Annotated in this window: 41 protein-coding genes, 2 tRNA genes and 3 pseudogenes; 22 read left to right on the top strand and 24 right to left on the bottom strand. The window is 75.1% G+C overall.

The features are described from left to right. Together E9565_RS10870 and E9565_RS10865 are read right to left on the bottom strand one after the other, a co-directional pair. Positions 1 to 401 (bottom strand): annotated as a pseudogene (locus tag E9565_RS10870) (hypothetical protein); the annotation flags it as partial. Between the two features lie 103 nt (positions 402 to 504). Beyond that, entirely contained in the window at positions 505 to 1851 is a 1347-nt protein-coding gene (locus E9565_RS10865) for a threonine/serine exporter ThrE family protein (protein ID WP_236824787.1), read from the bottom strand. Between the two features lie 60 nt (positions 1852 to 1911). On the opposite strand from E9565_RS10865, the pseudogene E9565_RS23540 reads away from it, so the two are divergent. Next, a pseudogene (locus tag E9565_RS23540) lies at positions 1912 to 3342 on the top strand (BCCT family transporter); the annotation flags it as partial. 95 nt (positions 3343 to 3437) lie between these two features. Continuing rightward, positions 3438 to 3514 (top strand) — tRNA-Met (locus E9565_RS10845). Between the two features lie 106 nt (positions 3515 to 3620). Here the strand turns inward: E9565_RS10845 and E9565_RS10840 are convergent. From E9565_RS10840 to coxB, 9 genes are all read right to left on the bottom strand, one after another. Then, entirely contained in the window at positions 3621 to 3914 is a 294-nt protein-coding gene (locus E9565_RS10840; RefSeq protein ID WP_236824783.1) for a hypothetical protein, read from the bottom strand. A gap of 110 nt (positions 3915 to 4024) precedes the next feature. Further along, positions 4025 to 5308, bottom strand: a complete 1284-nt coding sequence (locus E9565_RS10835) for a cytochrome b N-terminal domain-containing protein (protein WP_236835046.1) — start codon at positions 5306 to 5308, stop codon at positions 4025 to 4027. Beyond that, a complete protein-coding gene (locus tag E9565_RS23215) occupies positions 5305 to 6129 on the bottom strand; it encodes a ubiquinol-cytochrome c reductase iron-sulfur subunit (RefSeq protein ID WP_236835044.1) in 825 nt (274 codons plus the stop codon). Before E9565_RS23215 ends, E9565_RS10835 begins: the two co-directional genes overlap by 4 nt. Continuing rightward, positions 6126 to 6944: a c-type cytochrome gene (locus E9565_RS10825; protein WP_236835042.1), complete on the bottom strand. Its 819-nt coding sequence runs from the start codon at positions 6942 to 6944 to the stop codon at positions 6126 to 6128. The genes E9565_RS23215 and E9565_RS10825 overlap by 4 nt, the downstream gene beginning before the upstream one ends. Continuing rightward, a complete protein-coding gene (locus tag E9565_RS10820) occupies positions 6941 to 7336 on the bottom strand; it encodes a cytochrome c family protein (RefSeq protein WP_236824775.1) in 396 nt (131 codons plus the stop codon). The genes E9565_RS10825 and E9565_RS10820 overlap by 4 nt, the downstream gene beginning before the upstream one ends. Further along, positions 7333 to 7803: a hypothetical protein gene (locus E9565_RS10815; protein ID WP_236835040.1), complete on the bottom strand. Its 471-nt coding sequence runs from the start codon at positions 7801 to 7803 to the stop codon at positions 7333 to 7335. Before E9565_RS10815 ends, E9565_RS10820 begins: the two co-directional genes overlap by 4 nt. Then, positions 7800 to 8408 carry a cytochrome c oxidase subunit 3 gene (locus E9565_RS10810; RefSeq protein WP_236824773.1) on the bottom strand — a complete coding sequence of 203 codons (609 nt, stop codon included), beginning with the start codon at positions 8406 to 8408 and terminating at the stop codon, positions 7800 to 7802. Before E9565_RS10810 ends, E9565_RS10815 begins: the two co-directional genes overlap by 4 nt. After that, the gene (gene ctaD / locus E9565_RS10805; protein ID WP_236835038.1) at positions 8405 to 10309 is read right to left on the bottom strand and encodes a cytochrome c oxidase subunit I; all 1905 of its coding nucleotides are present in this window, start codon (positions 10307 to 10309) and stop codon (positions 8405 to 8407) included. Before ctaD ends, E9565_RS10810 begins: the two co-directional genes overlap by 4 nt. Next, positions 10306 to 11262, bottom strand: a complete 957-nt coding sequence (gene coxB, locus E9565_RS10800; RefSeq protein ID WP_236824771.1) for a cytochrome c oxidase subunit II — start codon at positions 11260 to 11262, stop codon at positions 10306 to 10308. Before coxB ends, ctaD begins: the two co-directional genes overlap by 4 nt. Before the next feature lie 137 nt (positions 11263 to 11399). Here coxB and E9565_RS10795 point away from each other — a divergent pair, with 137 nt between their 5' ends. The 9 genes from E9565_RS10795 (at position 11400) to E9565_RS10755 (ending at position 19040) form a co-directional block, all read left to right on the top strand. After that, complete coding sequence (locus E9565_RS10795) at positions 11400 to 12041, top strand: ABC transporter ATP-binding protein (RefSeq protein ID WP_236835036.1); 642 nt, start codon at positions 11400 to 11402, stop codon at positions 12039 to 12041. Further along, positions 12038 to 12718 carry a heme exporter protein CcmB gene (locus E9565_RS10790; RefSeq protein WP_236835034.1) on the top strand — a complete coding sequence of 227 codons (681 nt, stop codon included), beginning with the start codon at positions 12038 to 12040 and terminating at the stop codon, positions 12716 to 12718. Before E9565_RS10795 ends, E9565_RS10790 begins: the two co-directional genes overlap by 4 nt. 77 nt (positions 12719 to 12795) lie before the next feature. Continuing rightward, complete coding sequence (gene ccsA, locus E9565_RS10785) at positions 12796 to 13527, top strand: cytochrome c biogenesis protein CcsA (RefSeq protein WP_236835032.1); 732 nt, start codon at positions 12796 to 12798, stop codon at positions 13525 to 13527. A 91-nt stretch (positions 13528 to 13618) separates the two neighbouring features. Further along, the gene (locus tag E9565_RS10780) at positions 13619 to 14032 is read left to right on the top strand and encodes a cytochrome c maturation protein CcmE (protein ID WP_236835030.1); all 414 of its coding nucleotides are present in this window, start codon (positions 13619 to 13621) and stop codon (positions 14030 to 14032) included. Further along, a complete protein-coding gene (locus E9565_RS10775; protein ID WP_236835028.1) occupies positions 14029 to 16026 on the top strand; it encodes a heme lyase CcmF/NrfE family subunit in 1998 nt (665 codons plus the stop codon). Before E9565_RS10780 ends, E9565_RS10775 begins: the two co-directional genes overlap by 4 nt. Further along, complete coding sequence (locus E9565_RS10770; protein ID WP_236835027.1) at positions 16023 to 16565, top strand: redoxin domain-containing protein; 543 nt, start codon at positions 16023 to 16025, stop codon at positions 16563 to 16565. Before E9565_RS10775 ends, E9565_RS10770 begins: the two co-directional genes overlap by 4 nt. Further along, on the top strand, positions 16562 to 17749 hold the full coding sequence (locus tag E9565_RS10765) for a cytochrome c-type biogenesis protein CcmH (protein ID WP_236835026.1): 1188 nt from the start codon (positions 16562 to 16564) through the stop codon (positions 17747 to 17749). The genes E9565_RS10770 and E9565_RS10765 overlap by 4 nt, the downstream gene beginning before the upstream one ends. Further along, the gene (locus E9565_RS10760; RefSeq protein WP_236835025.1) at positions 17746 to 18144 is read left to right on the top strand and encodes a hypothetical protein; all 399 of its coding nucleotides are present in this window, start codon (positions 17746 to 17748) and stop codon (positions 18142 to 18144) included. Before E9565_RS10765 ends, E9565_RS10760 begins: the two co-directional genes overlap by 4 nt. Further along, a complete protein-coding gene (locus E9565_RS10755) occupies positions 18141 to 19040 on the top strand; it encodes a cytochrome c oxidase assembly protein (protein ID WP_236835023.1) in 900 nt (299 codons plus the stop codon). Before E9565_RS10760 ends, E9565_RS10755 begins: the two co-directional genes overlap by 4 nt. 6 nt (positions 19041 to 19046) lie before the next feature. On the opposite strand, the gene E9565_RS10750 is transcribed toward E9565_RS10755, so the two are convergent. Together E9565_RS10750 and E9565_RS10745 are read right to left on the bottom strand one after the other, a co-directional pair. Then, on the bottom strand, positions 19047 to 19457 hold the full coding sequence (locus tag E9565_RS10750) for a phage holin family protein (RefSeq protein ID WP_236835022.1): 411 nt from the start codon (positions 19455 to 19457) through the stop codon (positions 19047 to 19049). Positions 19458 to 19552: 95 nt separating this feature from the next. Continuing rightward, a complete protein-coding gene (locus E9565_RS10745; RefSeq protein WP_236835052.1) occupies positions 19553 to 21031 on the bottom strand; it encodes an NAD(P)/FAD-dependent oxidoreductase in 1479 nt (492 codons plus the stop codon). A gap of 187 nt (positions 21032 to 21218) precedes the next feature. Here E9565_RS10745 and fdh point away from each other — a divergent pair. The 3 genes and pseudogenes from fdh to nrfD all read left to right on the top strand — a co-directional run bounded on the left by fdh (position 21219) and on the right by nrfD (position 26577). After that, a pseudogene (fdh, locus tag E9565_RS10735) lies at positions 21219 to 24512 on the top strand (formate dehydrogenase). Then, positions 24509 to 25546 (top strand): 4Fe-4S dicluster domain-containing protein, encoded by a 1038-nt coding sequence (locus E9565_RS10730; RefSeq protein WP_236824758.1) that lies wholly within the window; start codon positions 24509 to 24511, stop codon positions 25544 to 25546. Before fdh ends, E9565_RS10730 begins: the two are co-directional and overlap by 4 nt. Beyond that, the gene (gene nrfD / locus E9565_RS10725; protein ID WP_236835018.1) at positions 25543 to 26577 is read left to right on the top strand and encodes an NrfD/PsrC family molybdoenzyme membrane anchor subunit; all 1035 of its coding nucleotides are present in this window, start codon (positions 25543 to 25545) and stop codon (positions 26575 to 26577) included. The genes E9565_RS10730 and nrfD overlap by 4 nt, the downstream gene beginning before the upstream one ends. 6 nt (positions 26578 to 26583) lie before the next feature. Here nrfD and E9565_RS10720 read toward each other — a convergent pair whose 3' ends face one another. Both E9565_RS10720 and E9565_RS10715 read right to left on the bottom strand, forming a co-directional pair. Further along, positions 26584 to 27609 (bottom strand): SDR family oxidoreductase, encoded by a 1026-nt coding sequence (locus tag E9565_RS10720; protein ID WP_236835016.1) that lies wholly within the window; start codon positions 27607 to 27609, stop codon positions 26584 to 26586. A gap of 151 nt (positions 27610 to 27760) precedes the next feature. After that, positions 27761 to 28300 (bottom strand): hypothetical protein, encoded by a 540-nt coding sequence (locus E9565_RS10715; protein WP_236835014.1) that lies wholly within the window; start codon positions 28298 to 28300, stop codon positions 27761 to 27763. Positions 28301 to 28414: 114 nt separating this feature from the next. On the opposite strand from E9565_RS10715, the gene E9565_RS10710 reads away from it, so the two are divergent. After that, positions 28415 to 28491 (top strand) — tRNA-Met (locus E9565_RS10710). Positions 28492 to 28946: 455 nt separating this feature from the next. Here the strand turns inward: E9565_RS10710 and E9565_RS10705 are convergent. The 3 genes from E9565_RS10705 to E9565_RS10695 all read right to left on the bottom strand — a co-directional run bounded on the left by E9565_RS10705 (position 28947) and on the right by E9565_RS10695 (position 30957). After that, the gene (locus tag E9565_RS10705; protein WP_236835012.1) at positions 28947 to 29282 is read right to left on the bottom strand and encodes a hypothetical protein; all 336 of its coding nucleotides are present in this window, start codon (positions 29280 to 29282) and stop codon (positions 28947 to 28949) included. A gap of 74 nt (positions 29283 to 29356) precedes the next feature. Then, positions 29357 to 30625 carry a GAF domain-containing sensor histidine kinase gene (locus E9565_RS10700; RefSeq protein ID WP_236835010.1) on the bottom strand — a complete coding sequence of 423 codons (1269 nt, stop codon included), beginning with the start codon at positions 30623 to 30625 and terminating at the stop codon, positions 29357 to 29359. A 116-nt stretch (positions 30626 to 30741) separates the two neighbouring features. Beyond that, positions 30742 to 30957: a hypothetical protein gene (locus tag E9565_RS10695; protein ID WP_236824752.1), complete on the bottom strand. Its 216-nt coding sequence runs from the start codon at positions 30955 to 30957 to the stop codon at positions 30742 to 30744. 818 nt (positions 30958 to 31775) lie between these two features. On the opposite strand from E9565_RS10695, the gene E9565_RS23210 reads away from it, so the two are divergent. From E9565_RS23210 to E9565_RS10675, 4 genes are all read left to right on the top strand, one after another. After that, entirely contained in the window at positions 31776 to 32294 is a 519-nt protein-coding gene (locus E9565_RS23210) for a helix-turn-helix transcriptional regulator (protein WP_236835008.1), read from the top strand. A 425-nt stretch (positions 32295 to 32719) separates the two neighbouring features. Then, positions 32720 to 34036, top strand: a complete 1317-nt coding sequence (locus tag E9565_RS10685; RefSeq protein ID WP_236835006.1) for a cytochrome P450 — start codon at positions 32720 to 32722, stop codon at positions 34034 to 34036. After that, on the top strand, positions 34033 to 34251 hold the full coding sequence (locus E9565_RS10680) for a ferredoxin (protein WP_236824749.1): 219 nt from the start codon (positions 34033 to 34035) through the stop codon (positions 34249 to 34251). Before E9565_RS10685 ends, E9565_RS10680 begins: the two co-directional genes overlap by 4 nt. Before the next feature lie 7 nt (positions 34252 to 34258). Continuing rightward, the gene (locus tag E9565_RS10675) at positions 34259 to 34549 is read left to right on the top strand and encodes a GNAT family N-acetyltransferase (protein ID WP_236824748.1); all 291 of its coding nucleotides are present in this window, start codon (positions 34259 to 34261) and stop codon (positions 34547 to 34549) included. Between the two features lie 59 nt (positions 34550 to 34608). Here E9565_RS10675 and E9565_RS10670 read toward each other — a convergent pair whose 3' ends face one another. Next, positions 34609 to 35118: a VOC family protein gene (locus E9565_RS10670; RefSeq protein WP_236824747.1), complete on the bottom strand. Its 510-nt coding sequence runs from the start codon at positions 35116 to 35118 to the stop codon at positions 34609 to 34611. A 101-nt stretch (positions 35119 to 35219) separates the two neighbouring features. Between E9565_RS10670 and E9565_RS23205 the strand changes: the two genes are divergently transcribed. Further along, a complete protein-coding gene (locus E9565_RS23205) occupies positions 35220 to 36089 on the top strand; it encodes a polysaccharide pyruvyl transferase family protein (protein WP_236835004.1) in 870 nt (289 codons plus the stop codon). Here the strand turns inward: E9565_RS23205 and E9565_RS10660 are convergent. Continuing rightward, positions 36067 to 36948, bottom strand: coding sequence for a glycosyltransferase family 2 protein (locus E9565_RS10660; protein ID WP_236835002.1), 882 nt, complete (start codon positions 36946 to 36948; stop codon positions 36067 to 36069). The genes E9565_RS23205 and E9565_RS10660 overlap by 23 nt on opposite strands. Before the next feature lie 143 nt (positions 36949 to 37091). Between E9565_RS10660 and map the strand changes: the two genes are divergently transcribed. Together map and E9565_RS10650 are read left to right on the top strand one after the other, a co-directional pair. Then, positions 37092 to 37862 (top strand): type I methionyl aminopeptidase, encoded by a 771-nt coding sequence (gene map, locus E9565_RS10655; RefSeq protein WP_236824744.1) that lies wholly within the window; start codon positions 37092 to 37094, stop codon positions 37860 to 37862. A 52-nt stretch (positions 37863 to 37914) separates the two neighbouring features. Beyond that, a complete protein-coding gene (locus tag E9565_RS10650) occupies positions 37915 to 38232 on the top strand; it encodes an antibiotic biosynthesis monooxygenase (RefSeq protein ID WP_236824743.1) in 318 nt (105 codons plus the stop codon). 3 nt (positions 38233 to 38235) lie between these two features. On the opposite strand, the gene E9565_RS10645 is transcribed toward E9565_RS10650, so the two are convergent. From E9565_RS10645 to E9565_RS10630, 4 genes are all read right to left on the bottom strand, one after another. Beyond that, positions 38236 to 39372 carry a cystathionine gamma-synthase gene (locus tag E9565_RS10645; protein WP_236835000.1) on the bottom strand — a complete coding sequence of 379 codons (1137 nt, stop codon included), beginning with the start codon at positions 39370 to 39372 and terminating at the stop codon, positions 38236 to 38238. Further along, positions 39369 to 40751: a cystathionine beta-synthase gene (locus E9565_RS10640; protein WP_236834998.1), complete on the bottom strand. Its 1383-nt coding sequence runs from the start codon at positions 40749 to 40751 to the stop codon at positions 39369 to 39371. Before E9565_RS10640 ends, E9565_RS10645 begins: the two co-directional genes overlap by 4 nt. Positions 40752 to 40823: 72 nt before the next feature. Beyond that, positions 40824 to 41996: a zinc-dependent alcohol dehydrogenase gene (locus E9565_RS10635; protein ID WP_236824740.1), complete on the bottom strand. Its 1173-nt coding sequence runs from the start codon at positions 41994 to 41996 to the stop codon at positions 40824 to 40826. 26 nt (positions 41997 to 42022) lie between these two features. Further along, on the bottom strand, positions 42023 to 42970 hold the full coding sequence (locus tag E9565_RS10630) for an SRPBCC family protein (RefSeq protein WP_236824739.1): 948 nt from the start codon (positions 42968 to 42970) through the stop codon (positions 42023 to 42025). Between the last annotated feature and the right edge of the window lie 249 nt (positions 42971 to 43219).

Here is a 43219-nt window from a genome sequence, read left to right as displayed (position 1 = left end):
CGCCCGGGTGCCGCGGGGGAGCGGGTGCGGCCGTGCGCGGTGCCCGGATCAGCGGGCGGAGGGGTGAGCGCGTGCTCCGGCGGGTGCGGCCTGGTGGTCAGCGCCGCGAGGAGGGTGTGCGGCCGGGTGCGGTCCTGCTCCGGCACCGGCGGCCGGGCCGGCGCGGCCGGGAACGGTTCGCGCCGCGGCGGGTGCGCCGGGTCGGGCAGGCGCAGCTCGGCGAGGTCCTTCCACGTCGAGTGCCGCAGCCCGTCGACGGTGCACCGCACGCGGGCGGAGACCCGGCCGTCGGGGGTGTGCCGCCAGCCGAGCAGCTCGCCGGAGTACCAGATGCCGCGGTGGTGGATCTCCACCGGCTGCGGGTTCCCGACGAACCTGCCCGCCGCCCGATCCGCCGCCACGAGCCGGACTGTAGGCGGGGCGGCCGCGGGGGAGCCGGAGGCGCGCACGCTCCTCCACTCCGGCCGTGGCGGCCCGTCCCACCGTTCACACGGGTCCGTGCAGTCAGCTGCGCGAGGACTGCCGCCGGCGGTCCGACCGGCTCCTGGGGCGCACCGCGCGTGCCTGGACGAGGCCGGTCAGGCGGCGCTCGCCGGGCAGGCGGGTGCGGCGGAGGGCCTGGGCCACGTACTCGCCGAGGAGCGCCCCCGCGGCGAGGGCCAGCCCGACGGTGATCGCCGTCCCGAGCATCGTGATGCCGCCGATCGTGTCGCCCTCGGTGAGCCGGCGCAGGCCGCGGTAGATCGTGAGCCCGGGCAGCAGCGGGATGATGCCGGCGGCGACGTAGACCAGTGCGGGGACCCGCTGCCGGGCGGCGAGCACGAAGCTGCCCAGGCCGATCGCGACGGCCGCCGCCGCCGTCGCCAGCGTGACCGAGAGCCGCGCCTGGTCCAGCCCGACGAACACGGCCCAGCCCAGCGCCCCGGCGGCGGCCGCGGGGGCCAGGGTGCGCCGGGGGGCGTGGTTGGAGACGGCGAAGGAGGCCGAGATCGCGGCGGCGGCGGCGAGCTGGAGCGGGACGTCCGCGAGGCTGCTGGACGGCGGGTCCCACATGGCGACCGGCACGCCCAGCCGCACCCCGATCGACAGGCCGACGGCGACGCCGCTGATGATCCCGGCGGTGAGCAGGAAGGTCTCGAAGGCCCGGGCGCTCGCGGTCACGTAGAAGCCGGTGATCGCGTCGTGCACCGCGCCGACGAGCGTGACACCGGGCAGCAGCAGCACGATCCCGCCGGCCACGACGAGCGAGGGGCGGACGCCGATGTCCACCGCCACCAGGGCCAGCGCCACTGACGTGGCGATCAGCCCGCCGACGGCGTTGAGGAAGAACGTCGGCAGGCCGCGGCGGCCCAGCCGGTCGATGGCGAGGTCGACGAGCACGGTCGCCCCGAACGCGGCTGCGGTCACCGAGGCGCCGGCGCCGAGCAGCACGGCCACCGCGGCGGCGAGCAGCGCCCGGGCGCCCGTCACGACCCACCGCCGGTAGGGCTGGCGGCTCCTCGCGACCGACTCCAGCCGGCGGTCGGCCTCCGCCGGGGTGACCCGGCCCGCGGCCAGGTCACCCACGACGTTGTGGACGGCGGTCGCGCGCGAGTAGTCCAGCTCGCGCCGCTGCACCAGGCGCAACCCGCTGACGGGCCCGGCGTCCTGGGCAGCGTGGCCGGAGACGGTGATCGAGGTGAAGGTGATGTCGCACTCCACCCGCACCAGGCCGCAGGAGCGGGCCACCACCGTGCAGGTGGCGGTCACCTCGGCGGCGCTGGCCCCGGCGGACAGCAGCAGCTCACCCGCCCGGAGGGCCAGGTCGACGGCGCGGTGGGCGTCCTGCATCGGGAGGGGATCCGGTGGCACCCGCCCACGATCCCCGACGCACCGGGGCCCGCGGGGGTGGGCCTCGTCACCCGCGGGAAGATGCAATTTCCGGTGCTTGCTGCAACTCTGGATGATCGTGCCGGCCGACGGGTACCACCCGGCCGGCGGTGCACGCCGGTCGTCGGCCGGCAGTCCCGTCCCCAACTGAAGGAACCGCCCCTCGTGCGAAGAACCTCCGCCGTCTTCTGGGCCTCGCTGGCCGTCGTGCTCCCCTTCATCCTCTGGGGAGCCCTCTCACCCTCGTCGCTGGACTCGGCCGCCGGCGCGGCCCGCTCCTTCGTCGTCGACCGGTTCGGCTGGTTCTACCTGCTGACCGCGACGATCGTGCTGGTCGCCGTCATCGTGCTCGCGGCCACGCGGTGGGGGCGGATCCGGCTGGGTGCCGACACCGACCGGCCGGAGTACAGCACCCGCGCCTGGTTCGCGATGCTGTTCAGCGCCGGGATGGGCATCGGCCTGGTGTTCTGGGGTGTGGCGGAGCCGGTGTCGCACTTCCTCACGCCGCCGACGGCCACCCCGGAGAGCACGGAGGCCGCCCGCGACGCGCTGCGCTACTCCTTCTTCCACTGGGGTCTGCACCCGTGGGGCATCTACGCCGTCCTGGCGCTGGCCCTGGCCTACGCCCGGTTCCGCCGCGGTTGGAAGGCGACCATCAGCGGCGCGCTGCGGCCGGTCCTCGGTGACCGCGTCGACGGCCCGCTCGGCACGGCCGTGGACACCGTCGCCGTCGTCGCCACCGTGTTCGGTGTCGCGACCTCGCTCGGCCTGGGCGCCGCGCAGATCAACGGCGGGCTGAACTCGCTGAGCGACGGCATCGCCATCGGCTCCGGCGTGCAGCTGGCGATCATCGCGGTGGTCACCGTCCTGTTCCTGATCTCCGCGCTGTCCGGCATCAACCGCGGGATCAAGTGGCTCTCGACCGCCAACGTCGTGCTCGCCGTCGCGCTCTTCGCGTTCGTGCTCTTCACCGCGTCCTCCGGCCGGCTGGTGGGCGCGTTCACCACGACCCTCGGCAGCTACTTCGCCGAGCTGCCCACGATGAGCCTGCAGACCGGCCCCTTCGACGCCGAGCGTTCGGAGTGGATCAACGGCTGGACCATCTTCTACTGGGCGTGGTGGATCTCCTGGTCGCCGTTCGTGGCGACGTTCATCGCGCGCATCTCGCGCGGCCGCACCATCCGTGAGTTCGTCGTCGGCGTGCTCGCGGTGCCCACGCTGGTCAGCGGGCTGTGGTTCTCGGTGTTCGGCGGCGCCGGCATCCTCGCCGAGCAGGAGGGCGCCGGGCTCGCGGGCCAGGCGACCGAGCAGCAGCTGTTCGCCCTGCTGGACACCCTGCCCGGCGGCGTGATCGCCGGGATCGGCGCGATGATCCTCATCGTCACCTTCTTCGTGACCAGCGCCGACTCGGCCACCTTCGTGCTCGGCTCGCTGAGCAGCCGTGGCGGTCAGGACCCGGCGCGGGTGGTCAGCGTGATCTGGGGCCTGGTCATCTCCGCCTCCGCCGCCGTCCTGCTCGTCAGCGGGGGCCCGGCCGCCTGGACCGGTGCGGTACCGTGGTGGCACAGCGCGGGGTGGAGCAGCTCGGTAGCTCGCTGGGCTCATAACCCAGAGGTCGCAGGTTCGAATCCTGTCCCCGCTACCAAGCGCAGAGGCCCTGCCTGGATCCTTCCGGATCCGGGCAGGGCCTCTGTCGTAGGCGGCGGACGCCGACCCGCGGAACGCCGGCCGAGGACGTCAGGTGGGTCGGGTCACCCTCGTGGCGTGACCGCCGCGCGGACAGGCTCCACCGGGGTGCCGGCCGTTCCACCGGCGGCCGGTCCCGCCTCGGTGTGGTGGAGCACTGCGCTCCCGGCTCCCGCCGGGCCCTGCGCGTCGGCGGCGGACCGGCCGAGCAGCCAGACGACCAGCAGCACGGTGAAGATGACCACGATGACCCCCACGGCCAGGGTGATCATCCGCCGCCGGGCCGGCTTCCAGCCCCCCATGCGGGACTCCGGGTCGTTCGGTCCACCGTTGCCGCGGTGGTCCCCTCCTGCGCTCATCGGTCCTCCCGGGATGGCCCGGTGCCACGCCAGCGGCTACCGGAGGTCGGGGTGCGGTCTCAGCCCCGGCGAGCGGCCGAAGCACCGGCCCAGCCGACCGCCGCGTACTCCTAGTGTGACGGCAACGGCTGCTGGCGGGACCGCCGCCGCGCGTACCAGTACGCGAGCAGGGCGAGCACCGGCGGGGCGACGACGAGGGACGCCCGGAGCACCCTGATGACGGTGGCGACCGGCGCGCCGATGACCTGCGCGATGACGTCGCTGGCGGCGCCGAGCGACAGCAGCACCGTCACCGTGACGAGCAGCGCCACGAAGGCGACCCGGACGGGCGCGTGGAAGGGGTGCTCGCTGAGGTCCTGCTCGGCGGGGGAGCGCCGCCGGAACAGCGCTTCCAGCAGCGGCCAGAGCAGCGCCGCGCCGCCGAGGGCCGCCGGCAGCAGCACCCCGCCGAGCAGCGGGTTGGTGATCGTCGCGCCGAGCACGGTCACGTCGACGGCCGGGAGCAGCAGGATGGCCCCCTCCATCGGGAACAGGTACCAGTCGGGGTACATGTCGTTGCCGGCCACCCCGGGCAGGAACGGGCCGATGTGCGTCACGTCCCCGAAGGGCACCAGCGTCGCGGCGAGCACCAGCAGCGCGCAGACCAGCGCCACCAGCTGCGCGGCGCGCGACCGGAGGCCGACCCCGGTGGGCACGGCGACCAGCCACCGGCCGTCGGTGTCCCGCCGGCGGGGGAGGACCGTGTGCCGGTGGCGGACCACGAGCCAGAGGTGCGCGGCCAGGCCGAGCAGGAAGGCCACCGGCAGGAGCAGGACGTGCAGCCAGAACAACCGGGCGACGACGTCGTCGACGTCGGGTCCGGCGAACACGAGGTCGGCGAGCTCGGTGCCGACGTAGGGGATGCTCGCCGCGATCGTGTAGCCGATCCGGACGCTGCTGCCGGTGACCACGTCGTAGACCAGGTTCTGCCCCGTCCAGCCGAGGGCGAGGGCGAGGGCGAGCAGGACCAGCCCGACGAGGTAGTTGACGAAGCGGCGCCCCCGGAACGCGCCGGCCAGGAGGACGCGCAGCGCGTGCAGCAGCAGCGCGGCCACGAACAGGTAGCTGGCCGCGCGGTGCACCCGGCGCAGCAGGAGACCCCCCGGCACGTCCTCCTCGATCGTGACCACCGACGAGAACGCGGCGGGCAGCTCCCGTCCGGCGTACAGGGCGGCCGAGCCGTCGTACTCCACGAGCTCGGTGGAGGGTTGGTAGAAGAAGGTCAGCACCACGCCGGTCAGCAGCAGCACCACGAACGCGATCACCGCGACCGGTCCGAGCAGGAACGACCAGTGCGTCGGCACGAACAGCTCGCGCAGCCACCGGGGCCGGGTGGGGACCTCCTGGACGCTCATCCGCGCACCGGCCCGATCGGGGTCGGGAACCCGTCCGTCGCCACGAGGAAGCCGTCGCCGTCGACCCCGAGGGGCAGCTGGGGCAGCGGCCGGGACGCCGGGCCGAACGTCGGCACCGCGCCCCGTGCCGCGTCGAACGTCGCCTGGTGGCACGGGCAGAAGAGGGAGTCGGTGTCCTCCTGGTAGAGGCCCACCGGGCAGCCGGCGTGCGTGCAGATCTTGGAGTACGCGACGATGCGGTCGCCGACCACCCAGTCGAGCACCGTGGGTGGCTGGGCCTCCTGCGTCGCCAGCCGCACGAGCACCACGGCCGAGAGGTCGGCGCGGACCGACCCCTCGGGCCAGACGGTGCCGAACCCACCCACCGGCACGTCGGCGGCACGGATGCGCTGCCCCTCCGCGGTGACCAGGTGCACGCCGCGCCGCCAGGCCGTGACCGGCCCGCCGTCCCGGCCGGACCACGCCAGCAGCCCGACACCGGCCAGCGCGCCGACGCCGAGGCCGCCCAGCCCGCCGAGGACCCACCTCCGGCGCACGGGGGTGGCGACGGCGGCTGCCGCTGCGGTCGCCACGGGGGCGTCGCCCGGGCAGCGCTCGTCCGGCCAGACCAGCTCCCGCGCGACCGGGCCGCGGACCTGCCCCACGACGACGGCCACGGCCAGCAGGGCACCGGTCAGCGCGAGCCCCAGCGCCGACGTCGGCCAGTCCAGGAACACGCCCGCGACGAAGGCCACGAGCAGGGCGGCGGCGACGGCGCCGACGCCGACCGGCACCGGACGGCGCAGGCGGTCCCCGGCGGCGCCGGGACGGACCCCGGTCACGGCCGCGTGCCCCCCGTCTCCTCCGTCTCGTCCACCGGTGGACCGTCCGGCCGCAGGTCCGGCCGCCGGCCGCGCCGGGCGACGACGAAGAGCGTCCCGACGACGGTCAGGGCCAGCAGCGCGGTGAAGACGCCGCCGTACACCCGGCCGATGTCGGACAGGCCCAGCGGCGTGGTCTCGGCGTCGGAGAGGTCCTGCACGTAGGCGGCGATGTCGGCGGCGTCCTGCTCGCTGATCACCTCGTCGCCGAAGCGGGGCATCTCGAAGGGGCCCACGCGGAGGGCCTCCACGATCCCGGTGGGGTCGATCCCGGTGACCTCCGGGGCGATCGTCCCGTCGGCCGAGATGCCGCCGTTCCCGGCGGCGCTGTGGCAGGGCGCGCAGTTGGTCAGCCACAGCGGCTGCCCGCGGCCGGGGTCGCCCGGACCGACCTGGGGTATCCCACCGGTCAGCTCGAACTCCCCGGCCATCCAGGCGACCACCGCTTCCCGCTGCTCGTCGGTGAGCTGCTCCTCGACCGCGCCGACCTCCCGGTGCAGGAGCGGCATCCGCCCCGTCCGGATGACCAGGTCGACGTAGGCGACCGGCAGACCGCGCAGGTCCGGCCCCGCCTCCACCCCGGTGCCGGGGATGCCGCTGCCGTCGTTGTTGTGGCAGATGCCGCAGTACCGCTGGTAGACCGTCCCGCCCTCGGTGAGCTCCGCGGTCCGCGGTGCGGGGGCGGCCTCGACCGGCGCCGTCGCCAGCGTGAGCCCCGCGCACGCCAGGACCAGCGCCAGGACGAGCAGCCAGCGCGCCGGGCGGCGGGCGCTCACGGTGTCCCCAGCGAGTACAGGTAGGCGACGATGGCGTCGACGTCCTCGTCGGTCACGCCCAGGTCGGGCATGAGGTTGCCGGGGTCGATCCGCTGCGGGTCCTGGATCCACGCCTCGAGGTTCTCCCGGGTATGCGGCAGCGTGCCCGCGACCGTCCGCCGCTCGACGATCGTGCCCAGCGGCGGGCCGACCCGCCCCTGCGGGCCGGCGACGCCGGGTACCTGGTGGCAGGAGGCGCAGCCGTACTCGCGCAGCAGCTCCCGCCCGCGCTCGGGGGAGGCCTGGAACTCCCCGTCCCCGCCCGTCGCGTCGGTGCAGGCCGTCAGCCCGGCCGCGGCGGCGACCAGCGCCGCGGCCAGCCGGGCCCGGGGGCCGCGCGGTCGCCCGGTCACCAGCACGGTCCGTACGCGAGGACGGGCGGCAGCGCCAGCACGATGAGGCCGACCGCGAGCAGGTTCATGGTGAGGCCGGTGAGCGCCAGCATCCGGTTGCGCGCGGGGCTGGGCACCGGGTCCCAGGCGCCGGCGGGGGGTGCCTCCTCCGGGTCGCGACGGCGCCGCCACGGCAGCAGCGGCCGGGGCTCCGGGCCCGGGACCGCGGCGGACTCCGGCTGCGGCGGCAGGTGGCGCATCGCCCACCAGGACGCCCAGCTCGCGGCGACGGCCGCACCGGCGAGCAGCACGGTGAGCCCGACGAGGTAGGCGGGGAGGACCGGGCTCTCGGTGGGGCAGGCCACCTCGACGGCCCAGTAGCCGGCCAGCAGGTGCAGCAGCCAGGCCGCGGTGCCGCCACCGACGCCGAACCAGAAGAGGACGGGGCGGCCGGCGGGTCGCCTGGTCTCCGGGGTCGCGGCGGTCACCAGAACCTCGGTGCCAGGTAGAGGGTGGCGGCGACGACGATCCAGGACCAGACGACGAAGTACCAGTAGTGGGCGGCGGTCACCACCATCTCCTGCTCCCGCGGTCGCATGCCGCCGGACCGCACCCGCAGGAGGACCACGCCGAGCCCGAGCAGCGCCAGCACGGCGTTGACGTGGTGGAAGCCGGCGAGGGCGAGGAAGAGGGAGCCGTAGACGTCGCGCTGCGGGTCGATGTCGTTGGCCGAGTAGTCGGCGAACTGCACTGCCAGGAAGGCCGCCCCCAGGGCGAGGGCAGCGGCCAGCGCGGCGGGGCCCCGGCCGTCGCTGCGGCCGGCCCGGGCCGCGAGGTGGACCGCGGCCACCGGGACGGCGCTGAGCACGAGCAGCCCGGTGGCGACCGCCGTCAGCCCCAGCGCGGGGGCCGGGGCCGGGGCGGGCGGCCAGGTGTCGAACCCGTCCCGGAGGTAGAAGTAGGAGAACAGCAGCGCCGCCAGCATCGACACCAGGACCAGCTGGAGCAGCAGCATCCCCCACCACCCGGTGCCCCGGGCGATGTGCGGGGCCGGGCGCGGAGCGGCCTCCCCGGTGTGCCCGCTGGTCCTCACCGCTGGTCCTGCCTGTCCCAGATCCACGCCACCCCGGTGACGACGGCGGCGAGCACACCGGTGAGGGCCAGCGGGTAGACGTCGATCATCGTGCCGATCAGGGCGACGGTGAGCGCGACGGCCATCACCAGCGGCCACCACGACTTCTGCGGCAGGGTGACCAGCTCCTCGGGGGCGGCGTCGAGGACGCTGGTCAGCACGACCTGGCGCACGGGTGCACGCGGCTCGCGCAGCTCGTCCTGCCAGGTGGCCGGGTCGTACCTCGGCCGGAAGGGGCGGGTGTCCCAGAGGGGTGACCGGCTGGCGACCTCGGGGATGCCGCGGAAGTTGTAGGCGGGCGGCGGCGAGGTCGCGTACCAGTCGAGGGTCTCCCCGCCCCAGGGGTCGTCGCCGGCGCGCTCGCCGTAGCGGGCCGAGTGCACCACGTTCCCCAGCGTCATGAGCAGGCCGAGCGTGAGGACGACGGTGCCCCAGGTCGCGATGGACTGCGTGAGCTCCCACCCGGTGCTCTCGGCGTAGGTGTACAGGCGCCGCGGCATGCCCTGGAGACCGGTGATGTGCAGGGGGAAGAACGTCACGTTGAAGCCGATGAAGGTCAGCCAGAACCCGATCGTGCCGAGGCGTTCGTCGAGCAGCCGGCCGGTGATCTTCGGCATCCAGAAGTGGACGGCGGCCAGGACGGGGAAGAGGATCCCGCCGATGAGCACGTAGTGGAAGTGCGCGACGACGAAGTAGCTGTCGTGCGCCTGGGTGTCGAAGGGGACGGAGGCGACCATCACCCCGGTGACCCCGCCGAGGACGAAGATCACGATGAACCCGACGACGTACATCATCGGGGTCTTCCAGACCGCCCGGCCCTGCCAGATCGTGGCGATCCACGCCGAGATCTGGATGGCGCTCGGGATCGGGATGAACAAGCTGGCCACGGAGAAGAAGGCGAGCCCCAGCTGCGGGATCCCGGTGGTGAACATGTGGTGCACCCACACGCCGAACGACAGGATGCCGATGGCGACGGTGGAGACCGCGATCAGGCTGTAGCCGACGATCCGGCTGCGGGCGAAGACGGGCACGATCGTGGAGACGATGCCCAGGCCGGGCAGCAGGATGATGTAGACCTCGGGGTGGCCGAAGAACCAGAAGAGGTGCTGCCAGAGCAGGGACTCCCCGCCGGCCGCCGGGTCGTAGAAGTGCGTGCCGACCTTGCGGTCCAGCTCGAGCAGCACGCTGGCGACCACCAGCGGCGGGAACGCGAAGATGACGGCGATCCCCGTCACCAGCACGTTCCACGCCAGCAGGGGCATCTGGCTGATCTTCATGCCCGGCGCCCGGTAGCGGAGGATCAGCACCACCAGCTCGATCGCGCCCGCGATCGTCGCGATCTCCACGAAGGTCACGCCGAGCAGCCAGAAGTCGATCGAGGAGCTCGGGGAGTACTCGGGGCCGGTGAGCGGGGTGTAGGCGAACCACCCGCCGTCGGGCACCTGGCCGAACAGGAAGCTGCTGTAGAGGAAGATCCCGCCGAGCACGTAGATGTACCAGCCGAACGCGGTGAGCCGTGGGAACGGCAGGTCGCGGGTGCCGAGCATCAGCGGCAGGAAGTACATCGCGAACGCTTCACCCACCGGCACGGCGAAGAGGAACATCATCGTCGTGCCGTGCATGGTGAACAGCTCGTTGTAGGTCTGCGCGTCGAGGAAGGTGCTCTCGGCGCTGCCCAGCTGCCAGCGCATGAGCACCGACTGGATGCCGCCCAGGCCGAAGAAGACGAACGCGGTGACGAGGAAGCGCTGGGCCACCTGCTTGTGGTTGAGCGCGGTGAACCAGCCGGCCGCCCCGGGTTGGGTGGCCCAGGTGGCGGCGAGCCGGTCCTCCGTGGCGGGCGGGTCCTGGAGGGTGGTCACCGCAGGCCCTCCAGGTAGGCCAGCAGCGCCTGCAGGTCCTCGCCCGAGAGGTTGCTCGGCGGCATGCGGACGCCGGACTTGAGCCCCTGCGGGTCGAGGATCCAGCCGGCCAGGTTGCCCCGCGTGTTCTCCAGCATCCCGGCGGCGATGGTGTCGCGCGTCGCCAGGTGGGTCAGGTCCGGCGCGAAGTCCGCGCCCTCGCTGACGTCCTCGATGCGGTGGCACTGGCCGCAGCCGGCGGCCAGGAACACCTCGCGGCCGGCCTCCGCCAGGTCGCTGCCCGGTTCGGCGGGACCCGCCTGCAGGGCGCGCAGGTGCTCGCTGAACTCCTCCTCCTCCTGGGCGACCAGGACGAACTGCATGCGGGCGTGCTGGATGCCGCAGAACTCCGCGCACTCGCCGAGGTACCGGCCGGCCTCGTCGACCTGCAGGGAGAGGACGTTCGTGTGGCCCGGGAACAGGTCGAGCTTCCCGGCCACCGGGGGGATCCAGAGGCTGTGGATCACGTCCGCGGACGTCAGCTCCAGCCGGACCGGCCGGTCGACGGGGACGTGGATCTCGTTCGCCGTCACGACGCCGGCCTCGGGGTAGCGCACCTCCCACCAGAACTGGTGGCCGACGACCTCGACGGTCAGCTCCCCGGGCGGCGCGGGCCGTGAGGTCTGGACGCCGACCACCAGGCTGTAGACGAAGACGATCGGCAGCACGACGACGGGGACGACCACCCCCCACACAGCGATGAACGCCTTGGCGCCGCGGTCGTTCGCCCGCGGTTCCCGGTGCGCGCGGTGCCGCAGCGCCAGCACCAGGAAGACCACGGTGGCCAGCCACAGCAGGCCGCCCAGGACGATCATGAACCAGGTGAGGCCGGCGATCTGCGCCGCCTCGGGACCCACGGGGTCGAGCACCGAGCCCGGCGCCGGTGCCGCCACCGGAGCGGGTTCGGCAGGCACGGTCGCGGACCTCCGGGGCAGGTGGGCGGGAGCGCCTCCCCGGGCGGGCCCGCTGCGGTCCCAGCCGACCCTAGCGGCTCCGCCGTGCCGCACAACTGCACCGTCGCGCCACGCCCGGTGGCACGATCCTGGGCACGATGACCGAGTCCAGCCCCGGCGGAGCGGGCCCGCCCGCGCTGTCCCTCCACGAGGTGGCCTGCCGGTACGGGGGCCGCACCGTGCTCGCCCCCCTCACGCTGCGGCTCGCGCCGGGGGCGGTGTGCGTCGTCGGCGGGGCGAACGGCGCCGGGAAGACCACCCTGCTCCGGATCGCCGCCGGGCTGGTCGAGCCGACGTCGGGCAGCCGCTCGGCCACCGGGCGGGCGCTCTACCTGCGCCCCGGCGCGGGGACGCGCCGCCGGCAGCGGGCGGTGGAGGCCGTGGCCTTCGCCGGTGCCCTGGCCGGGCGGCCGGAGCCGGCCGCCTCCGCAGCGGCGGCCCTGGCGTCCTGCGGGCTCCCCGAGGAGCTGTGGCACCGGGAGGCCGGCCGGCTGTCCGCGGGGCAGCACGCCCGGGTCACCCTCGCCGTCGCCCGCGTCGTCGCCCCGGCGGTGGTCTGCCTGGACGAACCGACGGAGCACCTCGACGCCGAGGGGCGGGCCGCCGTGCGCCGGACGGTGGCCGCGCTGGCCGGGGAGGGCTCGGCGGTGCTCGTCGCGGGTTCGGAGGTCGCCCGGCACCTCGGTGCGGCCGACGCCCGGCTGGAGCTCGCGGCGGGCACCGTGACGGTGCTCGGGTGAGCGGTCGGGGCGCGCGGCGGCAGGACCTCCCCGCCGGCACCCTGCGCACGGTGGCGGTGCTGGTGCGGAGGGACGCGCGAGTCGCCCTGGGCGGCGTCGACGGCTTCGCGTCGGTGCTGCCCTTCGTCGCGGCCGGCGTCGTCCTGGGCGGCCTGGTGCTCGGCCCCGACCCGGCCGCGCTGCGGACCGCGGCACCCGGTCTGGTGTGGCTGCTCGTGCTCACCGCCGCCGTCCCGCTGGCACGGGTGGTCGCCGCGGCCGAGCGGGACGAGGACTCCTGGGACCTGCTGCGCGGCCTGGTCCCGCCCGGGGTGCTGCTCCTGGCCAAGGCGGCCGTCCTCTGGGCGGCGCTGGCGGTCACCTGGGGCACGGGGACCGTCCTCGCCGTCCTCCTGCTCGACGGGGCGGTACCCGTCGCCGGGCTCGCCGCCGCGGTGCTGGGTCTGGTGGGGGTCGCGGCGAGCACGACGGTGTTCGGAGCCCTCCTGGCGGCGTCCGCCCGTGGGGCGGGCCTCCTGGCCGCGCTCGTCCTGCCCGCCGGGCTGCCCGCGTTGCTCGCCGGGACGCAGGCCGCGACCGCCGCCGACCCTCTGCCGTGGCTCGCCCTGCTGGTCGCCTACGACCTGGTCGCCGGGGCGACCGCCTGGGCCGTCTTCCCCTTCCTCCTCGAGGAGTGAGAGGCTGGCCGCGTCCCGCCGACCCAGCCGTCCCCGAGACCTCACGGTCGGGGGGCCGCTCGACAGGAGGAGCGCGCGTGCCCAGGACCCCGGCGCCCGGTGGAGCGCTCCTCCCCGCCGCCGCGGGCGTCGCCTCCGGGATCGCGCTGGTGCTGGCGCTGCTCGTCGCCCCCGAGGACGCGGTGCAGGGGCCCGCGCAGCGGTTGATGTACGTGCACGTCCCCGCCGCCTGGGTCGCCTACCTCGCCTTCGCGACCGTCCTGGTGTGCAGCGTCGCCTACCTCGTGCGCCGTGACCTGCGCTTCGACCGGTGCGCGCAGGCCGCTGCCGAGCTGGGGGTCGGGCTGACCGCGCTGGCCATCGGGCTCGGCATGCTCTGGGGCCGGCCGGTCTGGGGCGTCTGGTGGACCTGGGACGCCCGGCTGGTCACGACGACGGTGCTGCTGCTGGTCTACGTCGCCTACCTGGGCGTGCGCCGGATGGCCGACGACCCGCACGTCGCCGCCCGCCGGTCCGCCGCGGTCGGCGTCGTCGCCTTCCTGAACGTGCCCGTGGTGCACTTCTCGGTCGTGTGGTGGCGGACGCTGCACCAGCCGCCCACCGTGCTCGGCCCCGACGGCAGTCCGCCGATCGACCCGGTCATGGCGTGGGCGCTGGCGGCGGGCGTGGTCGCCTTCACGCTCCTGGCGGTGCTGGTCGTCCGCCGCCGGGTGGCCGGGCTGCGGGCGGCCGGGTCCGAGCCGGCGGCCGTCCCTCCCGCGGACGGCGCCGCGCCGGTCATCACCGTGGTCCCGGGAGGCGGGCGGTGAACGGCCAGCTGGCGGTGGTCCTCGGCTTCCTGCTCACCGCCCTCGTGTGGCTCGCCTACCTGTGGGCCACCCGCCCGGGGCGGGACGGCCGGTGAGCCGGCCGGCGCAGCGGCGGCGCACCCTCTCGCTGCGGCTCCTCGTGGTGGTCGGGGCCGTGGGCGGGGCGCTGGCCCTGCTGGGGGTCAGCGGGCTGGCCGACACGCTCGTCTACTACCGGACGCCGACCGAGCTCCTCGCGGAGCCGCCACCGGAGGACGAGCGGCTCCGGCTCGGCGGCCTGGTGCAGGTGGGCTCGGTCGAGCGCGTCGGGTCGGAGGCGCGGTTCGCCGTCACCGACGGCGTCGCCACCCTCCCCGTCGTCTACTCCGGCGCGCTGCCGGCGGTGTTCGCCGAGGGGCAGGGCGCCGTCGTCGAGGGGCGGCTCGGGGCCGACGGCGTCTTCGTCGGCGACCTGGTGCTGGTCAAGCACTCCAACGAGTACCGGCCCGTCGGGGAGGCCGGGTGACGGCGCTGCTCGGGACCGCCTCGCTGGCCTCGGGGGTCGTCCTGGCGGTCACGGCCCTCGCGGCCTGGGTCGGGGTGGCGGCCGGTCGCGTGCCGGCGCGTTCCGCGCGGCGGCTCACCTACGCCGTCCTCGGTGCGGCGCTGGCGGCCGCCGCCGTCCTCGAGTGGGCGCTGCTCACGCACGACTTCGGCGTGCGGTACGTGGCGGAGAACGGGGGCCGCGCCGTCCCCCTGTACTTCCGGGTGACCAGCCTCTGGTCGGCGCTGGAGGGCTCGCTCCTGCTCTGGCTGGTCGTGCTCGCCGGCTACACCGCAGCCGTCGCGCGCCGCCCCGACGCCCGGGCGGCCCGGCACCACCCCTGGGTGCTGGTGACCCTGTCGGCCGTCGCCACCTTCTTCTTCGCGCTGGCGCTGTTCGGCGGCAACGCGTTCGAGCGGGTCTCCCCGGTCCCGGCCGACGGACCGGGCCCCAACCCGCTGCTGCAGGACAACCCGCTCATGGGGGCGCACCCCCCGCTGCTCTACCTGGGCTACGTCGGGCTCGCGGTGCCGTTCGCCTACGCGGTGGCGGCCCTCGTCACCGGCGACACCGGGCGGGGCTGGCTGCTCGCCGTCCGCCGCTGGACCCTGGTCGCCTGGACCTTCCTGACCCTGGGCATCGTCCTCGGCGCCTGGTGGGCCTACGCGGTCCTCGGCTGGGGCGGCTACTGGGCGTGGGACCCGGTGGAGAACGCCTCGTTGCTGCCCTGGCTGACCGCCACGGCGCTGCTGCACTCGGCGATGGTGCAGGAGCGCCGGGCGACCCTCCGGGTGTGGAACGTCTGCCTGGCGGTGGCCGGCTTCGTGCTCGTGCTGGTCGGCACCTTCCTCACCCGGAGCGGCATCGTGGACAGCGTCCACGCCTTCAGCCGGTCGACGCTGGGCGCGCTCCTCCTGGGCTTCATCGGCGTCGTCCTGGCCGTCGTCGCCGTGCTGCTGGTGTGGCGCGCCGACCGGCTCGGACCCGACGGGACCCTGCACGCCCGCCTCTCCCGGGAGACGGTGTTCCTGGGCAACAACGTCCTGCTCGTCGGGCTGGCCTTCACCGTCCTCCTCGGCACGCTGTTCCCGGTGTTCGCCCAGCTCGCCGACGGCAGCCAGGTGTCGGTGGGCCCTCCGTACTTCAACCAGATGGCGGTGCCGGTCGCCCTGGTCGTCCTGCTGCTCATGGCCCTGGGCCCCCTGGTGTCGTGGGGCGGCGACACGGTGCCGGCGCTCGCCCGCCGGGTGGCGGTGCCGCTCGCCGTCTCCGTCGCGCTGGTCGCCTCCCTGGTGGCGCTGGGCGTCTCCGGGGCCGCGGCGCTGACCGCGTTCGGCCTCGCCGCCCTGGTCCTCGCCACCTCGGTGCAGCTGGTCGGGCAGGGCGCCCGGGTCGCCCGGCGGGCCACCGGCCGGTCGTGGCCGGGGTCGCTGCTGGAAGCGGTCCGCCGCCGGCGGCGGCTGCACGGCGGGCTGGTCGTGCACATCGGGGTCGCGCTGGCCGCGGTCGCCGTCGCGGCGTCCTCCTCGTTCTCGACGGCGACGGAGCAGCGGGTCGCGGTGGGGAACGCGGTGGCGGTGGCGGGCTGGACGGCGCGGCTGGACGCGGTCGAGCGCGAGCGCACGGCGCAGGAGATGCGCGTCGTCGCGCGGGTGGCGCTGGCGGAGGACGGCCGCGCCCGGGGTGCGGCGGCGCCGGAGCTGCGCACCTTCCCGGCGCACGCGATCACCGTGGCCTCCCCGGCGGTGCGCTCCACGCTCGCCGGCGACGTCTACCTGACCGTCACCGAGGTCGACCCGGACGGTGGCTGGGCGCTGCTCCGCATCGCCGTGAACCCGCTGGTGTCCTGGCTCTGGGCCGCCGGTGGGGTGATGGCCCTCGGGGCGGTCCTCGCGGGCTGGCCCGCCCGCCGGGTGCGGGGGCACCGGGCGACGTCGGGCGAGCCCGTGCCGAGCCTGGCGCCGGGGGAGCGGTGAGCGGCCGGCGGCGGGGGCTGCTGCTGGTGGCCGCCCTGCTCGCGGGCTTCGCGCTGGTGGTGCCGCTGGCCCTCGCGCTCGACCGCCCCCGCGAGGAGGCGTCCGCCACCGCCATGGTCGGCGGTCCGGCCCCGCCGCTGGCGGGCACCACGCTCGACGGAGGCCACGCCGACCTCGCGGAGCTGCGCGGCTCGGTGGTCCTGGTCAACGTCTGGGCGTCCTGGTGCGCGCCCTGCCGGGAGGAGATGCCGCTGCTGGTGGAGACGGCCGGGCAGTGGGGGCCGCAGGGCCTGCGGCTCGTGGGGATCGACGTCAACGACGACGACGCCGCCGCGCGGGAGTTCCTCGCCGGCGTGGGCGGGACGTCGTTCCCGAGCATCGTCGACGCCGACGGCCGGCTGGCGGTCGAGTGGGGCACCACCGGCGTGCCCGAGACCTTCGTGGTCGACCGGGACGGGACCGTCGTCGCACGGCGGGTGGGTGCGGTCTCCGCAGCCTGGCTGGCCGAGGAAGTGCTGCCCCTCCTGGAGGAGGCGTGAGCGCCCGGCTGCGGGTCGCGGCCGTCGTGCTCGCGGCCCTCGCGCTGGTCGCCGCCCTCTGGTGGCGCCAGGAGCCCGCCCCGCGCACCGACCCGGCGGAGGCCGCCCGCGAGATCGCGACGGGGCTGCGGTGCCCCACCTGCGCCGGTGAGTCGGCGGCGGACTCGGCGGCGCCGGCGGCGCGGGGCATGCGCGCGGTCATCGCCGAGCGGGTGGCCGCGGGCGAGACGCCCGAGGAGATCCGCGCACACTTCGTCACCCGCTACGGCGAGTGGATCCTGCTCGACCCGCCGCGGGAGGGCGTGGGCTGGGCCCTGGTGGTGCTGCCCGGCGTCGCGTTGCTCGGCGGCGTGGTCGCGGTCGGCGTCCTGGTGACCCGCCGGAGGCCCACCGCCCGGCCCGCGCTGACGCCCGCCGAGCGGGCAGCCGCCGAGGCGGCGGTGGCCGCCGCGCTCGGCCGCCGCGACCGGCTCACCGGTTCCGGCGACGACGAGCGGCTGGAAGCGGCGCTGCAGCTGCTGGACGACGTGCGTTCCGGCTCGCGGTCCGGGGGGCCCGCGCAGGCGGCCGAGGACGAGGTGCTCGCGGAGGTCCTGCGGATCACCTCGGCCGAGCCGTCCCCCCGCGAGGCCCCGGCCGGGCGCGACGGCGCACCCTCCGGCGCCGCGCCGGCGCGGGCACGGCTGCCGCGGCCCGCGGTCCTCCTCCCGGTGGTGGCGGTGGCCGTGGTCGGCACGGTCGCCGCGGTCGCCGTCCCGCGCGCCCTCGCACCCGCCGCGGCCGGGTCGGAGGAGGTTGGCGTCCCGGCCGGCCGGGAAGGGGCAGCGGCGGACGACCTCGCCGGCGAGCTGCTCCGGCAGGCCCGGGCACTGGACGACGAGGGCCGGTTCGCCGAGGCGGCGACCGCCTACCGGGCGGTGCTCGAGGAGCGGCCGGAGGACCTGGCGGTGGCGCTGTCGCTGGCCTTCGCGCTGCTCCGCGACGACCGGCCGGGGGAGGCCGTGCCCCTGGTGCGGACCGTGCTCGACGCGGTGCCCGAGCACCCGGAGGCGCTGCTCATGCTCGGCTCCGCCGAGCACGCCCTCGGGGACCCGGCGGCCGACGCCACCCTGCGGCGCTTCCTGGAGCTGGCCCCCGGCCACCCCGCCGCCGACGCGGTGCGCGACCTGCTGGGGGAGGCGTGACCGCGCACCCCGCCCGCGCGCTGCTGCCGCTTGCGGTCGCCGTGGGCCTCACCGGGTGCACCGCCGAGGCCCCGCCGCCGGCGGCCGGCCCACCGGCGGCCGAGCAGCGGGTCGGGCTGACCGAGTGGGAGATCGTCACCGAGGGCCGGCCGCTGGCCGCGGGGGACGTCGAGCTGGTGGTGACCAACGCCGGGGCCGCGCCGCACGACCTCGCCGTCCGCGTCGACGGCGACCAGCGCGCGGTCACGCCGGTGCTCGACCCCGGGGAGGTGCACGAGCTGGGCTTCACCGTGGCGGCGGACGAGCGCGTCGAGCTCTGGTGCACGGTGACCGGTCACCACGCCGCGGGCATGCACACGCTCCTCGGCGTCGTCGCCACGGGGGCCGGGCCGTGAGCGCCCCGCGTCCCGGCAGCACGCTGGCCCACGCGCTGGGTGGCGGCGACTGGTCGGCGACCACGATCGCCCTGCTCGGGCTGGCCGCCCTGGGCTACACCTGCCTGCTGGCGTGGTCGGCCCCACGCCGCCGGTCCCCCTGGGCGGTCGCCGCCCCGGGAGCGGCGTGGCTGGCGGGCCTGACGGCCCTCGGCGCCGCGCTCGCCTCGCCGCTGGAGCGGCTCGCGGAGGACTCCCTCACCGCGCACATGGTCCAGCACCTGCTGCTGACCATCGTGGCCGCACCGCTGCTGGTCGTCGCCGACCCGGTGCCGCGGGTGCTCAGCGCCCTGCCGCCCCGCGCCCGGGACGTGGTCGCCCGGCCGTGGGCGGCCGTGGTCCGGGGTGCCCGCCGTCCCGGCGTCGTCCTCGTCGTCGCCGTGGGGTACCTCGCGGTCGTGCTCCTGTGGCACCTGCCCGGCGCCTACGAGGCCGCGGTGCGCTCGGAGGCCCTGCACGTCGCCGAGCACCTGACGTTCCTCGCCGCGGCGGCCGTCTTCTGGTGGTGCGTGCTGCGGATCCCGCGCCGGCGGCTCGGCCAGCTGGTGGCCGGGCTGGTCGCCGTCCTGGTGCCGGCGTTCGGGGAGGCGGTGCTCGGCGGGGCCATGATGCTGTCGTCCACCCCCTGGTACGAGGTGTACGTCGGGACGGCGGCCGACCACGGCTTCGACCCGGTGGCCGACCAGCAGGTGGCCGGCGCGGTCCTGTGGGCCACCGGCACGCCGGTCTACCTGCTGGCCGCCGTCGTCCTCGTGCTGCGGCTGGTGCGCTCCGCGCCCGCGGAGGACGGGCCGCCCGTGCCGGTCCCGCCCATGCCCGGCCGGGCCCGCCCGGCGCTGGACGCCGCAGGCCGCTGAGCCCGCTCAGCCCGTCGCCGGGGGGCCCTCGATGGTGGTGACGGCGTGGACGTCCTCGCGGAGGCTGTCCACCACCTCGTCCGGGACGATCGGCCACGCCCGGCGGAGCTCGGCCAGGGCGCCGGCCGCCAGCGCACCGGCGCCGCCGGCGAGGAGGCCGCTCGCCAGGGCGGCGGAGGTCGTGGGGCTGAGCCTGCGGTCCAGGAGGCGCAGCAGCAGGGCGGTGGAGCCGCCGACGGCCATCGCCCCGAGGACGCCGGCGGCGCCGAGGAGCGCGCCGGCGCGACCGGCCTGCCGTGCCTTCCCGGCCAGCTCGGCCTGGGCGTGCTGCAGCTCCTTCCGGACCAGGGTGGAGAGGTCGGCGCCCAGGGACTGGAGCAGGTCGCTGGTGGAGCTGCTCGGGCTCGGCTCGCTCATGGCGGTGCTCCTCGCGCTCGGTCGGGTGGCGGGTGCGGCACCGCGTCCGCTACCCGGGGGCACCGGGCGCCGAACCCGGACCGCGAGCGCGGACGTCAGGTCGCGGGCGGTCGCAGGGGCGGCGCCGTCGGCACCCCGAAGACCTCGCGCAGCGCCACCCGCGCCGCGTTGTCGCCGCACATGCCGTGGACCGCGGGCCCCGGTGGGGTGGCCGAGGAGGCCAGGTAGGTGCCGGGTACGGGGGTCCTGTACGTGTTCCACCGGGGCACCGGGCGGGCGAGCATCTGCCGGAGGGACGCCTCGCCGTTGGAGATCTCCCCGCCGACGTAGTTGGGGTTGTAGGCCTCCATCTCGGGTGCGCGCATGGTGTGCCGCGCGAGCACCGTGTCGCGGAAACCGGGGGCGAACCGCTCCACCTGCGCCTCGATCCGGTCGGTGAGGTCGGCGTCGGAGCCGTTCGGCACGTGCGCGTACGCCCACAGCACGTGCCCGCCGGACGGAGCCCTCGTCGGATCGGCCACGGTGGGCTGCACGGCGATCACGAACGGCCGGTCGGTGTGGCGCCCCGAGGAGGGGGCGGACTCGGCGGCGACCGTCTCCTCGAGGTCGCCGGAGAGGTGCACCGTGCCGGCGCGGCGGACGGCGGCATGGGTCCAGGGCACCGGCTCCGACAGCGCCCAGTCGATCTTGAACACCCCCGGGCCGTGGCGGTACCGCGACACCCAGCGGCGGTACCCCTCGTGGACCCGGTCGCCGGCCATCCGGACGAAGGCCCGGGGCGTGGTGTCCAGCAGGACGGCGGGAACGCCGTCGAACTCGCGCAGGTCGGTGACCTCGTGCCCGGTCACCACCTCGCCGCCCTGCTCCCGGAGCGCGCCGACCATCGCGTCGGCCATCCGCTGCGAGCCGCCCTCGACCAGCGGCCAGCCGCCGTGGTGGGCGAGCATCCCCTGCAGCAGCCCCAACCCGCCGGTGATCGCGCGGGTCAGGTCCAGCGTCCCGTGCGCTGCCGCTCCGGCCAGGAGCGCCCGCGGGGCGTCGGTGCGGAACCACCGGCGGGCCAGCCAGCGGACGTTCGGCAGGCCGTTGACGGCGAACGAGGCCATCGCCGGGAGGCTCCGCGTGGGGATGCGACGCAGCGCGCTCCCGAGGAAGTACTCCACCAGGTCGTCCCCCGCGTCGACCAGCGGGCCGAGCAGCCGGCGGTAGGCGGGGCCGTCGGGCCCGAACCCGTCGGCCGTCTCCTCCAGCGACCGGTGGGCCACCGCGGCCCGGCCGCCGTCGAGGGGGTGGGCGTAGGGGATCTCCGGGTGGAGCAGCCGCACGCCGCGGGACGGGAGGTCGAACTCGCGGAAGAACGGCGCGGCGGCGGCCATGGGGTGCACCGAGGCGCAGACGTCGGAGAGGAAGCCCGGCCGGGTCAGCTCGGCCGACCGGATCCCGCCACCGGGCCGCGCGTCGCGCTCGAGGACCTGCACCCGCAGGCCGGCGGCGGCCAGCCGCAGGGCCGCTGCCAGCCCGTTCGGCCCCGAGCCGACGACGACGGCATCCGGCTTCCCGCTCACCGTCCCCATGCTGGGCGAGGACCTGCCCAGGGGCCAGCCGACGGCGGCGATCACCTGCTCGGACGTGCGGGTCGCCCGGCGGGTGGCTAGCGTCGGGACCGGCAGCCGAACGGGCCGTGGTGTGCAACCCGAGACCGTGCCTGCACGCCCGGCACCCCGTCCGCCTCCCCGAGGGGCGGGCCCGCAGGAGGCGCGCGTGAAGACCTGGCTCGATGCGTGGCCGGTGGTCCGGCAGCTCACCGGCGAGGACCGGTCCGGCCGCGGCGACGCCGTCCGGAGCAGGCGGACCGACACCCTCACCCCCCGGACGGCCACCGCGGACCGGGTGGTGCAGAGCGTGTGCCCCTACTGCGCGGTGGGCTGCGGCCAGCGGGTGTACGTGCAGGACGGGGAGGTCACCCAGATCGAGGGGGACCCCGACTCGCCGATCAGCCGTGGCCGGCTGTGCCCCAAGGGCGCGGCCAGCAAGAACCTCGTCACGAACTCGACCCGCGAGACGAGGGTCCGCTACCGCCGCCCGTACGGGACGGAGTGGGAGGACCTCGACCTCGACACCGCGATGGACATGATCGCCGACCGGGTCATCCGTACCCGGCGCGAGACCTGGCAGGACGAGGTCGACGGCAAGCGCGTCAACCGCACGATGGGGATAGCGAGCCTCGGAGGGGCGACCCTCGACAACGAGGAGAACTACCTCATGAAGAAGCTCTACACCGCCCTGGGCGCGGTGCAGGTCGAGAACCAGGCGCGCATATAGCACTCCTCCACGGTCCCCGGTCTGGGGACCACGTTCGGTCGCGGCGGCGCGACGATGCCGCAGCAGGACCTGGCCAACTCCGACTGCATCGTCATCCAGGGCTCCAACATGGCCGAGGCCCACCCGGTGGGCTTCCAGTGGGTGATGGAGGCCAAGGCGCGGGGCGCCACGGTCATCCACGTCGACCCGCGGTTCACCCGCACCAGCGCGCTGGCCGACGTGCACGTGCCGCTGCGGGCGGGGAGCGACATCGCCCTCCTCGGCGGGCTGATCAACCACGTGCTCTCCCACGGCCTGGAGTTCCGCGAGTACGTCACCGCCTACACCAATGCGGCGGCCATCCTGCGCGAGGACTTCCGGGACACCGAGGACCTCGACGGGCTGTTCTCCGGGTACGACCCCGGGAAGGGGCAGTACGACGAGACGACGTGGCAGTACGAGGGCACGTCGGTGACCGCCGCCGCCGGGCAGCGCCAGGCCCCCAAGCCCGGGGCCTCGGGCTCCGCGGGAGGCGGGCAGCCGGGGAGCGCACCGGACGCCGAGGAGCACTCGGAGGGCAGCTCGGAGCAGGCCGGCAGCGGGGGGATGCCCGTGGGCGGGAAGCCGCAGCGCGACGAGACGCTGCAGCACCCGCGGTGCGTGTTCCAGGTGCTCAAGCGCCACTACGCGCGCTACACCCCGGAGATGGTGCAGGAGGTCTGCGGCATCGAGCCCGCCGTGTTCCTGAAGGTGGCCGACGCGCTGACCAGCAACTCGGGGCGCGAGCGCACCAGCGCCTTCGTCTACTCGGTCGGGTGGACCCAGCACACCGTGGGTGTGCAGTACATCCGCGCCGCGAGCGTGCTGCAGGCGCTGCTCGGCAACATGGGCCGGCCGGGTGGCGGGATCCTCGCCCTGCGCGGGCACGCCAGCATCCAGGGGTCGACCGACATCCCGACGCTGTACAACCTGCTGCCCGGGTACATCCCGATGCCGCACGCCCGCGAGGACCGGGACCTGGACGACTTCGTCGCCGAGGCGTCGGGCTCGGTCGGCTACTGGGGCAACATGCGGAAGTACGCCGTCAGCCTGCTCAAGGCCTGGTGGGGGGAGGCCGCGCAGCCGGAGAACGACTTCCGCTTCGACCACCTGCCGCGGCTGACCGGCGACCACAGCAACTACACGACCATCGCCGAGCAGATCCAGGGCACCGTGCCCGGCTACTTCCTGGTCGGCGAGAACCCCGTCGTGGGCAACGCCAACGGGAAGATGTCGCGGCTGGGGCTGGCCAACCTCGAGTGGCTCGTCGTCCGGGACCTGCAGATGATCGAGTCCGCGACCTTCTGGCAGAACGGCCCCGAGATCGAGACCGGCGAGCTGGTCACCGAGCAGATCCCCACCGAGGTCTTCTTCCTGCCCGCGGCCGCGCACGTGGAGAAGGACGGCTCGTTCACCAACACCCAGCGGCTGCTGCAGTGGCACTCCCAGGCGGTGGAGCCGCCGGGGGACTGCCGCAGCGACCTCTGGTTCTACTTCCACCTCGGCCGCACCATCCGCGAGAAGCTCGCCGGCTCCACCGACCCCCGCGACCGGCCGGTCCTCGAGCTCACCTGGGACTACCCGACGCACGGGCCCCACGACGAACCCAGCGCGCACGCGGTGCTCCGCGAGATCAGCGGTACCGGGCCGGACGGCACGGCGGTGTCCGGGTACACCGAGCTGGCCGACGACGGCTCGACCAGCTGCGGGTGCTGGATCTACTCCGGCGTCTTCGCCGACGAGGTGAACCAGGCGAACCGGAAGAAGCCGCGCACGGAGCAGGACCTGGTGGCGCCCGAGTGGGGCTGGGCGTGGCCGATGAACCGCCGGGTGCTGTACAACCGCGCCTCGGCCGACCCCCAGGGGCGCCCGTGGAGCGAGCGCAAGAAGTACGTGTACTGGGACGAGGACACCGGGAAGTGGACCGGGCCCGACGTCCCGGACTTCCAGGCCACCAAGCGGCCCGACCACGTCCCGGACGAGGGGGCGACCGCCGAGGACGCCCTCTCCGGCACCGACCCGTTCATCATGCAGGGCGACGGGAAGGCGTGGCTGTTCGTGCCGGCGGGGCTGGCCGACGGGCCGATGCCGACGCACTACGAGCCGGCCGAGTCACCGGTGCCCAACCCCTTGTACGAGCGGCAGGCGAACCCCGCGCGCAAGGAGCTCCGGGGCGCCTGGAACCGGGCCAACCCGGCGATGAGCGAGGTCTTCCCGTTCGTCGTCACCACCTACCGGCTCACCGAGCACCACACCGCCGGCGGGATGAGCCGCACCCTGGAGTACCTCGCCGAGCTGCAGCCCGAGTTCTTCTGCGAGGTGAGCCCCCAGCTCGCCGCCGAGCGCGGGCTGGAGCACATGGGCTGGGCCACGCTGGTCAGCGCCCGCAACGCCATCGAGGCGCGGGTGCTGGTCACCGAGCGGATGCGCCCGCTGCGGATCGCCGGCCGCGAGGTGCACCAGATCGGCATCCCGTACCACTGGGGGCAGAACGGCATCACCACCGGTGACTCGGCCAACGAGCTGCTCGGGGTCGTGATGGACCCCAACGTGCACATCCAGGAGTCGAAGGTGGCCACCTGCGACATCCGGCCCGGGCGGCGGCCCCGCGGACCGGCGCTGGTCGAGTTCGTGGAGGAGCACCGCCGCCGGGCCGGCGTCGCCAGCGGACGGCTCGGGCCCAACGGCCGGGCCCCGATCGAGGAGCGGTCATGACGACGATCAGTTCGGCGAGCACCGCGTTCTCCGGCGACGACCCGCGCAACCGGCTGTTCGGGCCGGTCCCCGACGTCGCCGGTGAGCGGGGCTACGGCGAGGACCACCCGCCCCGGGTCGGCTTCTTCACCGACACCTCGGTGTGCATCGGCTGCAAGGCCTGCGAGGTGGCGTGCAAGGAGTGGAACACCCTCCCGATGGACGACGCCGAGGGGAACCGGGCCCAGCTCGGGCTGACCGGGGCCTCGTACGACAACACCGGCATGCTGGGCGCCAACAGCTGGCGGCACGTCGCCTTCGTCGAGCAGAGCCGCGCCGTCGACCTGCCGATGCCCACCGTCGGTGCGCCGGGCAGCGCCGGTGGGCAGCGCCCGCTGGCGGATCCGCCGGTCGTCCACCCCGGGGTGCCCGCGTCGTCGACCACGGCGGAGCAGAGCGCACCCCAGCAGACCACGTCGGGCGACCGGGAGATCCGGTGGCTGATGAGCTCCGACGTCTGCAAGCACTGCACGCACGCCGCCTGCCTGGACGTCTGCCCGACCGGCTCGCTGTTCCGCACCGAGTTCGGCAGCGTCGTCGTGCAGGAGGACATCTGCAACGGCTGCGGGTACTGCGTGCCCGCCTGCCCCTACGGCGTGATCGACCAGCGGCAGGACGACGGCCGGGTGTTCAAGTGCACCCTGTGCTACGACCGGCTGACCGACGGGCTCCAGCCGGCGTGCGCGAGCGCCTGCCCCACCGAGTCCATCCAGTTCGGCGACCTCGACGAGCTCCGGGCCCGTGCCGACGCCCGGCTGGCGGCACTCCAGGAGAAGGGGGTCGAGGGCGCCCGCCTGTACGGGCACGACGAGGACGACGGCGTGGGGGGAGCGGGCGCGTTCTTCCTCCTGCTGGACGAACCGGAGGTCTACGGCCTGCCGCCGGACCCGGTGGTGACCACGCGTGACCTGCCGTCGATGTGGCGGCACGTCGCGGCGGGCGCGGCGCTGGTCGTCGGCGTGGTGGCCTCGGCCTTCGCGGGACGACGCCGGTGACGGCGGCCGAGGGCGTCCCCGGGGCCGGCTGGCGCCGGGCGGACGGCCCGCCCGCGCAGGACCGGGAGCGGCGCCGCCGGTCGGGGGGCCGGCCGCCCCGCCCCGGCGAGTCGGTGGTGGGCGAGGCCGAGTTCACCTCCTACTACGGGCGCCCGGTCATCAAGCCGCCGGTGTGGAAGACGCCGGACGTGCCGCTGTACCTCTTCCTCGGCGGGGCGGCGGGTACCTCGGCGCTGCTGGGGACCATGGCGGAGCTGACCGGCCGCCCGGCCCTGGCCCGGGCGGCGCACCTGACCGCGGGAGGCGGAGCGCTCACGTCGGTGGGCTTCCTCATCCACGACCTGGGCCGGCCCGCGCGGTTCCTCAACATGCTGCGGGTCTTCAAGCCGACCTCGCCGCTGTCGGTGGGGTCGTGGGTGCTGGCGCCGTTCAGCGCGCTGACCACGGCGACGGCCGGTGCCCACCTGCTCGGCCGCTTCCCGCGGCTGCGGCTGCTCACCGGGCTGGGGGCGGCGGCGCTCGGCGGGCCGATGACGACCTACACCGCCGCGCTGCTCGCCGACACCGCCGTGCCGTCCTGGCACGAGGCGCACCGCGAGCTGCCGTTCGCGTTCGCCGGTTCGGCGATGGCCGCGGGCGGCGGCATCGCCGTCGCCTGCAGCCCCGCGGAGGAGGCCGGGCCGGCCCGGCAGGTGGCCGTCACGGGTGCGCTGGTCGAGCTGGCCGCCATGCACCGCATCGAGCACGGGCACGGGTTGGTGAGCGAGCCGTACCGCACCGGACGGGCGGGCCGGCTGCTGCGGGCGGCCCGCGCCTGCACGGTGACCGGGACGGCGCTGACCCTCGCCGCCGGCCGGCGGCGGGTCCCCGCGCTGCTCGGCGGGGCCCTCCTGGCGGCCGGCTCGGCGGTCACCCGCTTCGGCGTCTTCGACGCCGGCCTGGCCAGCGCGCGGGACCCGAAGTACACCGTCGAGCCGCAGCGGGCCCGCGCGGCCGAGCGGGACGCCGCGGCCGCCGGCGCCCCCTCCTGAGGGCCGTCAGCGCGCCCGGCGCCAGGCGGCCAGCCCCGAGGCGACCGCCCCGGCGCCGAGTGCGGCGAGGGTCCCGTGGTGGCGGGAGGCCCAGATCTGCGGATCCCGGTCCCGTGTCCGGTGCCGGAAGCTGCCCCGGGCCCCGAAGTCGCGCCCGTCGGGCCCGTCGGCCGGCTCCCAGAGGTTGACCGGGTCGCCCGGCGAAGCGGGCTCGCCGCGCTGCTGCCCCTCGTACCCGTTCCGGGCGAGGTACCAGTCCATGAACTGGGGCCAGACCTTGTTGCCGACGATCGTCCAGACGGTCGGGTTGCCGACCCACCACGCACGGCGCCGGGGGTGCTCGCTCGCGTGCACGAGCGCTCGGGCCATCGTGTCGACCGGGTAGATCGGGGGCACCGGCTGCGGCCGTTCGGGCAGCTTGTTGAGCACCCAGTCGAACTGCGGGGTGTTCACCCCCGGCAGGTTGACCATCGTGACGCGCACGTTGCTGCCGTCGTGCCGCAGCTCGGTCATGAGCGACTCGGTGAAACCCTTGATGGCGTGCTTGGCCCCGCAGTAGACGCTCTGCAGGGGGATGCCGCGGTAGGCGAGCGCCGAGCCGGTCTGCACGATCACCCCGCGGTCGCGTGGCCTCATCCGCCGCAGCGCCGACATGGTGCCGTGCACGAACCCCAGGTAGGTGACCCGGGTGACGCGCTCCCACTCCTCCGCGGTGATCTCCTCGAACGGCGCGAACACCGTGCTGAAGGCGACGTTGCACCAGACGTCGATCGGCCCGAGCTCCTCCTCCACCCGGTTCGCCGCCGCCTCGACGGCCGCCGCGTCGGCGACGTCCACCGGGACCACCAGCGGGGTGCCGCCGGCTTCCCGGACGTCCGCGGCGGCCCCGGCCAGGCCTTTCTCACCCCGGGCCAGCAGGGCGACCCGGTCCCCCCTGCGGGCGAAGGCGACCGCGGCGGCGCGGCCGATCCCCCCGCTCGCGCCGGTCACGACGACGACCTGACCGGTCCCGGCTCCGTCCGTTCCGCGCACGGCAGCTCCCTCCCGTGGTGGGCGCGGCCCGCCGCGCCACGTGGGTGCAGCGCCCCTCGGCGCCTTCGGTCCCCATCGGTGTGTTCGCCGGGCGCGGACCGCAAACCCGTCCCGGCGGCCGACCGGGTCGTCGAGCAGGGCGCGGGGAGCCTCAGTCGCCGGCGGCCGCGTCAGGTGCGTGGGCGTTCCCGCCGAACAACCGCGCGGCGACCTCGCGCCGGGTCGTGGTGAGCCAGGCGTGCTGCCGGTTCGCCTGCTCGACGAGCTGGTCGAGCCGGTCGGCGTCCAGGCGGTGGTCGGCGTCGGCCACCTCGCGGAGGCTCTCGAAGCCGCTGCGCTTGGCCCGGACGGCGGAGGCGAGGAACTCGAACTCCACGAGGTCGCTCAACGGGGAGCGGGAGAGCAGGCGGCCGTTGAGCTTCAGCCGCGAGACCTTCTCGCCGAGCCAGAGCGCGACCTGCTTGTGCCGCTGCACGGGGAGCCCCAGGTCGACCATGATCGCCCGGAGCGCGGCGTTCTCCTCGTGCAGCTCGGTCAGCAGCTGCTGGAGCGGGGGCTCGTACTGCGTGCCCCCGTGCACGCCGATCATCCGCCGCACGAGCTCGATGCCCCCGATCGAGGCGGCCAGGTGGTCGTTGAGGTAGACGGCCAGCAGATCGACGTTGTGCAGGCCGGTGGGGGGACGGGACACGGGACCTCCTGGGGAGAGCGGCTGGGACCAGTGTCGCGGTCGCGGGGGTGCTCCGCGCGAGGTCCCGCCGGGGGACCCGCCGTGGCACGCAGGGGTGTACGGTGGGGAGACCGACGCGGGGTGGAGCAGCTCGGTAGCTCGCTGGGCTCATAACCCAGAGGTCGCAGGTTCGAATCCTGTCCCCGCTACCACTGTGATGTCGCAGGACATCGGCATAGCCCGGGCCCCACGGAAGTGGGCCCGGGCTAGCGCTTTTCCGGGGTGGGTCCGGCTGGTCGGCTGGTGGTCGAGGGGCGGACCGAGGGTGAGCGCGCGCAGTTGCTCGCCGGTGGCGGTGGCGGTGTCGATGACGCGGATGTGCAGGTCGTGGACCGGGACCAGCACGTGGGTTCCGGCGTCGGGTCGCGGGCAGGATGTCGGCAGATGGAGCGGGGAGTGCCGGTCGTCCGCCGTGGCACAACCAGCAGCCGATGCCCGTCGGCGGTGAGCACGCCGGTGGCGTGGTCGCCTCGGAGCTCGATTCCGGTGACGTGCAGCGGACGGGGCCACCCCGCACCGATCGACGAATCCGGTCCCAGACGGCCAAGCGTCGGTCAGCCGAGGAGTCCGACCAGCCGGGGTGACCCCGTCCGCCTACACCTCACTGTCAGCCGACGCGATGCCGGAGCAGGCGGAGGTCGTCCACGGTCGGCCGGGCAGCCGGACCGCCCGGAGCGGGTGGGTCCTCCACGGCGGTGGGGTCGGACGGCAGCGGGGCGGCTGCGGCCGCCGACGGCATCCTGAGCGTCGCGACCCACTGGAACCAGGTACGGCCCCCGGCATCGGTGACGGTGACCGGTCCGGCGACCACCATCGTGGCCCCGTCCAGCGCGCTCTCCGGGATCTCGCGGCGTTCGACGACGTCACGCAGCCGCGTGCGCAGCGCCGAGCGGGCCGCGGCGGCGTCGTCCCAGGGCAGCATCGCGGTGGCCCCGATCTCCATGGACCCACACTCCGTCCCGCATGTTCCGGTTCGCCAGTCGCAGGGGCACCCGGGCCGTGCGCCATCGGCCCTGGTCATCGCGGCCCCGATCGGGTACCGGCGACCGGCGGCGTGCCGACGTGGTCCGGGTCGTGGCGCCGGCCGAGCGGCACCGACCAGGTGAGCCGCGTGCCCCGGGGGTGGGCGGGGCAGATGTGGAAGGCGCCGCCGTGACCGTCGGCACGGCGCCGGAGGCCCGCCAGGCCGCTGCGCCGGGTGGCGTCACCCACGCCGCTCCCGTCGTCGGTCACCCGCAGGGTCAGCCGGCCGTCGCCGGTCCGGACGTCGACGTCCACGGTGGACGCCCGGGCGTGCTTGGCGGTGTTGGTCAGCGCCTCCCGGGTGACGGCGAGCAGGTCGCCGACGACATCGGGTGGCAGATCGTCCGGTAGCCCGGAGATGCGCAGCGAGGGGTCGAAGCCGAGAGCAGGACGGACGTCGGCGAGTACCTGCAGCAACCGGTCGCGCACGTCTTCCCGTCGAGTGCGCAGCGGGGAGTCGAGGTGGAAGATCGCCGCGCGGATCGTGTCGATGACCTCGTCCAGGTCGTCGACCGCCGTGCGCAGCCGGTCGGCCGCCCGGCCGGTGAGCGCACCACCGGCGACGCCGTGCAGCTTCAGCCCCGTGGCGAACAGCCGCTGGATGACGTGGTCGTGCAGGTCGTCGGCGATGCGTTGACGGTCGGCCAGCAGGGCGTGGAGCTGGTGCTGCGCCCGGGCTTCAGCGCGCTCGAGGGCCAGCGCGGCGTGGTGGGCGAACGTCGTGGCCCCGTCGGCGTCTGCGTCGGTGAACCCGGGACGACCGTCGAGCCGTGCCGCGACGAGCGCGCCGTGGACGCGGCCGGAACCCAGCAGCGGCACGGCCATCGCCGGGCCGAGCTCGACCTCACCGGTCAGCTCGGCGTCGGTCAGGTGCGGCAGGCGGACCGGTTCGGTGGAGGTCAGCACCCGCCCGGCCAGCGACGTCTGCACGGGCAGGCGGCGTCCCCGCAGGCGATCGGCGCCGGCGCCCACGCCGACCTCGACGGTCAGCTCGTCGCCTGCGGGGTCGGTGGGCCGCAGGACGAGCACCAGCTCGGCCTCGCCGATCTCGCAGGTCCGCTCGGCGATCAGCCGCAGGGGATCCGGCCCGCTGCCCGGTCCGGCCGACAGGACCTCGCGGGTGACCTCCACCGAGGCCACCAACCACTCGCCACGGGCACCGGAGCCCTGGTGCAGCCGGCCGCTCGCGTCACCGACCGGGGCGGCGAAGGCGCTGAGCAGCTCCTTGTCCCCGGCGGTGAACGGCGATCGGTCGCCGGACATGGTGCACGCCCCTTCTCGGCGCTCCGACCTCGGTGACGGACCCCGGCTCGACCTGCGAGCCCGACCTGGCATGCCGTCGCCGGGCAGCGGCGCCCGCAGCTCGTCGGCAGGTCGGGTCACCGGGTGAGGGTCAGGCAGATCCAGCACAGCGGCCACTCCTCGGCCCCGTCGTCCGGCCAGCGCCAGTCCCGTGGGTCCAGCAGCACCACCGGGGCGGTGCAGACCGCCCGACCGACGATCAGCCCCTCACCGACCACCGCGTGCAGCCTGCCGCTCGGCATCTGCACCGTCTCCCCGGACCAGTCCCGGTCGGCCAGGTCGTCGGCGCCCACGGTCCACGGTCCCTGACCGGCCTCGCCCCGACTCCGCCCCGACTCACCCCGGCTCGTCGTCATCCCACCTCCCGACTCCGCTGCCCGCAGCCACGGCGGGTGCTCCGGACCCCTCGGCGGCGCTCGACCGGGTCGAGCGCCGGTTCCCGCGATCCCTTCCGGCTCGTGACGCCTGGGTGCCACTGCACCGCAGGACGGGCGGGAACTTCAAATACTGGAACGGATGTTGCTCGCTTTCCGGCCGACAGCCGCGCGTCGCGGACGACCCCGGCGGCTCGTTTCCTGGTAGACCGGCGGAACCTGGGTACCGGTGGACCCAACGGCGCGCCGGATCCTGGAGGGCGTGCGCAGGGGGTGACGAGACGTGCCGTCGGCGAGAGGTGTGGACCGCTTCGAGGTCTCGACCCGGGATGTCGTGCGGGCGCACGAGGCCATCCGGGACACCTTCGCCCCGCACCGGCTGCGGGTCCGCGGCTCCCCGGAGAACTTCGCCTACCGCCAGGCGACAGCTTCCGTCGGTGGTCTCGCCGTCGATGTCCTGCAGCACACGATGAGCGTCCGTGAGGACGTCGATCCGGTCCACGACACCTGGATCGCCGTGCTCGGCGGAGGTGATCTGGAGGTGTCGCACGACGGCGAGCAGGTCCGCATCGTCGCCGGCGACGTGGTGATGTTCCCCCCAGGGCGCTGCGTTCACCTGCGAGTGGCGGCGGCTCGACCTCCACGTCGTCCGGGTCCCGACGAGCGAGATCACCCGGCGCGCCGCTGCGCAGAGCGGGCTGGACCCGGGCGAGTTCCGCTTCGAGGCCATCACCCCGGTGTCCGCCGCCGCAGCCCGCTACTGCCGGAACTCGGTCGGCTACCTGCACTCGCTGTTCGCCGGCGACGCCCCGCCTGTCGCCGAGCCGATCTTCCGGGCCGCCGCGATCGATGCCGCCGCGGCGGCGGTGCTGGCCGCCTTCCCCCACACGGCGACCGGCACCTCGGGCGCCGCTCCGCCCGGGCAGGTCATGCCGGCGGCGGTGCGGCGCACGGTCGAGTACATCGACGCCCACGCCGGCGAACCGCTGACCCTGGCCGACATCGTCGACGCCTCCGGGATCGGGCCGCGGGCGCTGCAGGCGGCGTTCCGCCGGTACCGGGACACCACCCCGACCGCCTACCTGCGCCGGGTACGCCTGGATCGGGTGCACCGCGAGCTGCAGGCCGCCGATCTGACCACCGACACCACGGTCGCCGCCGTCGCGGCGCGCTGGGGATTCGCCCACCACGGCAGGTTCGCCGCCGCCTACCGGCAGGCCTACGGCCGCACGCCGCAGCAGACCCTGCTGTCCTGACCACCCGCGGGTGGTACGGGGCGACCCGGCCACGGCGGACCGGTCGCCTGCGGCCCGGTCGGGGACGTGGTCGTTCCCGCCGAGCACCCGCGCGGCGACCGCTGGAGGCTCTCGGAGCCGCTGCGCTCGGCTCGCACGGTGGCGGGGTGAACTCGAACACCCCCAGTCCGCTCAGCAGCGCGCGGGCCATCAGCCGGCCGGCGAGCTCCGGCCGCGAGACCTCCTCGCCGGCCCGGAGGCGATCTGCTCGTACCGCTGCACGGGGAGGCCCAGGTCTTGTCGGTCGTGCGAGCTGCTGGAGGCCCGGCCAAGCAGGTGACCGGGCCTCCGTGCCTGCGCGGGCGGGTGGCTCGCGGGGTGTGTTGTGTGTCACCACGATTCTCTCTAGCGTGCGGAGCACGACCGCCGCCCAGGGAGGACCTCTCGTGTCCGTCGACGCCGCACCAGCTCCCGGAACCGTTCCGCAGCCCCGCAGGGCGGGCGCCGCCGACCTCGGCATCGACCTGTCCGACCGCGACTTCTGGTCCCGCCCGCCGGCCGAGCGGCACGCCGTCTTCGACCGGCTCCGCGCCCAGCGCCCGTTCGCCTTCTTCGCCGAGCCGGAGATCCCCAACCTGCCGAGCGGGCCCGGATACCACGCGGTCACCCGCTACGCCGACCTGGAGGCGATCAGCTCGCAGCCCGCCGTCTTCTGCTCGGGTGAGGGAGCCGTCTCCATCCAGGACATCCCGGCCGACCTCAACGAGTTCTACGGCTCGCTGATCAGCATGGACGACCCGCGGCACGCCAAGATCCGCCGCATCGTCGCGAAGACGTTCACGCCGCGGATGCTCGAACGGGTGGTCGACTCGGTGGCGGTCGTCGTCGACGACGTCCTGGCCGCGGTGCGCCGGAAGGCGGCCGAGGGGGACGGCACGTTCGACGTGGTCGCCGACCTCGCCGCCCCCATCCCGCTGCGGGTCATCTGCGACATGATGGGCGTCCCGGAGCAGGACCGCGCGATGGTGCTGGCCAAGTCGAACGTCATCCTCTCCGGCGGTGACCCGGAGCTCGTCGAGGACGAGGAGGACCCGCTCACCGGGGTGCTCATGGCGGGCATCGAGCTGGCCGGGCTGATGGAGCGGCTGGCCGCCGAGCGGCTGGCGCACCCGACCGACGACCTGACGACGGCGCTGGTGACCACCGAGGTCGAGGGCGAGAAGCTCACCCACCAGGAGATCGCCTCGTTCTTCATCCTGCTGCTGGTGGCCGGCAACGAGACCACCCGCAACGCGATCTCCCAGGGGCTGCTGGCGCTGCAGGAGCACCCCGACCAGCGTGCCCGCTGGGTCGCCGACCCCGGGCTCACCCGCACGGCGGTCGAGGAGATCGTGCGGTGGACCAGCCCGGTCACCTGGATGCGCCGCACCGCCACCCGCGACGGCGAGCTGAACGGCTACCCGTTCGCCGCGGGGGACAAGTTCCTGCTCTTCTACGCCGCGGCCAACCGCGACCCCGCGGTGTTCCCCGACCCGCACCGCTTCGACCTCGGCCGCGACCCCAACCCGCACGTCGGGTTCGGGTCGAAGGGGCCGCACTTCTGCCTGGGCGCGCACCTCGCCCGGCGCGAGCTGGCGGTCACCTTCACGCGGGTCTTCGAGCAGCTGCCCGACCTGGAGGTCACCGGCCCGCCCGACCGGCTCCGGTCCTCGTTCGTCAACGGGCTCAAGCGGTTGCCGGCCCGGCTGGCGGGCGGCCGGTGAACCGCCTGGAGGCCGACCTCGAGCGCTGCGTGGGGTCCGGCGCCTGCGAGGCCCTGGCGCCAGACCTGTTCGAGGTGGGCGACGAGGGGACCGTGACGGTGCTGCGCCCGCGTCCCGAGGGCGCGGAGCTGCGCGACGCCGAGGAGGCGGTGCGGCAGTGCCCCACCCGCGCGCTGCGGCTGGTCGCGGAACAGCCCGCCCCGGCGGCGGGTTGACCGCGGCATGGAGACCACCGTCACCGACGTCCCCGAGGCCGACCGGTTCGAGATCCGCGACGGCGACCGCGTGCTGGGGCTGGCCGCCTACGAACGCCGCGGCGACACCGTCGTGTTCACCCACACCGAGATCGATCCCGACGCCGGGCAGTCAGGGCTGGGCAGCACCCTGGTCCGCGCCGCCCTCGACGAGGTGCGGTCGCGCGGGGGGTCCGTGGTGCCGCGCTGCTCGTTCGTGGCCGGCTGGATCGAGCGGCACCCCGACTACGCCGAACTCGTCGCCGACCGGGACCGCTGAGAGAGGACCCCGTCCTCCCCGCCCCTCGCAGGCTCAGGGTGGGACCCGGGACGGGGCCGTCAGAGGACCTTGGTGCCGTACATCTCGCCGAGCGGGTCGGCGATGAGCTCGATGCGGGCGCCGTCGGGGTCGCGGAAGTAGACCGACACCCCGCTGTGCACCTCGTGCGCGATCCCGGCCTCGGTCAGCCGCCGCACCAGCTCCTCCCAGCGCTGCGGGTCGACGCTGATCGCCATGTGGTGCAGCCCGCCGAGCACCTCGGCGTACGGGCCGACGTCCAGGCCGGGGAAGTCGAAGAACGCCAGCAGGTTGCCGTTGCCGATGTCGAAGAAGAAGTGCGAGGAACCGGGGTAGTCGCGGTTCTCGATCAGCTCGGTCAGCGGGAAACCCAGCACGTCCTGGTAGAAGCGCACGGTGCGCTCGACGTCGCTGCTGATCAGCGCGGTGTGGTGCAGCCCCCGCGCGGTCGAGGCCGGCCGGGTACCGGCCGGGCGCAGGTGCGCGGCCCTGATGCGGTCGCGCTCCGCCTCGAGGGCGGGCAGGTCGCGGTCCTGGTCGGTGGTGCTCACGGCGTCTCCTCGTCGGTCGGTGGTGACCGCCACAACCCGTGGGACGCGGATCTCCTTCCCTGCGGATGCCCGCGGTGCCACCGGCTGCCAGGGTGGAGGTCGTGCGCGTTCTCGTGGCCGGGTGGTTCAGCTTCGACGAGGTGATCGCCACCGTCGGCGACGAGCTGGGGGCGGAGGCCGTCACCGGCTGGCTGACCGAGCTCGGCATCGACCACGACGTCGCCTGGGCGCCGTACCTGGAGCGGGGCGTGCACTGGCGCGACGTCGACCCGGCCGGCTACACGCACCTGGTCTTCACCACCGGGCCGGTCGGTGACCTGCCGGGTCTGCGCGACCTGACCGCCGCGTTCGCCGGGGCACGCCGGTGGGCGGTCAACGTCTCCGTGGTCGACGACGCCGCCCGGACGATGTTCGACGCGGTGTGGGAGCGGGACGCCCCGGGGGTGACCCGGCCGGACCTCGCGATCGGGGCGCCCGCGGCCGACTCGCCCGTCGTCGCCGTCGCCTTCGCCCCGCTGCAGGGGGAGTACGGCGACCGCAGCCGGGCCGACCGCGTGCGCGGCGTCATCGAGGAGTGGCTCGCCTCCCGGGCCCTGCCGTGGTTCCCCGTCGACACCGACCTGTACGAGAAGCCGCACCCACGCCGCCCGGCTCAGGTCGAGGCGCTGCTCCGGCGGTGCGACGTCGTGGTCAGCATGCGGCTGCACGGCCTCGTGCTCGGGCTCAAGAACGACCGCCCGGTCATCGCGTGCGACCCGATCGCCGGTGGGGCCAAGGTGGCCGGCCAGGCCCGCGCGCTGGACTGGCCCCTGCTGCTGGACGCCGACGAGGTGACCGCGGAGACCCTGGACGCCGCGCTGGCCCGCTGCGTGTCCGGTGAGCTGGCCGGCGCGGTCGGCCGCTCCCGGGACCGCGGGGAGGCCGGGGTCGAGGAGGCGCGGCGCTGGTTCACCGTGCAGCTGGGGCGCTGAGCGGGCGCTGCGCCAGGGCGAACCGCCGCTCCACCTCCGCCGGGACCGGCCGCCGCTGCCGGAGAGCGGCAGGCAGCCGGCGGGCCCAGCCGACCAGCGCCGCCCGCGCGGCCGCGTCCGACGGCGCCCGCCGGGCCAGCCGGGCGGTGGCTGCCATCGCCACCGGGAGCGGCCGGCGCAGCCAGTCCACCAGCAGGTCGTTGCGGGTCTGCAGCGCCCAGCGCTGCGGTGGGACGCCCGGCGGACCGGCCGGGTCGTGCCAGGCGACGACGTCGTCGGCGAAGCTCTGCTGCCAGCCGGCGGCCGCGAGGTCGAGCGCGAGCAGGTGTTCCTCGCCGGCGAAGAACAGCAGCGGGGAGAACCCGCCGACGGACAGGTACGCGTCGCGGCGGACCACCGTCGCGAACGCGGGGTAGCTCAGCACGTCGGGTCCCGGCGCCCCCGGCGTCCGCCCCAGGACCGCGGCCCGGTGCTTGCGGGTGACCGCGTCGACCGAGCCGTCGGCGGCCATCCGCACCCGCCCGGCCAGCAGCGCCACCCCGGGGTGGGCGTCGAGGAGGTCGGCGGCCCGGTCGAGGGCGCCGGCGTCCCACCACGAGTCGTCGTCGGCGAAGGCGACGTACGGGGTCCCGGCCCGTTGCACCCCCACCGTCCGCGCCACCGCCCCGCGGTTGGACGGCAGCTCCACCACCGCCACGGCCGGGTGCCGGGCGCGGACCGCGGCCACGGTGCCGTCCGCGGAGCCGTTGTCGACGACGACCACCGGGTGGGCGCCGTCGTCGAGGTGGGAGAGCGAGCGCAGCAGGGAGCCCCGCCGGTCCCGGGTGGCGACGACGACGGTCACGCGAGGGCTGGTCACCCGGTCCTGCGTACCGCGGCGGCGTGGTCCTCGAACACCGCCCGGGCACCGTGCGGTGAGGGCCGTCGGCCTGCGACGGGTGCGGCGGACGGGGGCGTCCCGGTCGCGGGATAGCGTTGCGGGAGCGGACGAGGAGGACCACCGTGATCGAACTGCGCACCCCCGGCGAGCTGGACGCGATGCGTGCCGCCGGCGCCGTCGTCGCCGACATGCACGCCGCGGTCCGCGCGATCGCGGCACCGGGTGTGCGGCTGACCCAGCTCGACGCGGTGGCCCGGGACGTCCTCGCCGACGCCGGCGCCACCTCACCCTTCCTCGGGTACGCGCCGCTGCCCACGACCCCGCCGTTCCCCGGGGTGCTCTGCCTGTCGGTGAACGACGTCGCGCTGCACGGCATCCCCACCCCCGAGGTGCTCGAGGACGGCGACCTGCTCAGCGTGGACGCCGGTGCGGTGCTCGACGGCTGGGTCGGGGACGCCGCGATGACCTACCCGGTGGGCACCCCGCGGCCCGAGGACCTCGCGCTGGTGGAGACGACCGAGCGCGCGCTGGCGGCCGGCATCGCGGCGGCCGTCGTGGGCAACCGGATCGGCGACATCTCCGCCGCGATCGGTGCGGTCGGCCGGGCCGGCGGGTGCGGTATCAACACCGACCAGGGCGGCCACGGCGTGGGGCGCACCATGCACGAGGCGCCGTCGGTGCCCAACGAGGGTCGCGCCGGCCGCGGGGTGCCGCTGCGCCCGGGCCTGGTCATCGCCATCGAGCCGTGGTTCCTCGCCGGCGGCAGCGACGACTACACGGTCGACGCCGACGGGTGGACGCTGCGCAGCGCCGACGGCAGCCGGGCCGCGCACGTCGAGCACACGGTCGCGGTGACCGCGGACGGCCCGAGGATCCTGACCCTTCCGCGCTGAGGGGCGCCGCCGTGGGCCCGGTGTCCCGCCGGGCGGTCGTACGGTGCACGCCGTGATCCTCGAGCACGCAGAGCTGTCCGTGGCACCCGGCCGCGAGGCCGAGTTCGAGGCGGCGTTCCGGTCCGCGGCCCCGATCATCTCCGCGTCGCCGGGCTTCCGGAGGCTGATGCTCTCCCGGTGCGTGGAGCGGGAGAACGTCTTCCTCCTGCTCGTCGAGTGGAACAGCCTGGAGGACCACACCGAGGGCTTCCGCGGGTCGCCGGCCTACCAGGAGTGGCGGCGCCTGCTGCACCCCTTCTACGACCCGCTCCCCGTGGTGGAGCACTTCCGCCCGCTGTTCATCGTCGGACCGACCCCGGCGGGCGCCTGACCGTCACCCCAGCGCCTGCTCGAGGTCGGCCACGAGGTCCTCGACGTCCTCGATGCCGACCGACAGCCGGACCAGGTCGGCCGGCACCTCGAGCGGCGAGCCCGCGGCGCTGGCGTGGGTCATCCGCCCCGGGTGCTCGATCAGCGACTCCACCCCGCCCAGCGACTCGGCCAGCGTGAACAGCCGCGTCCGCTCGCACACCCGCAGCGCCGCCTCCTCGCCGTCGCGGAGCCGGAACGAGATCATGCCGCCGAAGCCGGACATCTGCTTGGCGGCCACCTCGTGACCGGGGTGGTCGGGGAGCCCCGGGTAGAGCACCGCCGCGACCTCCGGCCGGCCGACCAGGAACTCCGCGATCCGGGCCGCGTTGGCGCAGTGCCGGTCCACCCGGACGCCCAGCGTTTTGAGGCTGCGCAGCACCAGCCAGGAGTCGAACGGGCCGGCGACCGCCCCCATCGCGTTGTGGTTGTAGGCGAGCTTCTCGCCGAGTTCGGCGTCGCGGGTGACCAGGGCCCCGCCGACGACGTCGGAGTGCCCGCCGAGGTACTTGGTCGTCGAGTGCACGACGACGTCGGCGCCCAGCGTCAGCGGCCGCTGCAGGTAGGGCGAGGCGAAGGTGTTGTCGACGACGAGCAGCGCGCCGGCCTCGTGCGCGACCGCCGCCGTCGCCTCGATGTCGGTGATGTTCAGCAGCGGGTTGCTGGGGGTCTCGCACCAGACCACCCGCGTCGTCGGCCGGATGGCCGCGCGCAGCGCGTCGGGTTCGTCGAGGGCGACCGGGGTGTGCTCCAGCCCCCACTCCGACAGCACGCGGGAGATCAGCCGGAACGTGCCGCCGTACGCGTCCCCGCCCAGGACGACGTGGTCTCCCGCCCGGCACGCCGTGCGGAGCAGGGTGTCCTCGGCGGCGAGCCCCGAAGCGAACGCCAGGGCGGTCGTCCCCTCCTCGAGCGCGGCCAGCGCGGCGTGCAGGGTGTCGCGGGTCGGGTTGCCGCTGCGGCTGTACTCGTAGCCGCCGCGCAGCCCGCCGACGCCGTCCTGCTTGTAGGTGGTGGTCAGGTGCAGCGGCGGGATGACCGCGCCGGTGGCCGGGTCGGGCTCCTGCCCGGCGTGGATGGCGCGGGTGTTGAACCCGGTCACCGGGTCACCCCCGCGAGGTGGCCGAGCACGTCCTGCCGGGTGACCACGCCGGCGGGCTTGCCGTCGACGTGCACCAGCAGCGCGTCGGCCGAGCCCAGCTGGGCGACGGCGGCGCTGACCGCCTCACCCGAGCCGACGATGGGCAGCGGCGGGCTCATGTGCTTCTCCACCCGGTCGGCCAGCGAGGCGCGGCCGGCGAACAGCGCGTCGAGCAGCGTCTTCTCGTCGATGGAGCCGACGACCTCGCCGGCGGTGACCGGCGGCTCCGCCCGCACGACGGGGAGCTGGCTGACCCCGTACTCGCGGAGGATGTCGATGGCGTCGCGGACGGTCTCGTTCGGGTGCGTGTGCACCAGCGTGGGCGTCTCGCCCGACTTGGCGTGCAGCAGCTCGCCGACGGTCTCGCCGCCGGTGGCCTCGACGAAGCCGTAGTCGGCCATCCACGCGTCGTTGAAGATCTTGCCCAGGTAGCCGCGGCCGCCGTCGGGCAGCAGCACCACGAGGACGTCGTCCTTCGTCAGCCGCTCGGCCACCCGGAGCGCCGCCACCACCGCCATGCCGCAGGAGCCGCCGACCAGCAGGCCCTCCTCGCGGGCGAGCCGGCGGGTCATCGCGAACGAGTCGCCGTCGGAGACCGCGACGATCTCGTCGGCGACCTCCTTGTCGTAGGTGCTGGGCCAGAAGTCCTCGCCGACGCCCTCGACCAGGTACGGGCGGCCGGTGCCCCCGGAGTAGACCGAGCCCTCGGGGTCGGCGCCGATGACCTGCACCCGGCCGTCGGAGGCCTCCTTGAGGTACCGGCCGACGCCGCTGATCGTCCCGCCGGTGCCCGCCCCGGTGACGAAGTGGGTGATCCGGCCGTCGGTCTGCGCCCAGATCTCCGGCCCGGTCGTCTCGTAGTGCGAGCGCGGGTTGTTCGGGTTGGAGTACTGGTCGGGCTTCCACGCACCGGGGGTCTCCCGGGCCAGCCGGTCGGAGACCGAGTAGTACGACCGCGGGTCGGCGGGGTCGACGGCGGTGGGGCAGACGACGACCTCCGCACCGTAGGCCTTGAGCACGTTGATCTTCTCCTGCCCGACCTTGTCGGGGCAGACGAAGATGCAGCGGTAGCCGCGCTGCTGGGCGACCAGGGCCAGGCCGATGCCGGTGTTGCCGCTGGTCGGCTCCACGATGGTGCCGCCCGGCTGCAGTTCACCGCCGGCCTCGGCGGCATCCACCATCCGCACGGCGATCCGGTCCTTCACCGAACCGCCGGGGTTGAGGTACTCGACCTTGGCCAGCACCAGCGGCGCGTCCGGGCCCAGGTGGCGGGTCACGGACGACAGCCGGACCAGGGGGGTGTTGCCGACCAGGTCGACGACGGACTCGGCGTACTGCACGGGGGCGCCTCCTCGTACCCGGGCCGGCCTCGTCGCCGCCCCGGTCGTGCTCATCCCACCAGACGGGGCCGGTCAGGGCTTGAGGACCACCTTCGTGCAGTCGTCCTCCTTGTCCCGGAACATGCGGTAGCCCTCCGGCGCCCGGTCCAGCGGCAGGGTGTGCGAGATCAGGAAGGTCGGGTCGATCTCGCCGTCGCGGATCTTCTCGTAGAGCGGCTTCAGGTAGCGGTGCACGTGCGCCTGGCCGGTGCGCACGGTCAGCGACCGGTTCATCAGAGAGCCGACCGGGAACTTGTCCATGAGCCCGCCGTAGACGCCGATGATCGAGACGGTGCCGCCGTTGCGGCAGGCCATGATCGCCTCGCGCAGCGCGTGCGGGCGCTCGGTCTCGGCCATGACGGCGGTCTTCGCCCGGTCGTAGGCGTCGACCGCGGCGGTCGGATGGGTCGCCTCCAGCCCGGCGGCGTCGATGCACCCGTCGGGACCGCGGCCGGCGGTGAGTTCCTTCAGGGCGTCGAGGACGTCGACCTCCTCGTAGTTCAGGACGTCGGTGGCGCCGGCCTCGACCGCCTTGTCCAGCCGGTAGCCGAACCGGTCGATGGCGACGATCCGCTCGGCGCCCAGCATCTTGGCGCTGGCCACCGCGAACAGCCCGACGGGCCCGGCGCCCCAGACGGCGACGACGTCACCGGGCGAGATGTCGCACATCTCCGCGCCCATGTAGCCGGTGGGGAGGATGTCGCTGAGGAAGAGGACCTGCTCGTCGGTCAGGTCGTCCTCGATCTTCAGCGGGCCGACGTCGGCGAACGGCACGCGGGCGTACTCGGCCTGGCCACCCGGGTAGCCGCCCACCAGGTGCGAGTAGCCGAAGATGCCGCAGGGGGAGTGGCCCCAGAGCTTCTCGGCCATGCCGGCGTTCGGGTTGGAGTTCTCGCAGACGGAGAACAGGCCCCGCTCGCAGGCGTTGCACGCGCCGCAGGCGATGGGGAACGGGACGACGACGCGGTCGCCGACGCGCAGGTTCGAGACCCCCTTGCCGATCTCGACCACCTCGCCCATGAACTCGTGGCCGAGGATGTCGCCCTTCTTCATCGTGGGGATGAAGCCGTCGTAGAGGTGCAGGTCGGAGCCGCAGATGGCGGTGGAGGTGATCTGCACGATCGCATCGCGGTCGTTGAGCAGCCGCGGGTCGGGGACCTCGTTGACCTCGACGTGGTTCTTGCCCATCCACTGGGTGGCGCGCACGGGGTGTCCTTCCTGGGGTCGGCGGGTCAGGAACGGGGCGCGGCGGGCTGCTGCTTCGCCATCCGGCGGGCCAGCGGGCCCTCGGGCGTGCCCTCGGAGCGGACCACCTGCCCGGTCTCGAGGATCTGCTTGAAGCGGGCGAGGTCGTCGCGGACCTGCTGGTCGGGGGCCTCGCCGAACAGCTTCGCGACCGCTTTGCCGGCCTTGCCGCCGGGCTGGGCGTAGGCCAGCCGCACCCGAACCTCGGTGCCCTGCTCCCCGGGGGCGGGGCGGAACTCGACCACCCCGGCGTTCTCGACGTCGGCACCGGGCAGCGACCGCCAGCGGATCCGCTCGCCCGGGGACTCCTCGACCACCTCGGCGTCCCACTGCACGGTGCGCCGGCCCGGTGCCTCGGCGACCCAGTGCCAGCGCCCGATGCCGGCGGGGCGCACCTCGCGCACGTGCGCCATGAACTCGGGCAGCCGGGAGAAGTCGTGCCAGCGGGCGTAGACCTCCTGCGGCGGCCTGTTCACGGTGGCGGCCGCGGAGACGTCGATCGCGCTCTTCCAGGGCGCCGAGGAGGGCAGCAGCTCGCGGGCGGCGCTGCGGCTGCCGGCCCGGCGGGACCGGGCGGCGGTGAGCAGGTCGAGCGCGGCCAGGCCGGCGACGGCGGCCGTGGCGGTGCGCAGCCGGCGCCCGCGCTCGCCACCGCGGCTCGACAGGGCCACCCCCATGGCGGTCAGGTCGATCGCGTCGCCGGCCACCCGGGTCCAGGCCCATCCCGGCCGGCCGGCGAGCAGCGGTCCGGCGTGCAGCAGCTCCCGGGCGCCGACGAGCGGGATCACCGAGAGCGCGGTCGCCGAGTCGTCGACGCCGGAGAACCGCGCGACGCCCTTCGGGTCGCGCAGCATCGCGACGCCCAGGCCGGTGCTGGCGAGGCCCAGGACGCGTGCGGTGCGGCGCGGACCGCGGCTGGCGGAGCGGGAGCTCATGGGGGTTCTCCTGACGGTCGGTCCGTCGATGCGGGGAGCGCGCCGGCGGGCGGGTGCGACGGGACGGTGGCGGCGGCGACGGCTACACCCGGCCGCCTACCCGTGACCAGCACCCGGAAACTCCGCGGCACGCGGCCACGTCCGGTGACCGTCCGGGCACGGTGGTGGTGCGGCCGTCCGCGCGCCGCGGCCCGGCGGTGGCAGCGGCGCGCGGACGGCCGCACCACCACCGTGCCCGGACGGTCACCG

The organism is Blastococcus sp. KM273129 (genome assembly GCF_021698995.1).
GTDB lineage: Bacteria > Actinomycetota > Actinomycetes > Mycobacteriales > Geodermatophilaceae > Blastococcus.
This window is presented reverse-complemented; position numbering and strand designations above follow the sequence as displayed.

Bases quoted from the DNA above. Each gene is read 5' to 3' on its own strand.
- E9565_RS10705 (WP_236835012.1), bottom strand. From the start codon at position 29,282: ATGGAGATCGGGGCCACCGCGATGCTGCCCTGGGACGACGCCGCCGCG.
- E9565_RS10730 (WP_236824758.1), top strand. From the start codon at position 24,509: ATGACGACGATCAGTTCGGCGAGCACCGCGTTCTCCGGCGACGACCCG.
- E9565_RS10795 (WP_236835036.1), top strand. From the start codon at position 11,400: ATGACCGAGTCCAGCCCCGGCGGAGCGGGCCCGCCCGCGCTGTCCCTC.
- E9565_RS10700 (WP_236835010.1), bottom strand. From the start codon at position 30,625: ATGTCCGGCGACCGATCGCCGTTCACCGCCGGGGACAAGGAGCTGCTC.
- E9565_RS10675 (WP_236824748.1), top strand. From the start codon at position 34,259: ATGGAGACCACCGTCACCGACGTCCCCGAGGCCGACCGGTTCGAGATC.
- E9565_RS10750 (WP_236835022.1), bottom strand. From the start codon at position 19,457: ATGAGCGAGCCGAGCCCGAGCAGCTCCACCAGCGACCTGCTCCAGTCC.
- E9565_RS10630 (WP_236824739.1), bottom strand. From the start codon at position 42,970: ATGAGCTCCCGCTCCGCCAGCCGCGGTCCGCGCCGCACCGCACGCGTC.
- E9565_RS10840 (WP_236824783.1), bottom strand. From the start codon at position 3,914: ATGAGCGCAGGAGGGGACCACCGCGGCAACGGTGGACCGAACGACCCG.
- E9565_RS10835 (WP_236835046.1), bottom strand. From the start codon at position 5,308: ATGAGCGTCCAGGAGGTCCCCACCCGGCCCCGGTGGCTGCGCGAGCTG.
- E9565_RS10745 (WP_236835052.1), bottom strand. From the start codon at position 21,031: ATGGGGACGGTGAGCGGGAAGCCGGATGCCGTCGTCGTCGGCTCGGGG.